This is a genomic window from Pseudomonas cuatrocienegasensis (assembly GCF_900110925.1).
Taxonomy (GTDB): Bacteria; Pseudomonadota; Gammaproteobacteria; order Pseudomonadales; family Pseudomonadaceae; genus Aquipseudomonas; species Aquipseudomonas cuatrocienegasensis.
The window spans coordinates 55,387-108,591 of the sequence record NZ_FOFP01000016.1; the positions used below are offsets into that span (position 1 = coordinate 55,387).

The 53,205-nt window shown below is 59.0% G+C and carries 63 protein-coding genes, 2 tRNA genes and 2 pseudogenes; 38 read left to right on the forward strand and 29 right to left on the reverse strand.

The window, feature by feature from the left end; translation table 11 throughout:
• Positions 1-119 precede the first annotated feature (119 nt).
• Entirely contained in the window at positions 120-1,298 is a 1,179-nt protein-coding gene (locus BMW49_RS19205; RefSeq protein WP_069518543.1) for an acetyl-CoA C-acetyltransferase, read from the forward strand.
• A 367-nt stretch (positions 1,299-1,665) separates the two neighbouring features.
• On the forward strand, positions 1,666-3,006 hold the full coding sequence (locus BMW49_RS19210) for a short-chain fatty acid transporter (RefSeq protein WP_069518541.1): 1,341 nt from the start codon (positions 1,666-1,668) through the stop codon (positions 3,004-3,006).
• Positions 3,007-3,048: 42 nt separating this feature from the next.
• On the opposite strand, the gene BMW49_RS19215 is transcribed toward BMW49_RS19210, so the two are convergent.
• Genes BMW49_RS19215 through arsC form a run of 3 tightly spaced genes read right to left on the reverse strand, consistent with a single transcriptional unit; the run spans position 3,049 to position 4,407 of the window.
• The gene (locus BMW49_RS19215) at positions 3,049-3,459 is read right to left on the reverse strand and encodes a DUF2069 domain-containing protein (protein WP_069518539.1); all 411 of its coding nucleotides are present in this window, start codon (positions 3,457-3,459) and stop codon (positions 3,049-3,051) included.
• Positions 3,452-4,057, reverse strand: a complete 606-nt coding sequence (gene wrbA / locus BMW49_RS19220) for an NAD(P)H:quinone oxidoreductase (RefSeq protein ID WP_069518537.1) — start codon at positions 4,055-4,057, stop codon at positions 3,452-3,454. The genes BMW49_RS19215 and wrbA overlap by 8 nt, the downstream gene beginning before the upstream one ends.
• Positions 4,054-4,407: an arsenate reductase (glutaredoxin) gene (gene arsC, locus BMW49_RS19225; RefSeq protein ID WP_069518535.1), complete on the reverse strand. Its 354-nt coding sequence runs from the start codon at positions 4,405-4,407 to the stop codon at positions 4,054-4,056. Before arsC ends, wrbA begins: the two co-directional genes overlap by 4 nt.
• A gap of 118 nt (positions 4,408-4,525) precedes the next feature.
• Here arsC and BMW49_RS19230 point away from each other — a divergent pair, with 118 nt between their 5' ends.
• On the forward strand, positions 4,526-5,746 hold the full coding sequence (locus tag BMW49_RS19230) for a virulence factor BrkB family protein (RefSeq protein WP_069518533.1): 1,221 nt from the start codon (positions 4,526-4,528) through the stop codon (positions 5,744-5,746).
• 4 nt (positions 5,747-5,750) lie between these two features.
• On the opposite strand, the gene BMW49_RS19235 is transcribed toward BMW49_RS19230, so the two are convergent.
• On the reverse strand, positions 5,751-7,160 hold the full coding sequence (locus tag BMW49_RS19235; RefSeq protein ID WP_069518531.1) for a PilZ domain-containing protein: 1,410 nt from the start codon (positions 7,158-7,160) through the stop codon (positions 5,751-5,753).
• Positions 7,161-7,190: 30 nt separating this feature from the next.
• On the opposite strand from BMW49_RS19235, the gene BMW49_RS19240 reads away from it, so the two are divergent.
• Together BMW49_RS19240 and BMW49_RS19245 are read left to right on the forward strand one after the other, a co-directional pair.
• Positions 7,191-7,670: a TlpA disulfide reductase family protein gene (locus BMW49_RS19240; RefSeq protein WP_069518529.1), complete on the forward strand. Its 480-nt coding sequence runs from the start codon at positions 7,191-7,193 to the stop codon at positions 7,668-7,670.
• A gap of 1 nt (position 7,671) precedes the next feature.
• Complete coding sequence (locus tag BMW49_RS19245) at positions 7,672-7,944, forward strand: acylphosphatase (RefSeq protein ID WP_069518527.1); 273 nt, start codon at positions 7,672-7,674, stop codon at positions 7,942-7,944.
• A 203-nt stretch (positions 7,945-8,147) separates the two neighbouring features.
• On the opposite strand, the gene BMW49_RS19250 is transcribed toward BMW49_RS19245, so the two are convergent.
• On the reverse strand, positions 8,148-9,098 hold the full coding sequence (locus BMW49_RS19250; RefSeq protein ID WP_069518525.1) for a hypothetical protein: 951 nt from the start codon (positions 9,096-9,098) through the stop codon (positions 8,148-8,150).
• Between the two features lie 23 nt (positions 9,099-9,121).
• A complete protein-coding gene (locus BMW49_RS19255; protein WP_069518523.1) occupies positions 9,122-10,837 on the reverse strand; it encodes a proline--tRNA ligase in 1,716 nt (571 codons plus the stop codon).
• Between the two features lie 220 nt (positions 10,838-11,057).
• Here BMW49_RS19255 and BMW49_RS19265 point away from each other — a divergent pair, with 220 nt between their 5' ends.
• Positions 11,058-11,471, forward strand: a complete 414-nt coding sequence (locus BMW49_RS19265; protein ID WP_090391054.1) for a PaaI family thioesterase — start codon at positions 11,058-11,060, stop codon at positions 11,469-11,471.
• Between the two features lie 64 nt (positions 11,472-11,535).
• On the opposite strand, the gene BMW49_RS19270 is transcribed toward BMW49_RS19265, so the two are convergent.
• Complete coding sequence (locus tag BMW49_RS19270; RefSeq protein ID WP_069518517.1) at positions 11,536-12,852, reverse strand: OprD family porin; 1,317 nt, start codon at positions 12,850-12,852, stop codon at positions 11,536-11,538.
• 621 nt (positions 12,853-13,473) lie between these two features.
• On the opposite strand from BMW49_RS19270, the gene BMW49_RS19275 reads away from it, so the two are divergent.
• Positions 13,474-13,905 (forward strand): HIT family protein, encoded by a 432-nt coding sequence (locus BMW49_RS19275; RefSeq protein ID WP_069518515.1) that lies wholly within the window; start codon positions 13,474-13,476, stop codon positions 13,903-13,905.
• Complete coding sequence (locus BMW49_RS19280; RefSeq protein WP_069518513.1) at positions 13,902-14,105, forward strand: SlyX family protein; 204 nt, start codon at positions 13,902-13,904, stop codon at positions 14,103-14,105. Before BMW49_RS19275 ends, BMW49_RS19280 begins: the two co-directional genes overlap by 4 nt.
• Positions 14,106-14,203: 98 nt before the next feature.
• Here BMW49_RS19280 and BMW49_RS25200 read toward each other — a convergent pair whose 3' ends face one another.
• The 4 genes and pseudogenes from BMW49_RS25200 to BMW49_RS19295 all read right to left on the reverse strand — a co-directional run bounded on the left by BMW49_RS25200 (position 14,204) and on the right by BMW49_RS19295 (position 16,613).
• Positions 14,204-14,434 (reverse strand): cold-shock protein, encoded by a 231-nt coding sequence (locus BMW49_RS25200; protein ID WP_244168378.1) that lies wholly within the window; start codon positions 14,432-14,434, stop codon positions 14,204-14,206.
• Between the two features lie 57 nt (positions 14,435-14,491).
• Positions 14,492-14,812: pseudogene (locus BMW49_RS25365) on the reverse strand (cold shock domain-containing protein membrane protein); the annotation flags it as partial.
• Positions 14,813-14,974: 162 nt separating this feature from the next.
• A complete protein-coding gene (locus BMW49_RS19290; protein WP_069518509.1) occupies positions 14,975-16,042 on the reverse strand; it encodes a diguanylate cyclase domain-containing protein in 1,068 nt (355 codons plus the stop codon).
• A 100-nt stretch (positions 16,043-16,142) separates the two neighbouring features.
• The gene (locus BMW49_RS19295) at positions 16,143-16,613 is read right to left on the reverse strand and encodes a Dps family protein (RefSeq protein ID WP_069518507.1); all 471 of its coding nucleotides are present in this window, start codon (positions 16,611-16,613) and stop codon (positions 16,143-16,145) included.
• A gap of 396 nt (positions 16,614-17,009) precedes the next feature.
• Here BMW49_RS19295 and aspS point away from each other — a divergent pair, with 396 nt between their 5' ends.
• The 16 genes from aspS to nadA all read left to right on the forward strand — a co-directional run bounded on the left by aspS (position 17,010) and on the right by nadA (position 30,235).
• Positions 17,010-18,785: an aspartate--tRNA ligase gene (gene aspS, locus BMW49_RS19300; protein ID WP_069518655.1), complete on the forward strand. Its 1,776-nt coding sequence runs from the start codon at positions 17,010-17,012 to the stop codon at positions 18,783-18,785.
• Between the two features lie 104 nt (positions 18,786-18,889).
• Positions 18,890-19,639 carry a YebC/PmpR family DNA-binding transcriptional regulator gene (locus BMW49_RS19305; RefSeq protein WP_069518505.1) on the forward strand — a complete coding sequence of 250 codons (750 nt, stop codon included), beginning with the start codon at positions 18,890-18,892 and terminating at the stop codon, positions 19,637-19,639.
• A gap of 157 nt (positions 19,640-19,796) precedes the next feature.
• Positions 19,797-20,321: a crossover junction endodeoxyribonuclease RuvC gene (gene ruvC, locus BMW49_RS19310; protein ID WP_069518504.1), complete on the forward strand. Its 525-nt coding sequence runs from the start codon at positions 19,797-19,799 to the stop codon at positions 20,319-20,321.
• A gap of 20 nt (positions 20,322-20,341) precedes the next feature.
• A complete protein-coding gene (gene ruvA, locus BMW49_RS19315) occupies positions 20,342-20,947 on the forward strand; it encodes a Holliday junction branch migration protein RuvA (RefSeq protein ID WP_069518503.1) in 606 nt (201 codons plus the stop codon).
• Complete coding sequence (gene ruvB, locus BMW49_RS19320; RefSeq protein ID WP_069518501.1) at positions 20,948-22,000, forward strand: Holliday junction branch migration DNA helicase RuvB; 1,053 nt, start codon at positions 20,948-20,950, stop codon at positions 21,998-22,000.
• Positions 22,001-22,052: 52 nt separating this feature from the next.
• On the forward strand, positions 22,053-22,508 hold the full coding sequence (gene ybgC, locus BMW49_RS19325) for a tol-pal system-associated acyl-CoA thioesterase (RefSeq protein WP_069518499.1): 456 nt from the start codon (positions 22,053-22,055) through the stop codon (positions 22,506-22,508).
• 2 nt (positions 22,509-22,510) lie between these two features.
• Complete coding sequence (gene tolQ, locus BMW49_RS19330; protein WP_069518497.1) at positions 22,511-23,206, forward strand: protein TolQ; 696 nt, start codon at positions 22,511-22,513, stop codon at positions 23,204-23,206.
• A gap of 35 nt (positions 23,207-23,241) precedes the next feature.
• Positions 23,242-23,694: a protein TolR gene (gene tolR, locus BMW49_RS19335; protein ID WP_069518495.1), complete on the forward strand. Its 453-nt coding sequence runs from the start codon at positions 23,242-23,244 to the stop codon at positions 23,692-23,694.
• Positions 23,694-24,683 carry a cell envelope integrity protein TolA gene (tolA, locus tag BMW49_RS19340; protein WP_069518491.1) on the forward strand — a complete coding sequence of 330 codons (990 nt, stop codon included), beginning with the start codon at positions 23,694-23,696 and terminating at the stop codon, positions 24,681-24,683. Before tolR ends, tolA begins: the two co-directional genes overlap by 1 nt.
• Entirely contained in the window at positions 24,680-25,978 is a 1,299-nt protein-coding gene (tolB, locus tag BMW49_RS19345; RefSeq protein ID WP_069518490.1) for a Tol-Pal system beta propeller repeat protein TolB, read from the forward strand. The genes tolA and tolB overlap by 4 nt, the downstream gene beginning before the upstream one ends.
• Before the next feature lie 48 nt (positions 25,979-26,026).
• Positions 26,027-26,524, forward strand: a complete 498-nt coding sequence (gene pal / locus BMW49_RS19350; protein WP_042553163.1) for a peptidoglycan-associated lipoprotein Pal — start codon at positions 26,027-26,029, stop codon at positions 26,522-26,524.
• A gap of 6 nt (positions 26,525-26,530) precedes the next feature.
• The gene (gene ybgF, locus BMW49_RS19355) at positions 26,531-27,343 is read left to right on the forward strand and encodes a tol-pal system protein YbgF (RefSeq protein WP_069518488.1); all 813 of its coding nucleotides are present in this window, start codon (positions 26,531-26,533) and stop codon (positions 27,341-27,343) included.
• A 190-nt stretch (positions 27,344-27,533) separates the two neighbouring features.
• Entirely contained in the window at positions 27,534-28,181 is a 648-nt protein-coding gene (gene queE / locus BMW49_RS19360; RefSeq protein ID WP_069518653.1) for a 7-carboxy-7-deazaguanine synthase QueE, read from the forward strand.
• Between the two features lie 2 nt (positions 28,182-28,183).
• Positions 28,184-28,858 (forward strand): 7-cyano-7-deazaguanine synthase QueC, encoded by a 675-nt coding sequence (gene queC / locus BMW49_RS19365; RefSeq protein WP_069518483.1) that lies wholly within the window; start codon positions 28,184-28,186, stop codon positions 28,856-28,858.
• Positions 28,859-28,919: 61 nt separating this feature from the next.
• Positions 28,920-28,995 (forward strand) — tRNA-Lys (locus BMW49_RS19370).
• 181 nt (positions 28,996-29,176) lie between these two features.
• Positions 29,177-30,235 (forward strand): quinolinate synthase NadA, encoded by a 1,059-nt coding sequence (nadA, locus tag BMW49_RS19375; RefSeq protein ID WP_069518482.1) that lies wholly within the window; start codon positions 29,177-29,179, stop codon positions 30,233-30,235.
• A gap of 176 nt (positions 30,236-30,411) precedes the next feature.
• On the opposite strand, the gene BMW49_RS19380 is transcribed toward nadA, so the two are convergent.
• Positions 30,412-31,845: a M48 family metalloprotease gene (locus BMW49_RS19380; protein WP_069518481.1), complete on the reverse strand. Its 1,434-nt coding sequence runs from the start codon at positions 31,843-31,845 to the stop codon at positions 30,412-30,414.
• Positions 31,846-31,952: 107 nt separating this feature from the next.
• Here BMW49_RS19380 and BMW49_RS19385 point away from each other — a divergent pair, with 107 nt between their 5' ends.
• Both BMW49_RS19385 and BMW49_RS19390 read left to right on the forward strand, forming a co-directional pair.
• Complete coding sequence (locus BMW49_RS19385) at positions 31,953-32,204, forward strand: sulfurtransferase TusA family protein (protein WP_069518479.1); 252 nt, start codon at positions 31,953-31,955, stop codon at positions 32,202-32,204.
• 40 nt (positions 32,205-32,244) lie between these two features.
• Entirely contained in the window at positions 32,245-33,306 is a 1,062-nt protein-coding gene (locus BMW49_RS19390; protein ID WP_069518478.1) for an AI-2E family transporter, read from the forward strand.
• Between the two features lie 48 nt (positions 33,307-33,354).
• Here the strand turns inward: BMW49_RS19390 and BMW49_RS19395 are convergent, their stop codons facing one another.
• Entirely contained in the window at positions 33,355-33,828 is a 474-nt protein-coding gene (locus BMW49_RS19395) for a peroxiredoxin (protein WP_069518474.1), read from the reverse strand.
• Between the two features lie 11 nt (positions 33,829-33,839).
• Positions 33,840-34,400, reverse strand: coding sequence for a glycine cleavage system transcriptional repressor (locus BMW49_RS19400; RefSeq protein WP_069518472.1), 561 nt, complete (start codon positions 34,398-34,400; stop codon positions 33,840-33,842).
• Between the two features lie 229 nt (positions 34,401-34,629).
• Between BMW49_RS19400 and dapA the strand changes: the two genes are divergently transcribed.
• The 4 genes from dapA to BMW49_RS19420 all read left to right on the forward strand — a co-directional run bounded on the left by dapA (position 34,630) and on the right by BMW49_RS19420 (position 37,788).
• Positions 34,630-35,508 carry a 4-hydroxy-tetrahydrodipicolinate synthase gene (dapA, locus tag BMW49_RS19405; protein ID WP_069518470.1) on the forward strand — a complete coding sequence of 293 codons (879 nt, stop codon included), beginning with the start codon at positions 34,630-34,632 and terminating at the stop codon, positions 35,506-35,508.
• A 17-nt stretch (positions 35,509-35,525) separates the two neighbouring features.
• Positions 35,526-36,644, forward strand: a complete 1,119-nt coding sequence (gene bamC / locus BMW49_RS19410) for an outer membrane protein assembly factor BamC (RefSeq protein WP_069518465.1) — start codon at positions 35,526-35,528, stop codon at positions 36,642-36,644.
• Positions 36,645-36,725: 81 nt separating this feature from the next.
• Positions 36,726-37,595 (forward strand): phosphoribosylaminoimidazolesuccinocarboxamide synthase, encoded by an 870-nt coding sequence (locus tag BMW49_RS19415; RefSeq protein WP_069518463.1) that lies wholly within the window; start codon positions 36,726-36,728, stop codon positions 37,593-37,595.
• 103 nt (positions 37,596-37,698) lie between these two features.
• Positions 37,699-37,788: transfer RNA gene (locus BMW49_RS19420), tRNA-Ser, on the forward strand.
• A gap of 376 nt (positions 37,789-38,164) precedes the next feature.
• Here BMW49_RS19420 and BMW49_RS19425 read toward each other — a convergent pair.
• The 12 genes from BMW49_RS19425 to BMW49_RS19490 all read right to left on the reverse strand — a co-directional run bounded on the left by BMW49_RS19425 (position 38,165) and on the right by BMW49_RS19490 (position 46,179).
• Positions 38,165-39,178, reverse strand: a complete 1,014-nt coding sequence (locus BMW49_RS19425; protein WP_069518461.1) for a phage integrase — start codon at positions 39,176-39,178, stop codon at positions 38,165-38,167.
• A 69-nt stretch (positions 39,179-39,247) separates the two neighbouring features.
• Positions 39,248-40,525, reverse strand: coding sequence for a hypothetical protein (locus BMW49_RS19430; protein ID WP_069518459.1), 1,278 nt, complete (start codon positions 40,523-40,525; stop codon positions 39,248-39,250).
• Positions 40,526-40,665: 140 nt separating this feature from the next.
• Positions 40,666-41,856, reverse strand: coding sequence for a zonular occludens toxin domain-containing protein (locus BMW49_RS19435; RefSeq protein WP_069518457.1), 1,191 nt, complete (start codon positions 41,854-41,856; stop codon positions 40,666-40,668).
• Positions 41,856-42,173, reverse strand: a complete 318-nt coding sequence (locus BMW49_RS19440) for a DUF2523 domain-containing protein (protein WP_069518455.1) — start codon at positions 42,171-42,173, stop codon at positions 41,856-41,858. The genes BMW49_RS19435 and BMW49_RS19440 overlap by 1 nt, the downstream gene beginning before the upstream one ends.
• Before the next feature lies 1 nt (position 42,174).
• Entirely contained in the window at positions 42,175-43,557 is a 1,383-nt protein-coding gene (locus BMW49_RS24640; protein WP_244168377.1) for a virulence factor TspB C-terminal domain-related protein, read from the reverse strand.
• A gap of 106 nt (positions 43,558-43,663) precedes the next feature.
• Positions 43,664-43,870 carry a major capsid protein gene (locus BMW49_RS19455; RefSeq protein ID WP_069518450.1) on the reverse strand — a complete coding sequence of 69 codons (207 nt, stop codon included), beginning with the start codon at positions 43,868-43,870 and terminating at the stop codon, positions 43,664-43,666.
• Between the two features lie 11 nt (positions 43,871-43,881).
• On the reverse strand, positions 43,882-44,085 hold the full coding sequence (locus BMW49_RS19460) for a hypothetical protein (protein ID WP_069518449.1): 204 nt from the start codon (positions 44,083-44,085) through the stop codon (positions 43,882-43,884).
• An 11-nt stretch (positions 44,086-44,096) separates the two neighbouring features.
• On the reverse strand, positions 44,097-44,276 hold the full coding sequence (locus tag BMW49_RS19465; RefSeq protein ID WP_069518447.1) for a hypothetical protein: 180 nt from the start codon (positions 44,274-44,276) through the stop codon (positions 44,097-44,099).
• Positions 44,277-44,291: 15 nt separating this feature from the next.
• The gene (locus tag BMW49_RS19470) at positions 44,292-44,654 is read right to left on the reverse strand and encodes a hypothetical protein (protein WP_069518445.1); all 363 of its coding nucleotides are present in this window, start codon (positions 44,652-44,654) and stop codon (positions 44,292-44,294) included.
• Positions 44,655-45,157: 503 nt separating this feature from the next.
• Positions 45,158-45,448, reverse strand: a complete 291-nt coding sequence (pflM, locus tag BMW49_RS19480; RefSeq protein ID WP_083251724.1) for a lysogeny maintenance protein PflM — start codon at positions 45,446-45,448, stop codon at positions 45,158-45,160.
• A gap of 312 nt (positions 45,449-45,760) precedes the next feature.
• Positions 45,761-45,967, reverse strand: a complete 207-nt coding sequence (locus BMW49_RS19485) for a hypothetical protein (RefSeq protein WP_069518440.1) — start codon at positions 45,965-45,967, stop codon at positions 45,761-45,763.
• Positions 45,964-46,179 carry a MerR family transcriptional regulator gene (locus tag BMW49_RS19490; protein ID WP_069518437.1) on the reverse strand — a complete coding sequence of 72 codons (216 nt, stop codon included), beginning with the start codon at positions 46,177-46,179 and terminating at the stop codon, positions 45,964-45,966. Before BMW49_RS19490 ends, BMW49_RS19485 begins: the two co-directional genes overlap by 4 nt.
• A 127-nt stretch (positions 46,180-46,306) precedes the next feature.
• Between BMW49_RS19490 and BMW49_RS19495 the strand changes: the two genes are divergently transcribed.
• The 4 genes from BMW49_RS19495 to BMW49_RS19505 all read left to right on the forward strand — a co-directional run bounded on the left by BMW49_RS19495 (position 46,307) and on the right by BMW49_RS19505 (position 48,373).
• Positions 46,307-46,582 (forward strand): helix-turn-helix domain-containing protein, encoded by a 276-nt coding sequence (locus tag BMW49_RS19495; protein ID WP_083251723.1) that lies wholly within the window; start codon positions 46,307-46,309, stop codon positions 46,580-46,582.
• 71 nt (positions 46,583-46,653) lie between these two features.
• A complete protein-coding gene (locus BMW49_RS19500) occupies positions 46,654-47,181 on the forward strand; it encodes a hypothetical protein (RefSeq protein WP_069518435.1) in 528 nt (175 codons plus the stop codon).
• A 1-nt stretch (position 47,182) separates the two neighbouring features.
• Entirely contained in the window at positions 47,183-47,590 is a 408-nt protein-coding gene (locus BMW49_RS24645; protein WP_139133816.1) for a hypothetical protein, read from the forward strand.
• Between the two features lie 45 nt (positions 47,591-47,635).
• Entirely contained in the window at positions 47,636-48,373 is a 738-nt protein-coding gene (locus tag BMW49_RS19505) for a hypothetical protein (protein WP_069518433.1), read from the forward strand.
• On the opposite strand, the gene BMW49_RS24650 is transcribed toward BMW49_RS19505, so the two are convergent.
• The gene (locus BMW49_RS24650; protein ID WP_139133815.1) at positions 48,357-48,935 is read right to left on the reverse strand and encodes a hypothetical protein; all 579 of its coding nucleotides are present in this window, start codon (positions 48,933-48,935) and stop codon (positions 48,357-48,359) included. The two genes, BMW49_RS19505 and BMW49_RS24650, sit on opposite strands and share 17 nt — an antisense overlap.
• A gap of 364 nt (positions 48,936-49,299) precedes the next feature.
• Between BMW49_RS24650 and BMW49_RS19510 the strand changes: the two are divergent.
• Positions 49,300-49,530 (forward strand): annotated as a pseudogene (locus tag BMW49_RS19510) (transposase); the annotation flags it as partial.
• A gap of 69 nt (positions 49,531-49,599) precedes the next feature.
• Here BMW49_RS19510 and BMW49_RS19515 read toward each other — a convergent pair.
• Positions 49,600-49,929 carry a type II toxin-antitoxin system RelE/ParE family toxin gene (locus BMW49_RS19515; protein ID WP_069518426.1) on the reverse strand — a complete coding sequence of 110 codons (330 nt, stop codon included), beginning with the start codon at positions 49,927-49,929 and terminating at the stop codon, positions 49,600-49,602.
• Positions 49,926-50,162, reverse strand: a complete 237-nt coding sequence (locus BMW49_RS19520; RefSeq protein ID WP_069518425.1) for a type II toxin-antitoxin system ParD family antitoxin — start codon at positions 50,160-50,162, stop codon at positions 49,926-49,928. The genes BMW49_RS19515 and BMW49_RS19520 overlap by 4 nt, the downstream gene beginning before the upstream one ends.
• A 520-nt stretch (positions 50,163-50,682) precedes the next feature.
• On the opposite strand from BMW49_RS19520, the gene BMW49_RS19525 reads away from it, so the two are divergent.
• From BMW49_RS19525 to BMW49_RS19535, 3 genes are read left to right on the forward strand one after another with little or no spacing between them, the layout of a single operon-like run.
• A complete protein-coding gene (locus tag BMW49_RS19525) occupies positions 50,683-51,366 on the forward strand; it encodes a phage tail protein (RefSeq protein ID WP_083251722.1) in 684 nt (227 codons plus the stop codon).
• A 51-nt stretch (positions 51,367-51,417) separates the two neighbouring features.
• Positions 51,418-52,089, forward strand: a complete 672-nt coding sequence (locus tag BMW49_RS19530) for a phage tail protein (RefSeq protein ID WP_069518424.1) — start codon at positions 51,418-51,420, stop codon at positions 52,087-52,089.
• A gap of 39 nt (positions 52,090-52,128) precedes the next feature.
• Positions 52,129-52,842, forward strand: a complete 714-nt coding sequence (locus BMW49_RS19535; RefSeq protein WP_167362821.1) for a phage tail protein — start codon at positions 52,129-52,131, stop codon at positions 52,840-52,842.
• The last annotated feature ends 363 nt before the right edge of the window (positions 52,843-53,205 follow it).

Sequence of the window (53,205 nt, forward strand, 5' to 3'; positions counted from 1 at the left end):
CTGTTAAGCGCCCTGAACGCAACACGAAACTAGGACATCGCCTGTCTATTTATAGTGAGCCCTGATCATTGCCTGAGCTTTACTTGAGCCGGGTTCGCTACACATTCAAGGAGCATCCCATGCAAGACGTCGTTATCGTCGCCGCAACCCGCACCGCCATCGGCAGTTTCCAAGGGGCGTTGGCTGCTATTCCTGCGCCAGAGCTGGGCGCTTTGGTGATCAAACAGCTGCTGCAGCAGACCGGGCTCGACCCGGCCGCTGTCGATGAGGTGATTCTCGGCCAGGTGCTGACCGCAGGCTCGGGGCAGAACCCGGCACGCCAGGCGGCAATCCAGGCAGGGCTGCCCCATGCGGTACCGGCCATGACCCTGAACAAGGTCTGCGGTTCCGGCCTCAAGGCGCTGCACCTGGGTGCCCAGGCGATTCGTTGCGGCGATGCCGAGGTGATCATCGCCGGTGGCATGGAGAACATGAGCCTGGCGCCCTATGTGATGCCGGGTGCACGCACCGGCTTGCGCATGGGCCATGCGCAATTGGTCGACAGCATGATCAGCGATGGCCTGTGGGATGCGTTCAACGACTACCACATGGGCATCACTGCAGAGAATCTGGTCGAGCGTTATGGCATCAGCCGTGAGGCACAGGATGCTTTCGCCGCGGCTTCCCAGCAGAAGGCGGTCGCGGCCATCGAGGCCGGGCGCTTCGATGCCGAGATCACCCCGGTGCTGATCCCCCAGCGCAAGGGTGATCCGCTCACCTTCGCTCGTGATGAACAACCGCGTGCGGGGACCACCGCTGAGTCCCTGGGCAAGCTCAAACCAGCCTTCAAAAAAGACGGCAGCGTCACCGCAGGCAACGCCTCCAGCCTTAACGATGGCGCTGCAGCTGTGCTGCTGATGAGCGCAGCCAAGGCCGAAGCGCTGGGCTTGCCGGTGCTGGCACGCATCGCCGCCTATGCCAATGCCGGTGTGGATCCGGCGGTGATGGGAATCGGCCCGGTGGGTGCGACCCGGCGCTGTCTGGACAAGGCGGGCTGGAGCCTGGAGCAGCTTGATCTGATCGAAGCCAACGAGGCTTTCGCAGCCCAGGCACTCTCGGTCGGCCAGGAGCTGGGCTGGGATGCGAGCAAGGTCAATGTCAACGGCGGTGCCATCGCCCTGGGCCATCCGATTGGTGCGTCGGGCTGCCGGGTGTTGGTGACCCTGCTGCACGAGATGATCAAGCGCGATGCCAAGAAAGGCCTGGCGACGCTGTGCATCGGCGGCGGTCAGGGGGTGGCGCTGGCTATCGAACGTTAGTCCGCTGCATCCCCTGTCGGCGGTTGCCAGCAGGGGCGATCAATCCGGCCAGTGGTCGGTTACCGAGAAAGGCTGTTTAGCAGCTTGAGCCTTGTGCGGCTCTTGCCTTTTTCGTTCGGGAGCGGATCTGCCTGCGCTCCCTGCCTGCTTTGGGCGCCTCTAAAAACGTAGGCGAAGCAGTCAGCGCAAGGCAAAAACAGGCGAAAAAGCGGAGTTTACGAGCTGTAAATGAGCATTTTGATCGGACTCGCGCACGAGCCTGTTTTTAACGCAGCGATGACAATGCAGGTAGTTTTTAGAGGTGCCCTATTGTGGCATCTGCCGGAAGTAGGAAGGCCTCACCAATAACGATAAAAGAGGAAACACCATGCTGAGCAAAATGACCTCACTGAGCGTGAGCCTGGTTCAACGTTATCTACCGTCACCCTTCGTCTTCGCCATGTTCCTGACTCTGGCCGTGCTGATCTTCAGCATGCTCGGCACGGGCCAGAGCCTGCCGCAGATGGCCCAGCATTGGGGCACTGGGTTCTGGACCCTGTTGACCTTCGCCATGCAGATGGCCCTAGTGCTGGTGACCGGCCATGTGCTGGCCAATGCGCCTATGGTCGCGCGCGGGCTTGACCGCCTGGCGCGCATTCCCAATACGCCTGGTCAGGCCATTGTCATGGTCACGCTGGTCGCCTTGGCCGGCTCCTGGATCAACTGGGGCTTTGGTCTGGTGGTGGGTGCGGTGTTCGCCCGTGCCCTGGCGCGTCAGGTGAAGAACCTGCATTACCCGCTGCTGGTGGCGTCGGCCTATTCGGGCTTTCTGATCTGGCACGGCGGTTTGTCCGGCTCGATCCCGCTGTCACTGGCCACTGGTGGTGCGGACCTGCAACGCATGTCCGGTGGCGTGCTGCAAGCCGGCGTCGGGGTGGAGAACACCCTGTTCACCGTGCTCAACCTGAGCATCATCGCACTGCTGGTGATCGGTCTGCCGATCCTCAACCGGGCCATGTTGCCGAGCACGCCAATCGTCGCGGACCCGGCGCTGCTGCGTGATCCGGAACCCGCACCGATGCCGCGGGAAACCCCGGCCCAGCGCCTCGATGACAGCCGTATTCTCGGCCTGATTATCGTGGCCCTGGCGGCGGTGTACTTCGGCTATTACTTCTACAACAACGGCTTTGCCCTGAGTCTGAACATTGTCATCGGCCTGTTCCTGTTCCTTGGCCTATTTCTGCACGGCACCCCAGAGCGCTACATGCGTGCGGTGCAGGAAAGTGTGGGTGGCATCAGTGGCATCGTCATCCAGTTTCCGTTCTATGCCGGCATCATGGGCATGATGATTGGCGCCAACGCCGACGGTATGTCCTTGGGCAAGCAGATCACCGACGCTTTCGTCGCCTGGTCGAACGCCGATACCTTCCCGATGCTGGCGTTCCTCAGCGCCGGGGTGGTGAACTTCTTCGTACCGTCGGGCGGTGGCCAGTGGGCGGTTCAGGGGCCGATCATGCTGCCGGCCGGGCAGGCCCTGGGCGTGGCGCCGGAAGTCACGGCGATGGCGATTGCCTGGGGGGACGCCTGGACCAACATGATCCAGCCATTCTGGGCACTGCCGCTGCTGGCGATCGCCGGGCTAGGCGCGCGGGACATCATGGGCTACTGCCTGATGATGCTGTTGTATTCCGGTGTGGTGATCACCGGTTGTTTCTACTTCCTAACTTGAGGTTGAGCGAGGCCGCGACTCGTGTCGCGGCCTCGTTCGTTGTCACACCTCGCCAGCCTGTTTGCGGTCGTACTGGAAGCGCCAGCGCGTGTACAGCAACGCCGAGCAGAACAGGCTGACACTGAGCAGCGTTGCCAGCCAGCCGAACAGGGCTTTGGACGGATCGAACGCAGCCAGCACGCCCTGAATAAAGTACAGGTTGACCACGAAACACGCCCAGGCGTGGGCCCGCGCGTGGCCGAGAATCAGCCCCGGTGCCAGCAACAGCATGGGGATCAACTGCAGAGCCACGATGACCCAGCGCAGCTCGTCCGGGATATCAGCGATCAACAGGTTCCAGGCCAGCAGCAAGGCCGTGAGGGCGAAGAAGCTGAGCAGGCTGGCGATGCGGCTGAATTTCAGGCGCGGTTGCAGCCATTCCAGCGATGGCAGCGGTTTGGCGACTTTAGCCACGGGGCATCTCCAGTTGCTGGGCCACGCGGGCCAGGCGCTCGCCAAGGGCGCGGCACAAGGTCGTTTCGTGGGCGTCGAGGGCACGTTTTCCATCTGCGCCAGCATGGTGGCTAGGGCCATAGGGTGTGCCGCCGCCGCTGGTTTCCAGCAGGGCCGATTCGCTATAGGGCAGACCGCTGATCAACATGCCGTGATGCAGCAGTGGCAGCATCATCGACAACAGAGTGCTTTCCTGGCCGCCGTGCAGGCTGGCGGTGGAGGTGAACACGCCTGCCGGTTTACCCACCAGGGCGCCGGTCAGCCAGAGGTTGCTGGTACCGTCGAGGAAGTATTTGAGCGGCGCGGCCATATTGCCGAAGCGCGTCGGGCTGCCCAGGGCTAGGCCTGCGCATTGCTTGAGGTCATCCAGGCTGGCGTAGGGTGCGCCTTCGTCAGGAATAGCAGGGGCAGTGGCTTCACAGTCGCTGGAGACCGGCGGCACCGTGCGCAGGCGCGCTTCCAGGCCGGCGCGCTCGACCCCGCGAGCGATCTGCTTGGCCATTGCCGCTGTGGCGCCATGGCGGCTGTAGTACAGCACCAGGATATAGGGCGTGCTCATGGCAGGATCTCCAGAATGGCTTCGGGGGGGCGACCGATCACGGCGCGCTCGCCGGCGACCAGAATCGGGCGCTCGATCAAGCGTGGATGGGCGACCATGGCGGCGATCAGGGCGTCGTCATCGAGGGTCGGGTCTGCCAGGCCCAGGCTGCGGTATTCCTCTTCGCCACTGCGCAGCAGCGCACGTGGGGCGATACCGAGCTTTGCCAGCAGGTCGCGCAGGGTGGCGGCGCTGGGCGGCGTTTCCAGATAGCGCACTACCTGTGGCGTCAGGCCGCGGGCTTCGAGCAGGTCCAGGGCGCTGCGCGATTTCGAGCAGCGGGGGTTGTGGTAGAGCGTCAGGTCGGTCATGTGCAGGTCGCATCTTGCCTCGGGTGGGCGGTATTCTACCTGCGCTGGCGGGCGAGTCTGTACCGCCGTGGCCATTGGTCGCGCTTCGGCTGTCCGGGCGCGTCGTACAGGAGCGGGCATGCAGCAGCGGGTAAAGGAGTGGGGCGCGTTCTGGCGCTTTCTGTTACAGCGGTTCTGGGCCGATGACGGTTTGAACAATGCCGCAGCACTGACTTACACCACCCTGTTCGCCGTGGTGCCGATGATGACCGTGACGTTCGCCATGCTCTCGGCGATTCCGGCGTTTCAAGGCACTGGCGAGCAGATCCAGAGCTTTATCTTCCGCAACTTCGTGCCTTCGGCGGGTGAGTTGGTGCAGGAGTACCTGGGTAACTTCACCAACCAGGCACGACAGCTGACCTGGATCGGCGTCGCGGTACTGGCGGTGACGGCGTTCTGGATGCTGGTGACCGTCGAGAAGACCTTTAACGGCATCTGGCGGGTGCGCCAGCCGCGGCGTGGGGTGTCGAGTTTTTTGCTGTACTGGGCGATTCTCAGCCTGGGGCCGATTCTTTTGGGCGCGGGTTTTGCGACCAGTACCTATATTGCCTCGCTGTCGCTGATTTCCGGCCCCGATGCCCTGGCTGGGGCGAAAACTCTGCTGGGTTTTATGCCGCTGGCCTTCAGCGTGGCGGCCTTTACTTTGCTTTATGCCGCCGTGCCCAACACCCGTGTGCGCTTCAAGCATGCGCTGCTGGGCGGGTTATTCACCGCTGTGCTGTTCGAGGTGGCCAAGGCCTTGTTTGGCCTCTATGTGCGGCTGTTTCCGGGCTACCAGCTGATCTACGGGGCCTTTGCGACCTTTCCGCTGTTCCTGTTGTGGATCTACCTGTCCTGGTTGATCGTCCTGCTCGGTGCCGAGCTGGTGTGCAACCTGGGCGTATCCCGGCAGTGGCGGCAGCGTGAGCTGCCGCGGGTGCTGGTGATGTTTGGCATCCTGCGGGTGTTCCAGACGCGCCACCAGAGTGGTCTCAAGGTGCGGCTGCGTGACATACAGCGCCAGGGCTGGCAGATCCCGGAATATGAGTGGGAGGCCGTGCTGGGGTTTCTCGAGCAACAGCAACTGGTCGCACCGACGGGTAATGGCAGCTGGGTGTTGTGCCGGGATCTGCAGCGTTATTCGGTGAGCCAGTTGCTGGCCAGCTGTCCGTGGTCACTGCCGCGGGTAGAGCAGTTGCCGGCGACGCTCGACGAGCCCTGGTACCCGGCGTTGCTTGAGGCCCTGGGGCAGGTGCAGGAGGCCGAAGCGCAGGGTTTTGCCGGTGATCTGGATAATTGGCTACGCCCGGCTCAGGGATGACCTGTCAGGTGAGGCGCAATGGATAACGGCTGACTTCAGGGGTGTGCAGGTTGCTGGCCGGCAGCGGAAAGGTCGCCTGATTGTTTACGCCGGCCAGTTGCAGCCAGAGGTTTTCTCCTTCGCCAAACTGGCCGCTGGGCAGCCATAGGCCATGGTGCCAGCCATTACCTGGCTCGGGTGTACTCTGCAGCACGCCCGCATGGGTCTGCGCACTGGGCGCGCGGCGTAACCAGACTGGCCGTGGCAGGCCCTTGAGGTAGCGCAGGCCCAGGTGCAGGCCGCGGGCATTGAGGTGTCGCCAGCGCACCAGGGCCAGGGTCGGTGCTGACTGCTCGTTAAGCAGCAGCACCAATTGCCCAACTGCCAGACTCGGCGCCTGATCTGCAGCGCATAACACGCCTGCGCCCCCGGGGCTGGCATCCAGCATGTGCGCGGGAGCTCTGCCGGGGCGCTGTTCGAGTAACTGGGCGTGGATGGCGGATAGCCCGCTGATCAGGTGGCAGGGGATGTCGTAGTCGATGCGTGGATGGCGCCGCTGCTGGCGGCCTTGCCAATGCTGCTGCACCTTGTCGAGAACCTGACGTTCCTCTGCGGTACGCAAGGGGGCAGGCTCGAGCAGAGCGATCAGCAGCGCGCCAAGTTCGAAGCGCCGCAGGTAGTCCGGATGCCCAGTAGGCTGTTGACCGTAGCCCAGGCAGGGCTGCGCATCGGTCAGATCGACCAGCGGCCCCTCGCTTTCATCGTCATCGTCCCAGGGCAGCAGGCGGCCTGTCTCGGCCAATGGTGCCAGGGCCGCAAAGAGTATCGGGGATTCGCCATCGGCCAGATGGAAGGGGTTGCTCAGGGCTAGCAGCAGCATCTGCTGATAGATCCCCCGTTGGGTGCTGGCCGGTACGGGTTGGAACGCCGCGGCAACCGGCTCATCCAGGCACTCCTGGCGCTCGGCAAGCCAGTACAGCAGGTGGCTGTCACGCCACAGGCTGGGTGGCGGTTCCTGGTACAGCTGATAATGGCGTAGCAGGCACTGGGCGAGAAAATGCTGAGCCATATACAGGCACCAGGCCAGGTGTGGGCGTGATGGTTGACGGCCCTGCAGAATCTGCAGCAGCAGGCGCTTGAAACCGATTGCCAGCTCGCTGCACAGGCGCAGGAAGAGTGGGGCGGGCGCGTCGCTGACAGGCTGTTGTCGCGCATGGTAACGGTATGCATCGCTGAAGCTTTGCAGCGCCCGCTGCCTTTCGAGTAAGGTCATGGCGCTGCGGTTGAGGCGAAACAGTAGGCCGAGCACCTCCTGCAGCGCCTGATCGAGCAGCAGCAGGCGCGCCTCACTCAGGCGATTATTGAGGTCGGCCAAGGGCACGGCCTCGCCGTCAAGAATATCCGGGACTTCCAGGCGCAAGGCATCGAGCGTCATATCAACCCTAGGTGGACGAGGAGCGAAGGCATGGGAACGCAACTCCAGACGGTCATTCGAGCCCTGATGGGCATCTGTGCCGGCTTGCTGCTGGCCGGGTGCGCCGAGGACCTGGGGCCCGATCAGCATGGACGAAAGGTAACGGCTGAACAGCTCGAAGACCAGTGGTTGATCATCAATTACTGGGCCGAATGGTGTGCCCCCTGTCGAGTGGAAATTCCCGAATTGAACAGCCTGGCCAGCGAGTTGGATGGGCGCCCTGTGACCGTGCTGGGCGTGAACTTCGACGGTCTGCAGGGCGAGACCCTGGAAAAGGCCGCCCAGGACATGGGCATCGCTTTCACCGTGCTCGCCCAGGACCCGGCCGAGCGTTATCAGTTACCGCGTAATGAGGCCTTGCCGGTGACCTATATCATCGATGACCAAGGACAGCTTCGTGAGCGTCTGCTCGGGGAGCAAACCGCTGAGGGGCTCAAGGCCCGGCTGCTTGCCCTGCGCGAGGAGCAGTGAGATGAACTGCTGCATGCATGGGTTCGTTGAAGGTGTGGTGCAGGGCGTGGGGTTCCGCCAAGCCACGGCGCGAGAGGCGGATAAGTTAGGGCTGGACGGCTGGGTGCGCAACCTTGGCGATGGCCGTGTCGAAGTGCTGTTTGAAGGTACGGATGAGGCTGTGCAGGCCCTGGCGAGCTGGCTTGAGCATGGCCCTGAGCAGGCCAAGGTCAACCAGCTGAGTCTTGAGGTACAGCCACTGCAGGGAATTGCAGGATTTTTGATTCGGCGCTGACGGCCCTAGGTCAGCGCCATTCATTCGGCTATGTCCCGATGCTGTGTTACACGGCGTCGATGCGCCTCGTAGGAGCCGCGCCTCGCGGCGGATAGTGGCCATCCAAGCCAAAAGCTCGCGCCGGGGCGACGCTCCTACGGATGTTGCGTCATGCCTTACCCGCGGCGCAGGGCATGGCCATTCACTTAGGGCGGCGTTGTGCCTCAGTCTTTGTCGGGGTCTGCGGCCAGGCGTCCAGCATCCTGCATCAGAGCCTTGAGGAAAGCTTCCTGAAGCTCCGGGTCATTGCGCGTCAGTTCGATCAGGCTCTGCTCCAGTTCACTGGCTTCTTCTTCCAGGCCCAGGTCAGAGAGGCGTTTGACCCGGTGTACCCACTGTTGCACTTCGTCGTCTTCGAGATCGTCGTAGATCAGGTGGTGCGCTTCCTGCAGTTTGCCACGCAAAGTGCGGCTGACCAGCAGGGTGGCATCGGCGCGGGTCGTGCTCTGTGGGTCTTCCACGCTCAGCAGTAAGGTGCCGATACGGCCGATGTCCTGCTCTGAGAAAGGGCCATCGAGCAGGTTGAGACGCAGGATGCCATTACGATCAGTGAGCAGTTCATGGCTTTGCTCGCCTGCTTTGACCAGCACCGGGCGCTCGCTCCAGGGGAGGCTGGAGTATTCCATGCGGGCATCCTGGCGTTGCTCATCGAGGGTGGCCAGGTTCTGTTCGGAGCGGCCATTGGACTCGACGTTCATAAACGGGTTGATGCCAGCGAAGCCGTAGCTGATCCAGTCTTTGGTCACGCTGTCCGGTAGGCTGCCGAGCAATACCACGTTGAGCACATTGGCACCCACACCACCGACGATCGCCACTGCGCCCAGCGGCACTTCATACAGCTCGCGCCAGGGCTGATAGGGCGTGTAGCGGTCATAACGGCGAGTGACTTCGTATGCCGTTACCTCGAAGGTCTTCTGCTCATGCACGCGTACTCGCCGCTGTGGCAATTCCAGCACCCGTGGCTCGCCGACGTCGATTTGCAGGCTATGGTCGAGCAGTTTGCGCTCAATGCGCTCTTCGTGTTCGCTGCGTTGTGGCAGGTGATTGGCACAACCGGCAAGAAAGAGAGCGGCGCACAAGGCGCCGCCGAGCTGTAGGGTGTTTCGCTTGAACATGATGGCTCGTGTGCAAAAAGTGATCAGCGGCTGATACGGGCTTGGATAAACGACAAGATCTCGGCTACCGGTACCACCTGCGCTTCGGTTTCCAGACGGCTCTTGTATTCCAGATTACCGTCTGCCAAGCCGCGGTCGCTGACCACGATGCGATGGGGGATGCCGATCAGTTCCATGTCTGCGAATTTGATGCCCGGACTGGTCTTTTTGTCACGGTCATCGAGCAGCACTTCGTAACCGGCTGCCTTGAGCTGCGCATACAGGGTGTCGGTGGCTTCGCGCACCGCCTCGGTTTCGTAGCGCAGCGGTACCAGGGCGATCTGGAAGGGCGCCAGGGTGTCATTCCAGCGAATGCCGCGCTCATCGAAGTTCTGCTCGATGGCGGCCGCAACCACGCGTGAGACGCCGATGCCATAGCAACCCATGGTCAGGGTGACCGGCTTGCCGTTCTCGCCCAGTACCTGGCAGTTGAGGGCTTCGCTGTATTTGGTGCCGAGCTGGAAGATATGCCCGACTTCGATGCCGCGCTTGATCTCCAGAGTCCCTTGGCCATCCGGGCTCGGGTCGCCTGCAACCACGTTGCGCAGGTCCGCCACTTTTGGCAGGGGCAGGTCACGCTCCCAGTTCACGCCAAAATAGTGCTTGTCGTCGATATTGGCGCCGATGGCGAAGTCGCTCATCAAAGCCACGGAACGGTCGACGATGCATGGCAGCGGCAGGTTCAGCGGGCCGAGCGAACCGGCACCGGCACCAATGGCTGCACGCAGTTCGGCTTCGCTGGCGAAGACCAGCGGGCTGGCGACCTCTTCCAGGTTGGCGGCCTTGATTTCATTGAGCTCATGGTCACCGCGCACGATCAGTGCTACCAGGGTGCCGGCTTCGGCGCCGTGGACGATCAGGGTCTTGATGGTCTTCTCGATCGGCACACCGAAGGCCTGGACCAGTGCGTCGATGGTCTTGGTATCCGGCGTATCGACCAGGCGCAAGGCTTCGGAGGCAGCACCGCGTTCGATTTCGCGCGGTACGGCTTCGGCCTTTTCGATATTGGCGGCGTAGTCGGAGGTGTCGCTGAAGGCGATGTCGTCTTCACCCGAGTCGGCCAGGACATGGAACTCGTGGGAGCCGGTGCCACCGATGGAGCCGGTATCGGCCTGCACCGGGCGGAAGTTCAGGCCCAGGCGGGTAAATACGTTGCAGTAGGCCTGGTGCATACGGTCGTAGGTTTCCTGCAGCGACGCCTGGTCCACATGGAAGGAGTACGCATCCTTCATGATGAACTCGCGGCCGCGCATCAGGCCAAAGCGTGGGCGAATTTCGTCGCGGAACTTGGTCTGGATCTGGTACAGGTTGATCGGCAGCTGCTTGTAGCTGTTGAGCTCATTGCGCGCCAGATCGGTGATCACTTCTTCGTGGGTTGGCCCCGCGCAAAATTCACGACCGTGACGGTCTTTCATGCGCAGCAGTTCCGGGCCGTACTGCTCCCAGCGGCCGGATTCCTGCCAGAGTTCGGCGGGCTGGATGCCAGGCATCAGCACTTCCAGGGCGCCGGCTGCGTTCATTTCCTCACGCACTACCTTTTCCACATTGCGCAGCACGCGCAGGCCCAGTGGCAGCCAGGTGTAGAGGCCCGAGGCAAGTTTGCGGATCATCCCCGCGCGCAGCATCAGCTGGTGGCTGATGACCACGGCGTCGGAGGGGGTTTCTTTGAGGGTCGAAAGCAGGAACTGACTGGTACGCATATTTGGCCGTTCTGTCCGTTGCATGGGCATTTGATAGGCCGGCATTGTACGGTGCCTATACAGTGGCGTACAGGATGGGGGTAGGCGCGAATTTATTCGCGATTGCAGCGGTTGCCCTGACGGGCATGATCGCGAATAAATTCGCTCCTACCCTGGCTGCGCATGGTAAAGCACAGAGCGCTTTCGAGATCATCGACTGTGAGAGGTGAGGATGTCGACATTGACCGCGCAGGACGTTCAGGCGCTGATTCGCGCGGGACTGCCCATGGCTGAGGACCTTGATTTATGCATTGATCGCCTGGACGAGCAGGGCGTGCTGGCCCGTGTGCCGTTCCATGCCAGACTGGTGCGCCCAGGCGGTACGCTGTCGGGGCCGACGCTGATGGCACTGGCCGATGCGGCCATGTATGCCGTGGTGCTGGGGCGTTTGGGGCGGGTCGAGATGGCGGTTACGTCCAACCTGAATATCAACTTTCTGGTCAAACCGCAGCCCGTCGATCTATTGGCCGATGCGCGCATTCTGCGCCTTAGTCGGCGCCAGGCCGTATGTGAGGTCGGTCTTTATTCAGCGGGTAATCCTGACGAGCTGGTCGCCCATGTAACGGGCACTTACGCGTTGCCGCTGACCTCCTGAGACGGGCAAGAAAAAGCCCGGCACAGAGGCCGGGCTTTTCATATTGCTACCGCAAGGGTCCGAGTTACAGGACGCTCAGCGGGTACTCGACGATCAGACGGAAGTCATTAACATCGCCGCTGTAGGAGTTGTCAGCACGGTAGAAGGCGTTACGGATACGGAACGACAGATCCTTGGCTGCGCCATCCTGGATGACGTACTTGGCTTCCAGGTTGATTTCGCGCTCTTGAGCATCACCATCAGTGACGAAGCCATCATCATCACGGGTAGTGATGTTATCGCCAACAATGTAGCGGGTCATGAAGCTAAGACCAGGAACACCAAAGGTGGCCATGTCGATATCGTAGCGAGCCTGCCAGGAGTTTTCGTTTTCACCATTGAAGTCGGAAAACTGAACGGAGTTGGCCAGGAAGATAGTGCCACCACCGTCAACGCCATAAACGTAACCAGCATCGCCGCTTGAGCGCTGATGTGCAACAGTGAAGGTGTGAGCGCCTACGCTGTAAGCGGCCGCCAAGCTCCAGATCTTGTTATCGACTTCGCCTGCGAGTTCGTCGCCTTCACCGGTAGTTTTATACCCGTTCAGATCGAAGTTCAGGGCTTGGTCATCTGTGATCGGCAGATTGTAGTTCAAGTTGACGTAAATCTTCTTGAAGTAGTCTTCGACGTCAGAGTGGTGAACCGCAGCGCTGAAGTTATCAGTGAAGCTGTAGCTTGCACCAAAGATATTGGCAGAGGTCAGGCCAGGATTTTTCAGGCCGGTATCACTGTCGCGACCATTGATGCTGTCACGGTAGCTGCCTACTTGGCTGCTCATTGCGGTGAAGCGACCAGCCGACAGCTCAAGGCCTTCAATTTCGTTGCTGGTTAGCAGGGTGCCGGTTGTAACCTCTGGCAGGATGCGGCTGTCGTCAGTTGCAAATACCGGGCTGGCAGTCATCTGATTGCCATATTTCAATACGGTGTCAGAGACACGGAATTTGATGGCACCGCCCACTTCTGTTTGGGTGTCATCACCGCGGCCGTCGCCAGTTTGGCCGAACAGACCGTTACCGTAGCGGCCACGGCCGCTGTCAATTTTGATGCTGCTCAGGCTGTGTGCGTCAAAACCCACGCCGACTGTGCCCTGCGTGAAGCCAGACTCGAGCAGCAAGCGGATGCCCAGGCCGGTCTCTTCGCGATAACCCGCTGGATTAGTAGAAGTGCTAGCGGAGTTTGGACCGTTGCGGAAATCGCGGTTCATGTAAAGGACGCGATTGAAGATGTCGAAGCTTGTATCTTCAATCAGGCCGTTGGACTCGGACTGGCTCGAGGCCATGGCCATTTGGGTACTGCCCGCGGCTACTGCCAGGGCGATTACGCTCCACTTCATCACTTGCATCGTGATTGCTCCTTGGGTTTGGAAGAGTTGCGCTATCCACTTGATTGTTATATGGACAGCTCTTTCTTTTTGTGTCGGCGCTAACTTATAGCACGCAGCCAATGTTGGCGATAGTTGGAATCTATTCGTCGGACATTCTGCATGGCTGTGTCGCAAAAGCCGATGAAGCATGTCGCAATTTTGTAGATCTACTTGCGTCCTGCAGCGCCAACCTCAGGGGGTAGCTGGTTTTAGCCGATCTGATCACACCACTGCACGGCTGTTTCCGAGCATTGCAGGCTATAAAGCAAGAGCCGTGCACAAGTGGCTGTTTTTATCGAAAAAAAATCTTGGCGGCCTGAATTGTCTCTTTTTTGTCGCCTGAAGGGAATTTTAGCGCGGGAGGAAGGTCGCGTCGGCTCTGGCGTGGGTGCTGTGCGTGCGCACTCATGGGGCCTGGTAAGGCTGTCTTGCACGCCTGTAACGCTTTTGCACGGTGTCGTATTACTAGAGGGAACAAAGTGGTGCGTCGTTGTGGGGCGTATCCGGCGTGCGCCTCTTGTTGGTGCGTTTGCTGCTTCGTCGTGAGGTGGGGCTGGCTGCGTTATGCTGTAGGCCATTGCCGTGTGTTGAGGGAAAGACATGTTCGAGTTGGATGCACGCCTGCAGCAGGACACTCTGGTGTTGGGCGATTTGCCATTGTGCCGCCTGCTGTTGATGAATGATGCGAGTTACCCCTGGTTTATCCTGGTGCCGCGCCGGGAGGCTGTTAGTGAGCTGTTTCAGCTTGATGCGGCCGATCAGGCTGCGCTTTGGGCAGAAACGACGCGCCTGGCAGAAGTGCTCAAGGATGGGTTCAGTGGCGACAAGATGAATATCGCGACCCTTGGCAATGTCGTCAGTCAGTTGCATATGCATGTCGTGGTGCGGCATCGGACTGATAGTGCCTGGCCAGCGCCGGTCTGGGGTCGTCTGCCCGCCGTGCCTTACGAGGCCGGGCAGGTCGACGCATTGCGAGCGCGTCTGCGTCTGCTGCTGGACGACAGCTTCGGTTTTGTCGAGGACATGGCATGAGCGAGTCGCGCCTTACCGAGCTGGAGAGCCGGCAAGCGTTTCAGGACGATACCTTGCAGGCCTTGAACGATATCGTGGTTCAGCAGCAGCGGCAGATCGAGCGCCTGCAATTGCAGGTAGAGGCGCTTGCCAGGCGTCTGCAGGCCATGAGCGTGCAGTTCGATATCGCCGATGACGAAGCGCCGCCGCCTCATTACTAAGGGTTGTCGCCGTTTCGTTCGCAATGCGCAGATCCTGGAGATACCGCGTCTAGACAGCAAAGAGCCCGCATTCGCGGGCTCTTTGCTATATCAGTGAATCAGCGGCGTAACGGCAGGGCGGCGATTACGTCTTCGGCTTGCAAGCCTTTATCGCGCTGCATGACCGAGAATTCGACTCGCTGCCCTTCAACCAGCACGCGGTGCCCTTCGCCCCGGATGGCACGAAAGTGTACGAAGATGTCATCGCCTGAGTCGCGGGAGATAAAGCCGAAGCCTTTGGAGGTATTGAACCACTTCACGGTGCCGGTTTCGCGGTCGCCGCTTGCCACGCTGGCTGAGCCGGTATTGCGGCGTACAGTGAGTCGCAGGTTGGTGCCCAGGTGCAGCAGTACCGCCGCAATGGCGATTATCAGGCTGAACAGCGTGGCCGGTTGGTCGGCGATAGTGGGCATAGGTGCCAGCAGGATCAGGGCCTGTAGCAGAACCACCAGTACCAGCAGGGCATACACCAGGTTTTGCAGGTGATGACGCAGGCCGTTGTGCCAGATAGGCAGTTGTGGTGCGAGAATCAGGTTGAGTAGGCCGAATAGCGCCAGACACAGTGCATCAGGGTGCTGCAGGTAGGAGGATGGATCCGCAGTAAGGGTTGGAATAGCAGACAGCACAAGGGCGATGAGGCCCGTCAACAGGTGGACGATTTTCAACATGGTAAATGAGCTCGTTATCAAGGGTCGCGAGGAATAGCTGGCCGCGCAGAGGTGCCGGAGGGTTATGGGCAATGAAGAAACGTGCGGTTACAGCCTATGCGCGGCTCCGGGCGGAGCTGCGACACGCGGCGTATTTAACAGCAAAGCGGGTGGCTACTCAAATCAGGCGCTAAGCACAGGTTCGGAGATTTCGGGTTGGGTGCGGTTGCGGCCATTGCGCTTGGCCTGGTAAAGGGCATCATCGGCACGTGTGATGAGGCTTTCGAGGCTGTCATGCGGCTCGGCAAGGGCAAAGCCCAGGGATGCGGTGATGCTGTCGAGCACCTCGTCGGTGCGTCGAACCTTGACGCGTAACGCCTGGATCTTTTGCCGCAGCTGCTCGGCGAAGGCGCGTGCTTGTGTTGCCTCGGGGCAATCGCGCAGGATCACGCAGAATTCTTCACCGCCATAGCGTGCGGCTGTGGCCCGGGGTGGCAGCAAATCACGCAGTAGTTGTCCGACATGCCGCAGTACGCGGTCACCCAGCGGGTGGCCATATTGGTCGTTGAAGTGTTTGAAATGGTCGATGTCCAGCATGATCAGGGCCAGGCCTTCGCGATCACTGTTCAGTGCTTGCTGCAAAAGGCGTGTGAAGGCGTGGCGGTTGAATACGTGGGTGAGACTGTCGAGTGTGGCTGCGAGGTGGGCGCGTTCCAGTTGGCCGCGCAGGTGCTGGATCTCGCTTTGCGCTGCCTGCAGGCGATAAAGGAATTTTTCCTGCTGATCCTGCATCTGCTGTGTGCTTTGTTGCAGATCGTTGAGCAAATGAGGCAGGTCGTCGATGATCGGCTCCTGCAGTGCGGCTAAGCCCTGATCCAGGCTGCTCTGGTAGTGACGGCTGCCGCTCAGGCTCTGGCTGAGGTCGCCTTCGAGATCATCGACCAGTTCGATGACTTGCTGTTGACCTGCGCGTGCTTCTTCCAGTTCGCCACGGATGATGTAGTCGCGAAACAGCTTGATTGCGGCTTCTGAAGGGAAACTGTCGAAATCGGCAACGATTCTATCCAGGCGCCTATTGAGGTCGGGTTCTTTGCCCTTGCTGTAGGTGTACCAGAGCGCATAGTGCACCGGGTTGGGCGGGATATTGTGTTGCACCATCAGGGGGACAGCGTTCTTTAGCAGGCTGGCCGCTTCGCGCGTGTCTTCCGTGTAGAGGTGTAGGAGGGTAGGCGCTTTGTTCGGCTGGCTCATGCGGGTCGCTGTCGCAGATTTTAATCAGGCAGCATAGATCAGCCTGGTGCATGCGCCTAGCAGCACGAAGCCTGTGCGAGGCTTCGTGCAAAACAAACTGTCAGGCTTCGAGCAGGCTGCGCAGCATCCAGGCAGTTTTTTCGTGGACCTGCATGCGTTGTGTCAGCAGGTCTGCTGTTGGCTCATCGCTGACCTTGTCGAGCAGCGGGAAAATACCACGCGCGGTGCGGGTTACCGCTTCCTGGCCCTGGACCAGCTGTTTGATCATGTCGGCAGCAGCGGGTACGCCTTCTTCTTCTTTGATAGAAGACAGGCGCGCATAGGCGGCGTAGGTACCCGGTGCCGGGAAGCCAAGGGCGCGGATGCGTTCGGCGATCTGGTCGACGGCCAGGGCGAGCTCGGTGTACTGACCCTCGAACATCAGGTGCAGGGTGTTGAACATTGGCCCTGTCACGTTCCAGTGGAAGTTGTGGGTCTTTAAATAAAGTGTGTAGGTGTCTGCGAGCAGGCGCGACAGGCCCTCGGCAATCGCAGCGCGGTCTTGTTCGGCAATTCCGATGTTGATTTCCATACCTTTCTCCTCGGTCAGGTTCTGGGCTTCAGTGGCCCCTTGATGGACCGATGCTAGCACAGTGCTGTGCCGTTTCGATCCTGTGGCGTACCTATTCAAAGTCTTTGCTTAGAAGGTCGCCCGGCTTGGAGGTTCAGGGCCAGTCGGTGCGGCAGGTGGTCGCTGGTGCAGCCCGGCATCATCGCGCTGGCGGCTGCACGTGGCGGCTTAACCCTATATAATCCCCCGCTTTGCCGCCGCGTCCCGGTCATGTGTCGAGGTGCCTGCCTGACTTAGCCTCATTACGAGCGGTCAAGCCCGACAGGTGCCTTACGCCGCCGTGTGTCGCCAGGCAGGCCTTCGCGAGTGTTGGCCGCCTGTCCCACTGTTTAAGACTCAAGAGAAGTGATCACCACCATGATGCGCAGCCACTATTGCGGCCAACTGAACGAGAGCCTGGACGGCCAGGAAGTCACCCTTTGCGGTTGGGTTCACCGCCGTCGCGACCATGGCGGGGTGATTTTCCTCGACATTCGTGACCGTGAAGGTCTGGCGCAGGTGGTATTCGACCCGGACCGTGCCGCGACTTTCGTCACTGCCGACAAAGTGCGCAGTGAATATGTGGTGAAGATCACCGGCAAGGTTCGTCTGCGTCCGGCCGGTGCCGGCAATGCCAATATGGCCTCCGGCGCTATCGAAGTGCTGGGTTATGAACTGGAAGTGCTCAACGAAGCGGAAACCCCGCCGTTCCCGCTCAACGAATACACCGACGTCGGCGAAGAAACCCGTCTGCGCTATCGATTTATCGACCTGCGTCGTCCGGAAATGGCAGCCAAGCTCAAGCTGCGTTCGAGCATCACCAGCAGCATTCGTCGCTACCTGGATGACAACGGCTTCCTTGATGTGGAAACGCCGATCCTCACCCGCGCTACCCCGGAAGGCGCACGTGACTACCTGGTGCCGAGCCGTACCCACGCCGGCAGCTTCTTCGCCCTGCCGCAATCGCCGCAGCTGTTCAAGCAACTGCTGATGGTCGCGGGCTTCGACCGCTACTACCAGATCGCCAAGTGCTTCCGTGATGAAGACCTGCGCGCTGACCGCCAGCCAGAATTCACCCAGATCGACATCGAAACCAGCTTCATGGATGAGGCCGACATTATGGCCATCACCGAGAAGATGGTCCGTCAGCTGTTCAAGGAGGTTCTGGACGTCGAGTTCGGCGAGCTGCCGCATATGACCCTGGCCGAAGCCATGCGTCGTTTCGGTTCCGACAAGCCGGACCTGCGTAACCCGCTGGAGCTGGTGGATGTGGCTGACCAGCTCAAGGACGTCGACTTCAAGGTGTTCGCCGGCCCGGCCAACGATCCCAAGTGCCGTGTTACCGCGCTGCGCGTACCGGGCGGGGCGAGCATGCCGCGCAAGCAGATCGACGACTACACCAAGTTCGTCGGCATCTACGGTGCCAAGGGCCTGGCCTATATCAAGGTCAACGAGCGCGCTGCCGGTGTTGAAGGCCTGCAATCGCCGATCGTCAAGAACATCCCGCTGGATAACATTAATGTGATCCTTGATCGCGTCGGTGCCGTGGATGGCGACATCGTGTTCTTCGGTGCCGACAAGGCCAAGATCGTCAGCGAAGCCCTGGGCGCACTGCGCATCAAACTGGGCCATGACCTGAGCCTGCTGACCTGCGAGTGGGCACCGCTGTGGGTTGTCGACTTCCCGATGTTCGAGGAGAACGACGACGGCAGCCTGACCGCCATGCACCACCCGTTCACCGCGCCCAAGTGCACGCCTGAAGAGCTGGCGGCGAATCCGTCTGCCGCGCTGTCGCGTGCCTACGACATGGTGCTCAACGGCACCGAGCTGGGTGGCGGTTCGATCCGTATCCACGACAAGGCCATGCAACAGACCGTATTCCGCGTGCTGGGTATCAGTGAAGACGAGCAGCAGGAAAAGTTCGGCTTCCTCCTCGACGCTCTCAAGTTCGGCGCGCCGCCCCACGGCGGCTTGGCCTTCGGCCTGGATCGCCTGGTGATGCTGATGACCGGCGCGCAGTCGATTCGCGAAGTGATTGCCTTCCCGAAAACCCAGAGCGCCGCCTGCGTGATGACTCAGGCACCGGGTGAGGTGGATAACAAGTCGCTGCGTGAACTGCATATTCGTCTGCGCGAGCAACCGAAAGCGGAATAAAGCGTCACAAGAAGCCTGGTTTTCCAGGCTTCTTCTTTAATAGCGGCCGGAGAGACTCGAACTCTCACGCCCCGATACTGAACGTGAAACAACCGGAGTGAGTTATGGCTGGTCATTCCAAATGGGCCAACATCAAGCACCGCAAGGGGCGTCAGGACGCCAAGCGCGGCAAGATCTTCACCAAGCTGATTCGTGAGCTGACCGTCGCCGCCAAGCACGGCGGCCCGATCCCGGCAGACAATCCACGCTTGCGCCTGGCGGTGGACAAGGCGCTGACGGCCAATATGTCGCGTGATGTTATCGACCGTGCCATCGCCCGGGGGGTGGGTAACGACGAAGCCGACAACATGATCGAGCTGACCTATGAAGGGTACGCGCCAAGCGGCGTGGCGATCTTCGTCGAGGCCATGACCGATAACCGCAACCGCACCGCCGCCGAAGTACGCCATGCCTTTACCAAGTGTGGCGGCAACCTGGGGACCGATGGCTCGGTGGCCTACATGTTCGACCGCAAGGGCCAGCTCGGTTTTGCCGCGGGTACCGATGAGGATGCGCTGATGGAGGCGGCGCTGGAAGCTGGCGCTGACGACGTGGAAATGGGCGAGGAGGGGGCCGCGCTGGTTTCCACCAGTTTTGTCGATTTTCATGCGGTCAACGAAGCGCTGGTTGCTGCCGGCTTCAAGGCGGAGGAAGCCGAGATTGCCATGATCCCGTCCATTAGCGCGCCAATCGACGATCTGGAGACCGCGCAGAAAGTCATCAAGCTGATCGATATGCTCGAAGACCTGGACGACGTGCAGAACGTCTACCACAACGCGGAAATTCCCGACGCGATCATGGAGCAGCTTGGCTGATTCCTGCCAGCAAGAGGAGGCCGGATCTCTGGGCAGTCTGTGGGCTGTCGGGGGCTCCGGCCTTTTCATTGATGGGGTGTGGTGACTCTGCCTGGCGCTGGCCCTATACTCCGCGACTGGATAAATAAACAGTTCGCAGTGCGTCAGTGGAGCAGGCATGACCTTGATTCTGGGTATCGACCCGGGCTCGCGCATCACCGGTTATGGCGTGGTGCGTGATACCGGGCGCACATGCGAGTACGTGGCATCGGGCTGCATTCGCACCGGCAGCGGTAGCATGCCGGAGCGCTTGCAGGCAGTGTTTCGCGGGGTGCGCGAGGTGATCCAGACTTACGGCCCGGTGACCATGGGCATCGAGCAGGTGTTTATGGCGCGCAACCCCGATTCCGCGCTCAAGCTAGGCCAGGCCCGGGGCGTGGCGATAGTGGCGGGTGTAGAGGCAGGGCTGGACATCTCCGAGTACACCGCGACCCAGGTCAAGCAGGCGATTGCCGGGACGGGCGGGGCGGGCAAGGAGCAGGTGCAGATGATGGTCATGCACTTGCTCAAGCTGGTGCAAAAGCCGCAGATCGACGCATCCGATGCCCTGGCCATTGCCTTGTGCCACGCGCATCATCGGCAAAGTCTTATTCCTCACGGGCTGGTCGCAGCCAAGCGGCGCGGCGGGCGTCTTCGTTTATAACCGGCTCCAAGGATTGCAGAGTGATTGGACGTTTACGCGGGACCCTGGCGGACAAGCAGCCGCCACATTTGATTCTGGATGTGAATGGGCTGGGCTATGAGCTGGAAGTGCCCATGACCACCCTGTACCGTTTGCCTGCCGTGGGCGAGCCGGTGACCCTGCACACCCACTTGGTGGTGCGCGAGGATGCTCACCTGTTGTACGGCTTTTATGAAAAGCGCGAGCGCGAGCTGTTCCGTGAGCTGATCCGCCTCAATGGCGTGGGACCGAAGCTGGCCCTGGCCTTGATGTCCGGGTTGGAGGTGGATGAGCTGGTGCGTTGCGTGCAGGCCCAGGACACCTCGGCGCTGGTCAGGGTGCCGGGTGTTGGCAAGAAAACCGCCGAGCGCCTGCTGGTCGAGCTCAAGGATCGCTTCAAGGCCTGGGAAACCTTGCCGGGGATGGCGACCCTGGTGGTTGAACCTCGCGGCCTGAGCACAGTCTCAAGCGCGGAGAATGATGCGGTGAGTGCACTCATCTCCCTGGGCTACAAGCCGCAGGAGGCCAGTCGCGCCGTTTCTGCGATCAAAGAAGATGGATTGAGCAGTGAAGATATGATTCGTCGTGCCCTCAAGGGAATGGTGTAAATGCTCGAAGCCGACCGCCTGATCACCGCCGCGCCGCGTGACCGCGACGAGCAGGTCGACCGCGCCATTCGTCCGTTGAAGCTGGCCGAGTACATTGGTCAGCCCAGTGTGCGCGAGCAGATGGAGCTGTTCATCCAGGCGGCCAAAGGCCGTGCCGAAGCGCTGGACCACACTCTGATTTTCGGCCCGCCCGGCCTTGGCAAGACCACCCTGGCCAATATCATCGCCCAGGAAATGGGCGTGTCGATCAAAAGCACCTCCGGCCCGGTGCTCGAACGGCCAGGTGATCTGGCGGCGCTGCTGACCAATCTTGAACCCGGCGATGTGCTGTTTATCGACGAGATTCACCGCCTTTCGCCCATTGTTGAAGAAGTGCTGTACCCGGCGATGGAGGACTTTCAGCTCGACATCATGATCGGCGAAGGTCCTGCCGCGCGTTCGATCAAACTCGACCTGCCGCCTTTTACCCTGGTTGGCGCCACCACCCGCGCTGGCATGCTGACCAATCCGCTGCGGGACCGTTTCGGTATCGTGCAGCGTCTGGAGTTCTACAACATCGATGACCTGGCCACCATTGTCGGGCGCTCGGCCGGCATTCTTGGCTTGCCCATCGAAGACCGCGGCGCCTTTGAAATCGCCCGGCGTGCCCGTGGCACGCCGCGTATCGCCAACCGGCTGCTGCGCCGTGTACGGGACTTCGCCGAAGTGCGTGGCAAGGGGCACATTACCCAGCAGATCGCCGATCTGGCGCTGAACCTGCTGGATGTCGATGAGCGCGGTTTCGATCACCAGGACCGGCGCTTGTTACTGACGATGATCGAGAAGTTCGACGGCGGCCCTGTGGGTGTTGACAGCCTGGCGGCGGCGATCAGTGAGGAGCGCCATACCATCGAGGATGTGCTGGAGCCTTATCTGATTCAGCAGGGCTACATCATGCGCACGCCACGCGGACGCGTGGTCACCCGGCATGCCTATTTGCACTTCGGCCTGAATGTGCCCAAACGCATGGGCGATTTGCCAACTGCTGACCTGTTCGCGGTGGATGATGAATAGAAAAAAATACTTACCATTGCCGATTGGCAAGTGCGGGAGCTGGCACTAGAGTATGCGCGCGCAAAACGGAGTTCAGCCGTTCGTCCATCGTTGTCGTGTGTACTACGAGGACACCGATGCCGGCGGCATCGTCTACTACGTCAATTACCTCAAATTCATGGAGCGGGCTCGCACCGAGCGTCTGCGCGATCTGGGCTTTGCCCAGTCGACGCTGGCCGGTGAGGGCCTGTTGTTCGTTGTGCACTCCAGTGAAGCGCGTTATCACGCGCCGGCGCGGTTGGATGACGAGTTGTTGGTAAGCGCCGAAGTGATCGAGTTGAACCGTGTCAGCCTGCGTTTCCGTCAACAAGTCAGGCGGGTAGCGGATGATGTGCTGCTGTGTGAAGGGCAGTTTTTGGTCGCCTGTGTAGGCGCCGACAATTTGAAACCCCGGGCCATTCCCCAAACCTTGCGTTCGGCCTTCGCCGACCTGGGCGGCGCGGGTACATCTGGTAAAGCAGGAGAGTAAGCGTGGAAGCCAACGCCGTTGACCACATGTCGATGTGGAGTTTGATCAGCAACGCCAGCCTGGTGGTGCAATTGGTGATGTTGACGCTGGTGGCCGCGTCGGTCATGTCCTGGGTCATGATTTTCCAGCGCATCAGCCTGCTGCGTGCGGCCAAGCGTGCCCTGGATGCGTTCGAGGAGCGCTTCTGGTCGGGTATCGACCTGTCCAAGCTGTATCGTCAGGCCGGTAGCAATCCTGATCCGGACTCGGGCCTGGAGCAGATCTTCCGCGCCGGCTTCAAGGAGTTCTCGCGTCTGCGCCAGCAGCCTGGCGTCGATCCGGATGCGGTCATGGACGGTGTGGCGCGTGCGATGCGCGTGGCCATCTCCCGTGAGGAAGAGAAGCTCGAGCAGAGCCTGCCGTTTCTCGCCACTGTGGGTTCGACCAGCCCCTATATCGGCCTGTTCGGTACCGTGTGGGGCATCATGAACTCTTTCCGTGGCCTGGCGCAGGTGCAGCAAGCCACCCTGGCAACGGTAGCGCCGGGTATCGCCGAGGCGTTGATCGCCACCGCCATTGGCCTGTTCGCCGCGATTCCTGCGGTAATCGCCTATAACCGCTTCGCCTCGCGTGGCGAGATGCTGATTGGTCGCTACTACACCTTCGCTGACGAGTTCCAGGCGATCCTGCACCGTAAAGTGCACACCAGCGACGAATAAGCCTCCGGCATTCTTTACTACAGGTTTCTCCAGTAATGGCCAGAATTCGTAACAGACGCAAACCCGTCGCCGAGATGAACGTGGTGCCCTACATCGACGTGATGTTGGTGCTGCTGGTCATCTTCATGGTGACGGCGCCCATGCTCAATCAGGGCGTCAAGGTCGACCTGCCGCAGGTCAGCAGCGAGGTCCTGCCGCAGGATAACGATGCGCAGGTCCTGACCATTTCCATCAAGGCCGACAAGACCTACTACTGGAACATGGGCAGCGAGGTCGATACCGATACCGTCCAGGACCAGGCCATGGATCTCGAAGGAATGACTCGCGCCGCGACGGCGATCATCAACCAGAGCCGTAGCCAGGGTAAGCAGGTGCAGGTATTCGTGCGTGGTGATAAGACGGTCGACTACGGCACCGTGATGTCGGCCATGGGTGGATTGCAGCAGGCGGGCGTGGGTAATGTCGGCCTGATCACCGAGGCGCCCTGATGCAGTACCAGCGCGAACCGTCTCCTTCGGAAAGCCTGTTCTGGCCCATCGTCTGGGCCGTGGCGCTGCACGTGCTGATGTTCGCGATGCTGTTCGTCAGCTTCGCCTTCGCCCCCGAATTGCCGCCTTCGCGGCCAATCGTTCAGGCGACGCTGTATCAGCTCAAGTCGCAGAGCCAGGCCACCACCCAGACCAACCAGAAGATCGCCGGGGAAACCAAGAAGACCACGGCGCCGATTTACGAGACCGAACAGCTCGAGCAGAAGAAGCTCGAGCAGGAGCAGGCGGCTGCCGCGAAAGCGGCGGAACAAAAGCAGGCTGAAGCCGCTCAAAAAGCCGAAGCGGCCGCCAAGGCTGCCGAGACCGCAGAGCAGAAGAAGGCTGAAGCTGAGCAGAAACGCCTGGCTGACGTGGCCAAGAAGAAAGCCGCGGACGATGCCGCCAAGCAGAAAGCCGCGGAAGAGGCCAAGAAAAAAGCGGCTGAGGATGCCAAGAAAAAGGCAGCCGAAGACGCGAAGAAAAAAGCAGCGGCCGAGGCGGCGAAGAAGAAAGCCGCTGACGATGCCAAGAAGAAGGCCGCAGCCGATGCGGCGCGCAAGGCTGTCGAGGACAAGAAGGCAGCGGCGCTGGCCGAGTTGCTCTCTGAGGACGTGGGCCGCCAGCAGGCCCTGGCCGACGAAGTGGGCGATCAGGTCGCTGGCAGCCTGGATGATCTGATCGTCATGCTGGTTAGCCAACAATGGCGGCGGCCACCTTCGGCACGCAACGGCATGAGCGTTGAGGTCATGATCGAGATGTTGCCCGATGGCACCATTACCAATGCCAGCGTAACCCGTTCCAGCGGCGATGCACCGTTCGACAATTCCGCCGTGCAAGCGGTGCGCAACGTCGGACGAGTGGCCGAAATGCAGCAACTCGATCGCGCTACCTTTGATCGACTTTACCGGCAGCGTCGTGCCGTCTTTAAACCGGAGGATTTAGGTCTGTGAATACCCTGATGCGTATCGCCCTGTTGGGCCTGGCCATGTTGGTCGGCACTGTACAGGCGGCTGATCCGTTGGTGATCAGCAGTGGCACCGACCGTGCCACGCCAATTGCCGTTGTGCCCTTCGGCTGGCAGGGCGGCAATGTGCTGCCCGAAGACATGTCCGACATCATTGGCAAGGACCTGCGCAATTCCGGCGTGTTCGAGCCGATCCCGCGCCAGAACATGATCAGTTTGCCGACCCAGGGCAGCGAAGTGATCTACCGCGACTGGAAAGCGCTGGGCGCGCAGTACGTGCTGGTGGGCAATATCGTGCCGGCCGGCGGTCGTTTGCAGGTGCAGTTCGGTCTGTTCAACGTGGCCACCGAGCAGCAGGTCATGACCGGCAGTGTCGGCGGCGGCGTCGATCAGCTGCGTGACATGGCGCACCATATCGCTGACCAGTCGTTCGAAAAGCTCACTGGCGTCAAGGGCGCTTTCTCCACCCGTCTGCTTTATGTGACGGCAGAGCGTTTCTCGGCCAACAACACGCGCTACACCCTGCAGCGTTCCGACTACGACGGTGCGCGTGCGGTGACCTTGTTGCAGTCGCGCGAGCCGATCCTGTCGCCATCGTTTGCACCGGATGGCCGTCGGATTGCCTACGTTTCGTTCGAGCAAGGTCGTCCACGCATCTTTGTTCAGCACATCGACACCGGTCGTCGTGAGCAGATCACCAACTTCGAAGGCCTGAACGGCGCGCCAGCCTGGTCGCCCGATGGCAATCGCCTGGCTTTCGTGCTGTCGCGCGATGGCAACCCGGAAATTTACGTGATGGACATGGGTACGCGTCAGATCCGGCGTGTGACCAATCAAGGCTCCATCGATACCGAACCGTTCTGGGGTAAGGATGGTCAAACCATCTACTTCACCTCGGACCGCTCTGGCAAACCGCAGATCTACAAGACGAACATCAATAGCGGTGCGGCTGAGCGAGTGACTTTTGTCGGCAACTACAACGCCAACCCTAAGCTGTCTGCCGATGAAAAGACCCTGGTAATGATTCATCGCCAGGATGGCTACACCGTGTTCAAGGTTGCGGCCCAGGACCTGCAGCGCGGCAATTTGCGGATTTTGTCCGATACAAGTTTGGATGAGTCCCCTACTGTTGCGCCCAACGGCACCATGCTAATCTACGCCACCCGCCAGCAGGGGCGGGGAGTCTTGATGTTAGCGTCCGTAAATGGTCGCGTAAGGCTCCCTCTTCCTACCGCTCAAGGCGAAGTTCGAGAGCCTTCCTGGTCCCCCTTCCTGAACTGATGCGGCGCTACACCACTTAATACACTGGGGTTCATTAGGAGTTACACGATGGAAATGCTGAAATTTGGCAAATTTGCTGCACTGAGCCTGGCTCTCGCCGTGGCTGTAGGTTGTTCCTCCAAAGGCGGTGACACCGCTGGCGAAGGCGCTGTTGATCCGAACGCTGGCTACGGTGCTAACACCGGCGCCGTTGATGGCAGCCTGAGCGAAGAAGCTGCTCTGCGCGCTATCACCACTTTCTACTTCGAATACGACAGCTCGGACCTGAAGCCGGAAGCCATGCGCGCTCTGGACGTTCACGCCAAAGACCTGAAAGGCAATGGCGCTCGCGTCGTTCTGGAAGGCCACGCTGACGAGCGCGGTACCCGTGAGTACAACATGGCTCTGGGCGAGCGTCGTGCGAAAGCCGTTCAGCGCTACCTGGTACTGCAGGGCGTTTCCCCGGCTCAGCTGGAACTGGTTTCCTACGGCGAAGAGCGTCCGGTTGCCACTGGCAACGACGAGCAGTCCTGGGCTCAGAACCGTCGCGTCGAACTGCGTAAGTAATTCGATATGCGAACGTGCCGTCGTGTCATAACCGTTCTGGCGCTCAGCCTGCCCCTGGTGGCAATGGCTGAGATTCCCGTGGTCGATAACAATGCCGGTAACGGCAGCAGTAGTTATCCACCTGCTGGTTATGGCACGTCTGGTGCCTATGCGGGGGGAGGGGCGCAAGCCCCTGCCTCTGCGCAGGGCATGCTGTTCAGCCAGCTGCAGCAGATGCAGCAGGAAATCGCGCAACTGCGCGGTCTGCTCGAAGAGCAGCAGAATGAAATTCAGCGCATGAAGCAGGAAGGCCTGGAGCGTTATCAGGACCTCGACAAGCGTCTGAGCAGTGGAGCGGCCGGTGCTGCAGCCACACAAAATTCCACCGCGGGCGCGATTGATGCCAGCGGTACACCATCGCCGAGTGGCGAGGTGGCGAGTGGTGGCAGCGAACCTGCCGACCCCGCAAAAGAAAAGCTGTTCTATGAGGCCGCCTTTGATCTGATCAAGGCAAAGGATTTCGACAAGGCCAGCCAGGCGTTCAGCGCGTTTCTGCGTAAATACCCCAACAGTGTCTACGCGGGTAATGCCCAGTACTGGTTGGGTGAAGTGAACCTGGCCAAAGGTGATCTGCAGGGCGCGGGTCAGGCCTTTGCACGGGTTAGCCAGACTTACCCGCAGCATGCCAAAGTGCCTGATTCGTTGTTCAAACTGGCAGATGTCGAGCAGCGTCTTGGAAATGCCGACAAGGCCAAGGGTATCCTGCAGCAGGTCATTGCCCAGTATCCCGGCACATCGGCCGCGCAATTGGCGCAGCGAGATTTGCAGCGTCTGCCTTAAGCACGTTGTAGTTGATAAAAACCCGCGCCTGTCGCGGGCTTTTTATATCCCGCCATACTTGTCGGCCACCCTTCGGGACGTGGCTGCGCAACGTTAAAAATTTCTCCCGGAAAATTTTTCGTATACAATCGCGCCCCTTTTCCCGCAACGGAGGCGGATGGCCTGTTTCGCCGTCACGCCCGTGGCCCATATGCTTGATACCCTGCGCATTACCGAGATTTTTTATTCGCTGCAGGGCGAGACTCGCACCGCCGGCTTGCCGACAGTGTTTGTTCGCCTTACCGGCTGTCCCTTGCGTTGTCAGTATTGCGATACGGCATACGCTTTCAGTGGCGGCGAGCTTATGCCGCTGGACACTATTGTCGAGCGCGTCGCCGGTTATCGGCCGCGTTACGTCTGCGTCACCGGTGGTGAGCCGCTGGCTCAGCCTGGTTGCATTGCTTTGCTGACGCGGCTGTGCGATGCCGGCTATGAGGTGTCGCTGGAGACCAGTGGCGCGCTGGATGTGTCAGCAGTCGATCCCCGGGTCAGCAAAGTGCTCGACCTGAAGACGCCGGGTTCGGCCGAGGTCGGGCGCAACCGCTACGACAATATCGCGCTGCTGACGCTCAACGACCAGGTCAAGTTCGTCATCTGTTCGCGTGAGGACTACGACTGGGCTGTCAGCAAGCTGATCGAGTACCGCCTCGCGGAGCGCGCAGGTGAAGTGTTGTTCTCGCCCAGCCACCAGCAAGTCAGCGCCCGTGCCCTGGCCGACTGGATCGTGGCCGACAACTTGCCGGTGCGGCTGCAGCTGCAATTGCACAAACTTCTCTGGAACGACGAGCCGGGACACTGATGATGAATGACAAGAAAGCGGTAATTCTTCTCTCCGGTGGCCTGGACTCGGCGACGGTGGTGGCCATGGCCAAGGCCGAGGGCTACGCCTGTTACAGCATGAGCTTCGACTATGGCCAGCGCCATCGTGCGGAATTGCAGGCGGCTGAGCAGGTGGCCCGGCAGTTGGGGGTGGTCGCGCACAAGGTGATCGGCCTGGACCTCGATGGCATGGGTGGCTCGGCGTTGACCGATAACGCCATTGCCGTTCCGGAAACGCCCGGCGAAGGCATACCGGTAACCTATGTGCCAGCCCGCAATACGGTGTTCCTGTCGCTGGCGTTGGGTTGGGCTGAGGTGCTGGGTGCGCGCGACATCTTTATTGGTGTCAACGCGGTGGATTATTCCGGTTATCCGGATTGTCGGCCGGAATTTATCGAGGCGTTCGAGCGCTTGGCCAATTTGGCGACCAAGGCGGGTGTGGAGGGTGAGGGCTTCCGGATTCAGGCGCCGCTGCAGCACATGAGCAAGGCCGATATCGTGCAGGCCGGAGTCCGTCTGGGCGTCGATTACGGCCTGACCGTTTCCTGCTACCAGGCGGATGCGCAAGGGCGCGGGTGCGGTCGTTGTGATAGCTGCCGCTTGCGTGCCGCAGGCTTTGCCGCCGCTGGCGTAGCGGACCCGACCCGTTATTGCTGAAATATTTTTTCCTGGAGTGTGTTGATTTTCTGAATTAAATCAGTATCATGCGCACCACCTCGGGTCGTTAGCTCAGTTGGTAGAGCAGTTGGCTTTTAACCAATTGGTCGTAGGTTCGAATCCTACACGACCCACCAGATACACTTCCTTAGGAAGTCTGAAAAGCCTGAAATCGCTGCTGCGGTCTCAGGCTTTTTTGTGTGCCTCGCATAATGGCTGGCGATTGGTCTGCTTTTGCTGGCGTGGCGCCAGGTGTAGCCCTGTCACGAGCCGTTGCTGGGTATAATCGCAGCCTTGAACGCCGTAGAGCCTGATGACATGACGCAGATTTCCGAACGCCTTCTGGTGCAAGCCCATCTGGATGCCAAGCGCCCTGTGCCGTTGACGCCGGAGCAGGAGGCGTTCTACCGGGCTGAAATTGCCACCGAACTGAAAAAGCAGAACGCTGTGCTTGTCGCCCACTACTACTGTGACCCGGTATTGCAGGCCCTGGCCGAGGAAACTGGCGGCTGCGTCTCCGACTCCCTGGAGATGGCCCGCTTCGGTAATGCCCATCCGGCGCAGACCGTGCTGGTCGCAGGGGTCAAGTTCATGGGCGAGACGGCGAAAATCCTCAACCCGGAAAAGCGCGTGCTGATGCCGACCCTGGAGGCGACCTGTTCGCTCGACCTGGGCTGCCCGGTAACCGAGTTTGCCGCCTTCTGCGACCAGCATCCGCAGCGTACCGTGGTGGTGTATGCCAATACCTCGGCTGCGGTTAAGGCCCGTGCCGATTGGGTGGTTACTTCCAGCTGTGCGGTGGAGATTGTCGAGCACCTGATGGATAACGGCGAAAGCATCATCTGGGCGCCTGATCAGCACCTGGGCCGTTATATCCAGAACAAGACCGGCGCCGACATGCTGCTGTGGGATGGCGCTTGCATCGTGCACGAGGAGTTCAAGGCCAAGCAGCTCGAGGACATGAAGGCGCTGTACCCGGACGCGGCTGTGCTGGTGCACCCTGAGTCGCCGACCGCGGTGATTGAGCTGGCCGATGCCGTTGGCTCTACCAGCCAACTGATCGCCGCCGCGCAGCGCATGCCCAATCGTACCTTTATCGTCGCTACCGACCGCGGCATCTTCTACAAGATGCAGCAGCTGTGCCCGGACAAGGTGTTCGTCGAGGCGCCCACCGCCGGTAACGGCGCGGCCTGCCGTAGTTGTGCGCATTGCCCGTGGATGGCGATGAATACGTTGGAGCGTACATTGGCTTGTTTGCGCGAGGGCAGTAACGAAATATTTGTCGATGCAGCGCTGATTCCCAAGGCCATCCGGCCACTCAAGCGCATGCTCGATTTCACCCAGGCGGCGCGGATGAAGCTCAGTGGTAACGCCTGAGGCATAAATGCCAATGTTGCCTGATGCCGCTCATGCTGACTTGATGAGCGGCATTTTTGTGTGGTGCCCCGATCGGTTGTGACAGCACCGCGGCGGATGACGCGAGAGCGAAGTTGTTCGCAACTGCATCGCGAATAAATTCGTTCCTACAGGGCGTGCAGCGGTTCGCGAAGGCGCTAGCGCAGCATCTGTTCGACCATTCGCTGTTCGTCAATCAGCTCGCGCTGGCGGGCGTCGATGCGTGAGGCGAGCTGGAAGTTATTGCTGGCGCGGCGTTTGGCGAAGTCCAACTGCTCGATGGCCTGCTTGTAGTCGCCGACCAGGGCGAAGTATTCGGCACGTGCCTGGTGCAAGCCAATGGTGTTGCCGGTCAGGCCACGAATTTCGGCGACCTGATACCACACGTCAGGGTCCTTGCCGCGGTTCTTGAGCAGTTCATCGAGGGCGCGTTCGGCGTCCTGGGTGCGGCCCTGTTTGATCAGCAGGTCGATGCGCGCCTGCTTGAGTGGGTAGTTGCTCGGGTAAAGCTTGAGCATTCTATCCAGGCGGCGCTGTGCGTCGTCCAGGCCGCGGGTGGCCATGTCGAGTTCGACCTGCGCCAGGTTATAGGTAATGTCGTCCGGTGCGCCCTGCAGCAGCGTTTTTAGTGTGTTGCGGGCTTCGTCGTACTGGGCGCCCTTGATCTGGGCGAGCGCCAGGCCGTAGCGCGCGGCATCGAGCTTGGGGTTTTCATCGAGCATGGCGCGAAAGCGTTTGGCGGCCAGCCCTGGAGTTTCTTCGTAGATCAGCTGGACCCGTGCGCGCAGCAACTGGTAGCGCAGTGTGTCTTCGATACCCTGGGCTGGATACTGCTCGGCGCGGTTGCGGGTGTCAGCGATGCGCGATTCGGATACCGGGTGGGTCAGCAGGAACTCCGGTGGCATGCGGTCGTAGCGGTACTGACGCATCAGGCGTTCGAACATGCTGGGCATGGCGCGGGGGTCGTAACCGGCTTTTTCCAGGTTGACCAGGCCAATGCGGTCGGCTTCCTGCTCGTTCTGCCGAGAGAAGCGGCGCTGCTCCTGAATCGCCGCAGCCTGGGTCGAGGCGATGGCGGCGATACCGACATCACCAGCGCCAGCCGCCGCCGCCACGATGCCGGCGAGCATGGCCGCCATGACCGGGATCTGCATGCGCTGTTGGGCTTCCAGGCCGCGGGCAAAATGGCGTTGCGACAGGTGAGCCAGTTCGTGAGCCATGACCGAGGCGTATTCGGCTTCGGTCTGGGCGTAGAGGAACAGCCCACCGTTGACCCCGATGATTCCGCCGGGCGCTGCGAAGGCGTTGATCTGTGGGCTGTTGAGCAGAACGAACTCCAGGCGTCGGTCCTGTACCTGGCTGGTCTCGCCCAGGCGGTAAACGCTGGTTTCGACGAAGTCCTTGAGTTGCGGGTCATCCAGTTGGCTGACCTGGCCGCGCACCAGGCTTAGCCAGGCACGACCGAGTTGGTATTCCTGTTGCGGGGAGACGAGGGCGGAGCTGGCGTCGCCGAGTGACGGGAGGTCGTTGGCCAGGCCCGGTTGGGCAAACAGGCAGGCGAGCGTCAGCAGGGTAGGGCGCAGAACATTCATGCACAGGGCTCATGGGCAGACAAAGGCCTACTGTAGCCGCCTAGACGCTTGCCTGGCCAGGGTTGCTCGGCTTTAGGTATCCTTTGTGCCGACTCGAGGAGAATGGCATGAACGATGCGTACACCCCTGACTTAGGCGCAGACGCCGAAGTCGATGCCACTGGCCTCAATTGCCCCATGCCCTTGCTCAAGGCCAAGCTGGCGCTCAATCAACTGGTCAGCGGCGCTGTGCTCAAGGTGACGGCCACCGATGCGGGATCGCAGCGCGATTTTCGCGCGTTCGCTCGTCTTGCCGGGCACACCCTGGTGCGCGAGGAAGAGGACGCCGGGGTATTTCGTTACTGGTTGCGTAAGGCGTGATGCCGCTCGGGTGGCGGCAGATTTCACTCAAGGATGCTCAATGATCAAGGTATTACGCAGCTGGCTGCACCGCTATTTTTCCGACGAGCAGGCCGTGGTGCTGGCAGTGCTGGTTATCGCGGGCTTTGCGGTTGTACTGATTTTCGGCGGCATGCTCGCTCCGGTGCTGACTGGCCTGGTGCTGGCGTTTCTGATGCAGGGGCTGGTCAATGCGCTTGAGCGCCTGCGCATGCCGCATATTGCGGCGGTGTGGCTGGTGTTCATGTTGTTTATCGGTGCGCTGGCGTTGTGTCTGCTGGTGTTGATGCCGCTGCTCTGGCAACAGCTGACCACCCTGTTCAACGAACTGCCACGCATGCTCGGCGAGTGGCAGGCGCTGTTCCTCTTGCTACCGGATCGCTACCCGGCGCTGATCACCGATCAGCAGGTGGTGCAACTGATCGATACCGTGCGCGGCGAGCTGGGCAAGTTTGGTCAGTGGGCGCTGACGTTCTCGCTGTCGAGCCTGCCGTTTGTGATCGGCATGATGGTCTATCTGGTGCTGGTGCCGATTCTGGTGTTCTTCTTTCTCAAGGACCGCGAGCTGATTGGCCAGTGGTTTCGCAGTTATCTGCCTCGTGAGCGAAGCCTGCTATCACAGGTGGCGCAGGAGATGAACCAGCAGATCGCCAACTACATCCGCGGCAAGGTCATCGAGATCATCATCTGCGGCGTGGTCACTTACATCGTGTTCGCGGCGCTGGGGCTCAACTACGCCGCCTTGCTGGCGATGCTGGTCGGCCTGTCGGTGGTGGTGCCTTACATCGGCGCGGTGGTGGTGACCATTCCGGTGGCGCTGATCGCCTTGTTTCAGTGGGGCTGGAGCGACCAGTTCATGTACCTGATGCTGGCCTATGCGGTGATCCAGACGCTGGACGGTAACGTACTGGTGCCCTTGCTGTTCTCCGAGGCGGTGAACCTGCACCCGGTCGCGATCATCTGCGCTGCCCTGTTGTTCGGCGGCCTCTGGGGCTTCTGGGGGATTTTCTTCTCGATACCACTGGCGACTCTGTTCAAGGCGTTGCTTGATGCCTGGCCGCGCAGTGAGCCGCTTAGCGGCTAATAGAGTGGTGTGGCACCGCGCTGAGCGTGCGGTGCCACACTGCCTGGTTCAGGCGCCGTTGAGGGCCTGTGCTGCCGCCAGTACCGCCTCGACATGCCCGGGCACTTTAACGCCACGCCATTCCTGGCGCAGCACGCCATCGCGGTCAAGCAGAAAGGTGCTGCGGTCTACGCCCAGGTATTCCTTGCCGTAGAGCTTCTTCAGCTTGATCACGTCGAACAGCTGGCACAGGGCTTCGTCTTTGTCCGAGATCAGCTCGAAGGGAAAAGCCTGCTTGCACTTGAAGTTCTCGTGCGACTTCAGGCCGTCTCTCGACACGCCGAAGACCAGGGTGTTGGCCGCCTGGAAGGCAGGGTAGTGATCGCGAAACCCCTGGCCTTCGGTGGTGCAGCCTGGTGTGCTGTCCTTGGGGTAGAAGTAGATCACCAGGTTCTGACCCTTGAGGGCTGACAGTTGTACGGTCAGGCCGCTGGTGGCCAGGGCCTGGAAATCATCAACCGGCTTGTCGAGTGTCACGGCCATTAAAGGCTCCTTCAGGCTGGGGTTTGCGGACGCCAGGGTTCGATCAGGGCGTCCAGGTTCAGGGCGTCGGCAAAATCGAGGAACTGGTCGCGCAGCCAGCTGATCTGGGTGCCGGCGGGCAGGGTCACGGTCAGGGTCGCGTTGAGCATGGTGCCGCCGGTCTGCGGAGCCAGGTAGGTGTCGCAGGTAAGGTTTTCCAGCTCGACCTGATGGTCGAGGAAGAACTGGCACAGCTCATTGAGAATGTCCGGGCGATACACCGAGCTGACGTAGGCCACGTAGGGCAGGGCCTGGGGACGATTCTCCGCCGCACCGCAGCGCGTCACATTGACCGAGAACTGGTGCTTCTTGGCCAGCACCGGCAGGCTCGATTCCAGGCGCGCCAGGGCATCCCAGCTACCGGAAATCTGCAGGACCAGAGCGCTTAATTCGCCGTGACGGCTCAGGCGCGTGCTGATCACGGCGCAACGGTTCTCGTGGCTGGCACGGCAAAGCACGTTGGTCAGCTCCATGGCATTGGGGCCGAGTGCGCTGATGACGAGGAATTGTTCGCGTACTGAGGGGGTGGACATGCAGCCTTCCTAAAGCGATGAGCGGTCGGCCCGCTGTTCACAGTGCCGATCAAAGCCGGAAGGGTAGCGAAAAGCGCTGCTCAGGGGAATGCTCGCGGGCATTCCAGGCACCGAATGTTGCCGCCACACATCGCATCGCACGCATTGCCGAGAGGCCGCGTCCGTCGCTTGTACAAGGCAGGTGGCGCCAGTACCATTACCGCTCTCTTTTTCCGGCAGGAGCGGTTGCATGATTGCGGGCAGTATGGTGGCACTGGTCACGCCCATGGATGCACAAGGTGGTCTCGATTGGGACAGCCTGAGCAAACTGGTGGATTTCCACCTGCAAGAGGGCACCAACGCCATTGTCGCAGTCGGCACCACCGGCGAGTCGGCAACTCTGGAAGTCCCCGAGCACATCGAAGTGATCCGCCGCGTGGTCGATCAGGTCGCCGGGCGTATCCCGGTGATTGCCGGTACCGGCGGCAACTCCACGCGCGAGTCGGTCGAGCTGACCCGCGCAGCCAAGGATGTCGGCGCCGACGCCTGTCTGCTGGTGACCCCTTACTACAACAAGCCGACTCAGGAAGGCCTGTACCTGCACTTCCGGCACATCGCCGAGTCAGTTGCCATCCCACAGATTCTCTACAACGTACCCGGCCGCACCGTATGCGACATGCTGCCGGAGACGGTCGAGCGCCTGGCCAAGATCGACAACATCATCGGCATCAAGGAAGCCACTGGCGACCTGCAACGTGCCCAGGATGTACTCGACCGGGTGAGCAAAGAGTTTCTCGTCTACTCCGGTGACGATGCCACCGCTGTCGAGCTGATGCTGCTGGGCGGCAAAGGCAATATTTCGGTGACCGCCAACGTCGCCCCGCGCGCCATGAGCGACCTGTGCGCTGCGGCCATGCGTGGTGAAGCGGCCATCGCCCGCGCTATCAACGATCGCCTGATGCCGCTGCACAAGGCGCTGTTCATCGAATCCAACCCGATTCCGGTGAAGTGGGCGCTGCATGAAATGGGCATGATGCCCGATGGTATTCGCCTGCCGCTGACCTGGCTCAGCCCGCGTTGTCATGAACCGCTGCGTCAGGCCCTGCGCCAGTCCGGCGTATTGGTTTAATTGAGGAATTACTGCGCATGAAGCGACTGGCCGGATTCTCTGCACTTGCTCTGATCATCACCAGCACCAGCGGTTGCGGCTGGCTCTGGGGTGACGATGGCTATTTCCGCGACCGCGGCGGCGACTACCTGGGGGCGCGCCAGACCGCTCCGATGCAACTGCCCGAGGGCGTGCAAAGCAAACGTCTTGACCCGCTGCTGCCGGTGCCGCAACAGGTTGCCAACAGCACCGCGGTCGAAGGTGAATTTGAAGTGCCGCGGCCCCAGGCCATGGCCATTCGCGCCGATGCCAGCGAGTTCAGCCTGCAGAAGAGTGGCGACTCCAGCTGGCTGGTTGCCCAGCGTGTGCCGGCAGAAGTCTGGCCAATGGCGCGTCAGTTCTTCGAGGACAGCGGCTTCCGCATCGTCGATGAACGCCCGCAAACGGGTGAGTTCAGCACGGCCTGGCAGCGCATCGATGAGCTTTCCACTGTCATGGCTCGCCGCCTCGGTGCCCGTGTTGCCAACGTCGATTCGGCTGAAACCCGTGTGCGTGTGCGCATCGAGCCGGGTGTGCAGCGCAACACCAGCGAGATTTTTGTGGTCAGCGCCGAACGGGCTGCTGGCAGCACTGCCGATGTGCCCTTCACCACCCGCAGCAGCAATGCCGCACTCGATGGCGCCTTGCTCGACGAGCTGGTTGCCAGTATGGCGCGTGGCGCAGAGCAGGGCGGTTCCGTCTCGTTGCTGGCAGCCCGTGATTACGACGCGCCAAGCCGCGTGAGCCTGTCCGAGGATGGCAACGGCAATCCGGTGCTGAACCTGGGCGCCGACTTTGACCGCGCCTGGTCCGGTGTGGGCCGCTCGCTGGAAATGGCTGACGTGCGGGTCGACGACATTAACCGCAGTCTGGGCGTGTACTACGTCAACCTGGCAGAAGGTGCTGAGCGCAAGGACGAAACTCCTGGCTTCTTCGGCCGCCTGTTTGGCAGCGAATCGAGCAAGGAAGAGATCGACGCCCGAGCCGAGCGCTACCAGGTACGCCTGACCGCCGTAGGTGACAGCGTGCAGGTCACCGTCGAAAAAGACCTCAACACAGTCGCACCCTCGGATGTTGCTCGCCGCGTGTTGGGCCTGATCCAGGATAATCTCGGCTAACGCCCAGACGTCTCGGTGCTGCATCACCAATAGGCGAAACCTTCCGGGTTTCGCCTGTTTCGTTTCCTAAGGGCCAATTCCATGACCACACCTTCGACCCTCAGCCTGAAAAAGATCTACTCGGGCAAAGTCCGTGACCTCTATGAAATCGACGACGCCCGCATGCTGATGGTCGCCACCGATCGCCTGTCCGCATTCGACGTCATCCTCGCCGAACCCATTCCGGACAAAGGCAAGATTCTCACCTCGATTTCCAACTTCTGGTTCGACAAGCTCGCCCACCTGGTCCCCAACCACTTCACCGGGGACAAGGTCGAGGACGTGGTCCCAGCGGCTGAGCTACCCCTGGTCGAAGGTCGTGCTGTAGTCGCCAAGCGCCTCAAACCGATCGCCGTCGAAGCCATTGTGCGTGGCTATATCGTCGGCTCCGGCTGGAAGGAGTACCAGAAGAGCGGCACCGTCTGCGGCATCCCCCTGCCGGCTGGCCTGAAAGAAGCCGCCAAGCTGCCCGAGCCGATCTTCACCCCGTCGACCAAGGCCGCTGTCGGCGACCATGACGAGAACATCAGCTTCGCCCAGTGCGAAGCCATTATCGGCGCCGAAATCGCCGCTCAGGTGCGCGATACCGCTATCGCCCTGTACAGCGCTGCCGTCGAATACGCCGCTACGCGCGGCATCATCATTGCCGACACCAAGTTTGAATTCGGTCTGGATGAGCACGGCACCCTGACCCTGATGGACGAGGTGCTCACCCCAGACTCCAGCCGCTTCTGGCCTGCCGAAAGCTACGCCGAAGGCAGCAACCCGCCGAGCTTCGATAAGCAGTTTGTGCGTGACTGGCTCGAGTCCACCGGCTGGAACAAGCAAGCCCCAGCACCGGCCGTCCCGGCCGAGGTGGCGCAAAAGACCGCCGACAAGTACCGCGAGGCGTTGACCAAACTCACCTCCTAAGCACCACAGGGGCCTGTTTTTATCGCAAGCATCTGAAAGCATGCGAAAAATCCAAAAACAGGCTTCGCTAAACGCGCATCTACTGTTATGATGCGCGCCGCTTGGGAAGATGCCGGAGTGGCCGAACGGGACGGATTCGAAATCCGTTGTATCAGCGATGGTACCTAGGGTTCAAATCCCTATCTTCCCGCCATATTGCAAGAATAAGCCCCTGAAATTCATAGAGTTTCGGGGGCTTTTTCGTTTCAGAGCGGGTAAGTGTCGAAGAAGTGTCGAAAGCTAGAGTTGGCGTAAGGGATGGCGCTTTGCTAGCTTCAACTGGTGCATGGGCTTATGTAGGCATGATTAGCGCAAGCGATTGCACAAGCTGCAAGAAGACTTAACAGTTATTTAAGGATGAAGACATGACTGACCGAAGACCTCTGAACCCCCACGTAACCGTTCCTAAGCCTGGCGGTGGAGAGCAGCCGCGATCCAGAAATAATGACGGGCAAGTTCGCGATAAACGTAGTGATGCAGGAAAGCCAAGGAAGAAGTAACGAGCTTGTGGGAAGGGGCAGACGGCTTAGTTAGCGTTCTGCCTCAGATAAAAAAGCGTTCTTCCATGATTGTGGCCCAAGCCTCACCGCGTCCTGCAGGTGATCCGGCGCCAGGTGTGTATATCTCATGGTCATTGCCAGGCTGGTATGCCCCAGGATCTTTTGCAGCGTGAGGATGTTCCCGCCGTTCATCACGAACCGACTGGCGAAGGTATGTCGCAGCACATGCGATGACTGGCCAGCGGGAACAGGTAAGCGCGAATGAGCCAGGGCCTTGTCAAAGCTGTTCAAGCAGTTGCTAAACAGGCCGTGCTCTTTGAAGTGTCGGTGAATCTGCGTTTCGAGATCCTGGGCAATAGGGATTGATCGCACACGCTTGCCCTTGGTGTTGACGAAGGTAACCAGCTGGTTGCGTACTCTTTCGGGTGTCAGCGCCTGAGCCTCACCCCAGCGAGAACCTGTAGCCAGGCAGATTGCCGCGACCATGGCGACATGAGGCGTCTTGCAGTAGCCATGAATGGTGGTGAACAGCTTTTCGATTTGCTGGTCGGTCAGGTAGGACAGTTCCTTTTCCTGTAAGCGGAGAGGGCGGACACGAGTAAGCGGGTTTTCATAGTCGATCTCGCCGAGCTGATGCAGCACGTTGAACACCGAGCGCAGATAGCCAAGGCGGTTATTCAGCGTTTTAGGGTTGGCACCACTCTTGAGCGCCAGGGCGCGATATTCGGCATATTCGTTGCCGGTCATCTTGATGGCTACAGGGTCTCGAAGGTCTTTGGCCATGGCATCGAGCAGCCTACGGCGTGCAGGTCCGTCGCTTAGCGTATGCGCATGAAGAATCGCCCAGCGATCAACCAGTTCTGACAGCTTGCGCCGGTCTTTCGGCTTGGGCGACCAGTCAGGTGTTTCAATGACTTTGGCCTTGCAGGTCGCTTCAAACCGGCTGGCTTCGGCCTTTGTCTTGAACGTCTTGCGGAAGCGCTTACCTTTGATGGGTTCGACGTCGACCTTCCATCGGCCATCCGCTAGCTGTTCAATCGCCATGATCACCGCCTTGGCCGGGAGCTAGAACGTCAGCGTGTTTGTGTTGTTTGTGTATTTGGCAAACAAACATCAGACGGCCCTACCCCATCGAACGTGTCTTTCTTCGAGTAAGTCGCGGATATGACGGTAAATGGCTAACTGGTCCATGTCCTTGGCGGCATAGTGGTCGCGGATGACTGGCCAGCAGTCCCATTGCTGGAGAGTCTTGAAAGCCTTTTTTGCGCCCACCCGCTCCCTTGCCAGCAGGCTGACGAAGTTTCCCAGGAATAGCTCCACGTTCTTGCCGGAGAAGCCGCGCGACGTCTTGTAATAGCGCTTGTACTCGGTCTGATCGAGCAGGGATTCCACCGGCAGATCGACGCGCACGTCATCGCGAATCAGGGTCCAGATAGGCTCGAAGTAGCCAGGGCGTGACAGCAGCTTGAATTGCCCCAGGCCATAGCACCAAAGGCCGTCCAGATGCGCTGAGAAGGCCTCAAAGGTGCGGGTTTCAATGGGGGCCGAAGACTGGAGGTCCAGGGAGCCACTGGCGAACTGTTGGATGATCGAGTGGTGGTAGCGCAGTTCGACGCGCCACACGTCCTGGGCCGGGTTGTAGTTGTCCGGGTCGCCTTCGTCGAAGCTGTCACGGCGGCGCCACACGCTTTCCCAGTAGTCGAGCTTATCGGTCGCGCGGGCCTGTTCGGTCTTGTTGTAGATACAGAGCTGGACGCCGTTTGCCGAACCGAACATCGAGGTTTCGCCACGGCCATAGGTGCTCGACTTGGTGGACCAGTTAATCTCGTTAATGCCGCTGATGTCGCGGTGCATGCGTGCCTTGCAGTGCATCCGGGCAACCAGATCAGCTGGGGGCGTCCAGCCTTGCAGGTCTAGCGCAAGGTGTACCGCGCACTGGTTGACGTCCACATTGGTCATGAGTGCCTGGGCGTAGAAATCCATGCGCGCTTGCAGACGCTCAGGCGACAGGGCGTCGATTGCGTGGGGCGAGACCTCAATTTTCAGGTGTGGGCCGATGCTTTCGAGCTTGGCGTTGAAGTTCTTCACCAACAGGATGAAACCCAGGTCAGCGTTTTGCAGCTTGTACTGGTAGCCCGAGTCACGGCCTACACGGCCGGAGTGCCAGCGCTGGCCGGCAAACTCAACCAGGGTGCCCGGTTTCTCAAACAGCGCCATGATTTCCGGGCGGATCAGCCCCCGGTAAAGCTGGCGGACCGTATCGACGCCACAGCGCAGCAGGCGAACGCCTGACAGGTCGGTGATCACTGCGGTTTTCTGGTCGAAGAAAAGGCGACCGGTTTTAGACTCGGCAAACAGACGGTCTACCCGGATTTGATCTTTTGCAGTCATTTCTAACGCTCCAAATTGTGACGAATCGACACTGTTTAACTCTGTTTATCTGACGTGTTACAGGGACGTCAGCGCATGCGCGGCGGCGCATCCGCGCGCTCGTGCCTCACGCGCACTCTCACCGCCGCGCATGGCGTGCATCACTTGATCGTCCTGGGCATGCGGCTGTTGTCGCCCACCACAACAACGCGTGAGGTGGCATCACTGGGTACAGCGGGTTGGACTGGGGCTGATGCGTAGGATGGGGGCAACGCACTGGGCGGGGCTTGTTGTTCCTGGCCTATGGCCGGAGGGGGCAGCCGATCAGGCTTGGCGGGGTCGAAGGCGCCTTCATCGACATAGGCCATGCAGGCCGAGAACGACACAACCGCGCGAGTGCCCTGCTGGGTGTTGCAGCGGCACCCGTAGACCTTGCCGTCGCGGTAGCCCACGGTTAACCGCTGATGGTTTTTGGAGACCATGTCCGGGTCAGACGTCGACATGCACGACAGCTTGGGATAGGTAACAGGCCGGGTTATGTCGTCATAGATGGGCGCGGAGCTGGGCACATCGGGCAGGCGTGGCACACGCAAGGCGATGTAGTCTTCAGGCGTTAAAGGCTGAGCCTCGCCCTGGACGCTGGGGACCGTTGCCACGGACTGAACGCCTTGGCTCGCCACTGGCTCGACTGACTTTGGTTGGTGCGGGGCGAAACGGCTCTTGTATATGCCGTAGCTGAAATAGCCGATCAGCGCGACCAGGATGATGAAAACAAACAACGCCCGAGGCGGTTTGAATTTCATGTGATGTTCCGAGCCTTCGGCCACGGACTGATAGACACCGAAGTACTTCTTATCAATCAAGATGCGCGTAGCTTGGCCATCGGTGAAGACGTTCTTCTTTTCGACGTCCATGTTCACGCGCTCAAACTCCCACCGCTTGATCACCTTGCCTTTGTGACCACGCACGTAGTGGATATGGGAGTTACACAGCTTGCGGAAGTGGTGATCGATCAGGCCGGGGTTCTGCGTGATGCAGTGCAGCTCATGGCCGCTGTGGCGCATGGTTTCCAGGGCGCTGGCGTAAGCCGGTACAGCTGAGGCTTGATTGCGGATGCGGAAGAACGTCTGCGCCTCATCGATCACGATAATGGCGTTGTTCGGCAGCTTGAACCATTCCTGGGGTTTGTCGAATTCAGTCCATACCGCTTGCAGGGCTTCGTGCTGGGGATTGAAGCCACGGATGTTGTGATAGAAGACTTCGCGCCCTTCCTTCGCGGCTTTGGCGTCCACTTCCTTGATGGTGTTGAGGGTCTTGCCGTTTCCCTGCAAGCCCGTGCGCAGGACAAACATCAGCCACCCGCCTTGTTGAGCAGGGCAAGACCGGTGATGGTCCCGGTGACTTTATCCATACCCGCAAGCAGCAGGCGCGCGATGACAGCGGCAATGACGATGTTGATGGCGACATCAATCTTAGCCATGCCCAGCACCGCGGCAACTGATGGCGGGATAGCACTGAAAAGACCTTTGATGTAGCCATCCACGGAGTCGATCAGCTGGCCAATGCCGACATAGGACATGTAGGCAAAGCCCAGCGATGCGAGCGCCCGAAAGACCAGCCCCGAAACGATGGAGGCCAGGAACATTGCGATAACAGGAAGTAACGGCATATCAAGACCCCTTGAGTGCGCGGCTGATGGATACGGCGAAGAAGATCGAAGCGAGCATAACCACCAGCGGCCCAATGGCTGTGGCGAAGCGACAAACAGGTTCCCAGCTAATCGAGTAGCTGCGCCCCATGACGGTGAAGGTTTCAGGTGATGGGCAATTGCTGGGCAGCCAGCGCCCCTTATTCACGGCTTCGGTGAACAGGGAGCCAACGGCGGTGGACTTTTCTTCAAGCTCATACTCAGGACCGCTCAGGGCGCTTTCGATTTCTGCCTTTACGGGGGCGTCATACTTCCACTGGCACAGCTGCTCTTTGTTCTTGCGCAAAATGGCGCACTGGACGGCATCGCCTTCGCATACCAAAGGGGCTTCGCACGACTCACCGCCGACACTGGACTGGCCGCATTTGTTGGGGTCGGTTGCGGGGTCGCAATCACCTTCACCTTCACCTTCTCCTTCGCCGGCCCCGTCACCATTGCCGGTGCCATCACCGTTGCCGTCACCATCGCCGTCACCGGATCCGTCGCCGCCACCGTCTGAGCCGCCATCACCACCGCCGTCGCCAGAACCACCACCGCCCCCACCGCCGCCGTTATCACCATCGCTATCACCGTCACCAGTGCCATCGCCTTCACCGTCGGTAGGGCTTTTGACGCACGTTGTGCCGGACCAGCTATAGCCCGTTGGGCAGCCGGGGTCATTGGGATCAGACGGGGGCACATCAGGGGTGTCGGGAGAGTTGAGCGCGTCGCCGGTTTGGCCAAGCGCGGCATCGGTTGCCGAACAGTTCTCACCCGTGCCAGTGCCCAGGTAATTACAAAAGCCGGAGGTGGTAGAGCCGGGAGTGAGGAAGCAGCTAGAAGCGCGATCACTTACCGAAAAAGAGCACTGGTTGTAGCAGACGCTAGAGGGCGGCTCAGAAATGACATAACGCCGGCCGCCCGAGGTAATGACTGAGCCATCAGAGCCTTTGAATATGCCAGGGTCGCCTACAGCGCATTCGGGTGGAGGAGGCTCACATCCTGCAGTTTGATCATTTAAAACCGTGTCAGGCGGGCAAGAAGTGCCGGAACGAGAAATAGCCGCTGTAGTATCCTGACGATAATTAGTGCGGACCTGATAAGAGTAATGACAAACAGCGCTAGTGGGCGAGTTTATTTCAGTACGGATATATTGAGCAAGATTTTCAGGTTTTTGCTGAGAAACATACGATTGACATGCAGCGGTAGGACTAGGGTAAACCCCCCATACAGCATTAGAAAATTTCCAATAATAATCCTCAGCAAAAACAAATTGCCCCCAGCCCATCAGGGCGAAAGCCAAAACCAACCGAATAAAAATGCGCGGGCTGTTCATCATTAAATCCGCCCAAAAAACAGCGCCCAAAACGCCGCCAAGATGATTACGGTTGTCAGCATGTTGGCGTCCATGGATAAGGCCCTTATGTGAAAAAGCCCGATAACCAGTTATCGGGCTTTTATTGGGGGGCGCCTTACAGCGCGCGGCGGATGTACTTGAAAGCAGCAATGGCGATGATGATGCCCAGGACGATGGCGGCAATGGCAGGGCCGTCTTCCTTGGCAGCATCAAGCGCGGCTTGCGCTTCGGTGGGGATAGCAGCTTGAGCCTGTTGAGCGACCATCAGGCCAGTTGCAGCGACGGCACCGAGCGAGCGGCGCAGGGTTTTGATGTGTTGCATGGGTGTGTCTCCTACAGTTTGAGTGCCTTTTTCAGCACAAGAGCGCCAAAGACAATCGCGAACAGGATCAGGGCGTTGTCCCTGAGCTGGGCGTGATCCTCAGCAGTTAGCCCGGATGGGCTTATCTCACTGAGCGCCATGGTCGAGAGCGTGCCGACACAAACCGGGGTTTGGCCTGCGCTTTCCCATACGCCATCGCACACAATGAAATTCATAACGCCCCCTGTTACTCGGCCAAGCTGGGATCGCGGGCGACCTCAGCCATGTCGAGGCAGTCAGGGCACAGCGTTGTGTGGGGCGCCTGGCGCAGATCGTTAAGCAGGTCGGGCTGTGGGGCGGGTTGCTGGTAGAGCTGGCCCATGGGTTGCCCGCAGCAGTCACACGACACACGATCAACGATCAGCATGGCGGCGCCCTCCGATCAGGACTTAGCCGCGTCCGGCGCAGGGGTGGCCTGGCGCTGGGCGGGGTTAGGGGCTTGGGTTTGCGGGCGGGCTGGCTTGGTGTCTACCGCCTCAATGTGCAGGGCGAGATTTTTGCCCTTGTTCTGGCCACCGCGAGCAACGTCAAAGGTGATGCGCACCAGTTGCAGGGGCTCGAACTTGGAGCCGGCGTTGAATACCTCGTCGGCGGCGTCTTCTGCGATGGCCATGCCGATGATGGACAGGCCGTGTTCGGTCTTGCCGTCCGGTTCATCGCCGTAAAAGACCTTGGCGTATTTGGTGTCTTCCACCTGGGTCATTTGAGTGCCGAGAAATGCAACTTCCATAGTTGAACGTGCCATTTGTATTGCCTCGCTTAGTTGCGCGTTAGTGCGCGGTTTGCTTTCAGCAGGCCGAGCGATTCCAAGCAGAGGAACTATTAAAGTTCTTCGTCTGCCTCGTATTTACTAGGTCTGCAAGGATTGCCTTGTGTTATTTATACGCGATAAGTACAGCGATAAAACATAAATAGTTAAATGTCATGGAGCGCTAAACCAATGAGACGAATAGCAACGCAATGCCACTTTTAAACTTTCTCCTAATAAGTTTTGCTAATTGAAGAACTGTCACACCAAGGGCCTCGCCCTTGTCATCCCGTTTCGCCGTCTGCGCCCGCGACTGGCGGCGGGGTTGGTGGGTGGTCTGGCAGATCGCGGGGGCCAGTCACGGACACCGCCGCCGATGGCTTCAAGTAGTCGAGTGCCGGGCACTGATACTCACCGACAAGGCAACCAAAGATGAAGCCGGCCATGAAGTTCATAGCAAGCAAGAACGCGAAGAAGGTCATTTGAGGGCTATACATGGCTCAGCCCTCCAACTCGAACAGATCCCAACGCGGGACGTAGGGCGTGGGTTTGCCGATGTCTTGCACAACGTACCAATACTTCGGCGGTCGCTGGCCTGGCTTGTGTCTCGCGCAGTACGAAGCAGGCGTAACGATCAGAGCCCCATTTACCGTGGTGACGGTTGCGCGGCGGCATTGGGTGCAGTGTGTGAACAGGGAGGAGTCTGGTTTGGCCAGATACCGTTTCGACTCGCAGACAGAGCAGTCGCAGTCCTGTCGGTGCGGTTGGTGGAGGTAGCGGTTTAGGTTCATGGCTGCTGACCTGCGCTTGAGGCTTTCCCTGGGGGACGCGGCGTTCAAGTGCGACGCTGAGCGGCATCACCGGGCCGGCGTTGGTGGCGTGCGGGAATGGTTGGCCGGCGTGCTCCATGGCTGAGCTGACGAGGCGGTCCAGGCGAGAGGCGACGTCATGGCAGATAAGGCCGGACTCACGCAGGGCGGCGATAAAGCCCCAGCAGCGGCCAACGGACAGGCCATAAGTCGAGGTGCTATCAAGCGCGCGAGAGACGCGCAGGACAGTCAGCAAGCGCAGCAGCTCGCGGGCGGGTTTGGAAAGAGAGTTAGTCATGCGGCAGCCCTCGCAGCAGGAGAGCGCTTGTAGCCAACCTTTAAGTAGGCAGGGTTAACACCACGGCGCACGGTTTCAGCCATCCAGCGTTCGCAATCGGCTTTGCTGGAACCCCAGTAGCAGATCACCCAGGACGCGCGTTCAGTCATGCGACCGGCGCGGGTGGTGTAGGTCGCGAAGCGCACAAAGTAGCGGTTGCTCATGCCGTCCACTCCTGTTGCAGCAGCCAGGCGCGGAGCATGGCGCTGTTGACCATGCGGCGTTTGCCGAGCTTTACGGTGGGGAGAACGCCTTTCATCGCCCAGGCACGTGCGGTGCCGTAGGTAAGGCCGTTGCGATCAGCCCAGGATTCGACGGTTTCAACGTCCTGTTGCGGGCCTATCAGCTTTGAAGGTTCCAGCTCTTCCAGTTCCATGCTCGTTCCGTCACTATTCGTGTCAATGCCAGTTATTCAGCATTGCGTTATCCGAATTGGATGTTGTTAAGGTGGATAATGCCATTGTTGATCCATATTGGATATATCAACTATAGATCAAGTGGCTATGATAAAAGAGCGTGTTATAACTATTTTAAAAAGCTCAGGTATTCGACTGCCTGAGCTAGAGGAGCGCACTGGAATCAGTCGCTACACGTGGAACAACCTCAAGAACACTGCAAGAAAACGTGAGATCAAGGCGGAGGAAATTGAAGCTATCGTTAAGCTCTTTCCTCAATACGCGTTGTGGGTGGTTAGTGGGGAGATAGCACCAGAAGCAGGGCAAATAAGCCCAGAGTACAGTGAGGCTGATTCAAGCTTGCCCAATCAAAACGCGGGATAGCGATTACCAAGGAAGTAGCTAGGCGCTGGTATGCCCGGAATGGATAAGTAAATAAGAACTAGGATAGTTTTATGGAATTGGATGAAAAGATAGAGAGTTTACTAAGCATAGCGCTGAGTCCTTTTTATAGTCAGTGGGAGTTCTGGATAGGCTTGGCGGTTGGAATTGTTGGTGTGTTTTTTTCGGTATTAGCTTTTGTGGAGGCGAAAAAAGCTAAAGAAGCGGCTGTAGGTGCAGCTGTAACAATTAAGATGCAGTCATTGACAATTGAACTTACTGAGATAGCTCAAAAACTAGATAAGTTAGATTACCATATAGATTTTCATGAGGCTCGAGACTTATTAAACGAATCCTCAAGAAGGTTGATTAGAATTCTTGCGCCTTTTCAAGATAGAGAGCAGTTAGCAAAGTTAAAGCAAGAGCTTGGTATCGTAGTCCTTAATGCCATGACGGCGCTAGAAAATATAAGGCCGGAAGGTGGAGCAGTGTTGTCGCCAAATGTGGTCTATTTTGCAATGCAGTTGCATTTCTCTAATATAAGTAACCTGACGGCAGAGGTTACAGGGGTTTTCGAAAGAAGTTCTATTGAGGCGGTATAATATGAGTGCGGTAACAAACCAGCTTTTCAGTAATCTGGCGCAAATAGCTAGTAGATCAAATATTGGCTTAATAGTATGGGTTCAGTCTAGCCCAACAATTTTTCAGTGGGATCAGGGTAATGGATTAGTAGCTTCTATACAGAAGGCGGCTGGGTCGAATGCAAAAGTTCTGAGTGCAGGTATTGTAAGCGCTGCAATAATGAGCGCTGGATTTACAGATTCGTTGAAGTCGCAAAGTGACGAGCAATATCTTTTTCAGGTGGTAAAAAAAGACGAGAACAATACGGTTATGTCCTTGTCTTCAAGAGAGAGGCCTGAGTTGAAGGATGCGCTAAAAAGTATTTATGAAGCAGCACAGGGGAGTATGGATAGTAGTGCAAATGCAATTCTGAATAAGCTTTTAAGTTAGCCTTAGTAAGGGCGCGGGAAGTTTTAGGTGATGCAAGGAGGCACTATGAAAAGTGATTGGGACGATGCACCAGACTATATACGAAATGAGAAGAAGCGTTACCCGTGGCGGGTGATCGTAATCATGGTAGTGGGTTCCGCGTTTACCTGGGGCGTGGTTGCGCTGTTTGCCAAGCCAATTGTGATCAACGTAGACCAGCTTAAGCAGGCGATTCACGTAGACGGCAAACCGCTGTTCAGCCAGCAACAGGCACCACAGACATACAGCGAGCCGCAACAACCTATCAGGCTGCCGTCCGTTCCTTTAGACCAACCACCACAACGCTTACAGCAGCCAAGCCGAGCCGATATTGAATGGGCAGAAAAGAACGAGGCCCTGGCCATCGCACGTGCCCAAAATCATTTCAGCGATGAAAACTACACGCCCAAGCAGCCGGCCAATACCTATAGCGCACCGGCAACACGCCAGGTCGAAACTGCGCCTGCGCCCCAGCGGAGCACAAGAAGGGAACGCACTTCAAAGTGGATAAAGGGCTGGGATGGTGGGTCCAACTATCTAGCCGAATGGATATCGATTAATAACCAGATCGACGGAAGCAGTGTTTGTGCGAATCACCGGCGCGGATCAATTGAATATCGTGAATGCCGAAAAGCTGCAAAGCAGTACTATCATGAAGAGTGCAGGTCATGGCGTGCAAAGTACCAGCATGACAGGAAAGACAATAGTGAGCGAATGAGGCAGCGCTATTGCTCGGCTGCGAATAGTTTTAGTCCGATGGGTTAGTGCTTGAGGATGGCTTTAGCTGTTTGTTGATTCTTGATCTGGCTGCATAGCAAGTGAACAGAAAGGCTGCTGGCGGAAGCAGGTGCATTGAGATAATCAAAAGTATGGATGTAACCAAAGTCTTAGCGGTGGGGCCAGACCAATAAGAAATCTCAAGCAGTTTGTTGCCTGAGACTTGGTTTAAAATTCCAAGTATCGCGCTCATGGATAAGATATAAAAAGCAAGTTGTGTGATTCCGTACAGGTATAGAGGTGCGACATGATTTGCAAATGTCTGCTTGTTTCGTATTGAAAAAACTATAAAGATAAAAACAGAGGCGCTGGTGGCAAGTCTGAAAAAGGCTACTTCAAGCGGGAACATTGTTAGGTATATGTGATGCAAAAAAGAGATGCTTCCAGCTTTAGTGAGTGTTCCTTTCTGAGCGGCAAGAAAATAATTTATGTCGCTCCAAAATAGGTAAGTCGTAATGGTTGCAAGCAATACCAATAGGACAGTGACAGCGAGAGAGGTAGGCTGCGAATTCACACCGACTGCTGCAGAGGACTGGAACGGGTTGGTCATATTATTGGCTCAATTGGATATAGCTTAAATCGCGTAACCTAGTCATCGTTTTCCTTAACATTCGATTCAGGTTTGACCCATGCCCGGTCAGATTCCTAGGCTGCCTGCCTTGGGGTATTGTGTCGAAAAAGTGTCGAAAATACTGCGACGAATTGAGCCAAATCGACACGCTTGGACGAGCTGAAGCCCCGTATTGAGCGGGATTGCGACGAACCGACACGCTTAAAAACGGGTTCAAATCCCTATCTTCCCGCCATATTGAAATACTTTAAGCCCCTGAAATCGCAAAGATTTCAGGGGCTTTTTGTTTTCTGGTTTTGGTGTTTGGGCAAAACATTTCGTCTCAGTCCGCTCTAAACCGTTTCTACGCAAGTACTGTGGTCGCTACCGCATGCAGCCAGTGATTCCGCAACGCACCATGACGCGCAAACCAAAGCCAGGACTACACCGGCTGTTTGATCGCCCGAAATATCGGCAGAGGAACATCATCAAGAAGATGTTTGGCTGGCTGAAAGAGAACCGAAGAATCGGTACCCGCTACGACAAGCTTGCCAGGAGCTTCAATGCGATGGTCACGCTGGCCTGTGTGTATTGATGCCTGCGACAGTACTTTTCGTGCAAAACCTAGCAGTGGGCAATGGCGCTGTTGAGTCTACTGTGCCGACTAGCCCTCTGCTGAGGTGCTCAGCCACTTGGGAAGGTCTTGCATTTGGTGCAGCACGCGCCAAACATCAATATGACCCTCTTGCTCAACATAGAAAACAAGACAAGGGTAGCGCTGGAGTGGCCAGGAGTGTAGACCGGGCAGGTCTAGTTCGTGAGCGTAGCGTGCAGAGCCGGAGGCAGGGTGCCGGCTGACCTGCTTATAGGCCCGCTCCAGGGCGTCAATGAAGCCTAATGCGGCTTTCTCGGCCTGTTCTTCGAGGTAGTAGGCAATGGCGTTGTCTACATCACGGTTTGCTAGGTCACGCGGGATGACCGGCTTTTGCTTCATCCTTGAGCGTTCCGCATGCGGGCACGGAGCGATTCGAAGTAGTCAGCATCGGCAGGGGCAGCGGGAGCGGATGCAGCACCGGCAAGCAGCAGGCCGCGAAGGTGCTGGCGATCCTGATCCTTGCGAATCAACTCACGCACGTATTCGCTACTGGTGCCGTAACCGCGGTGGTTCACTTGTTCATCGACGAAGCTTTTGAGGGCCTCTGGCAGGGAGATGTTCATGGTGCTCATTGGGCGTGCCTCTTGCCAAATTTTGCCAAGGATAATACCGCGGGTTTGGCTGATGGTGTCGAAAACACTGCGACGAATTTAGCCAAAGCGACACGCTTGGACGAGCGCAAGCCCCGTATTGAGCGGGATTGCGACGAACCGACACGCTTAAGAACGGGTTCAACATCCCTGTCTTTCCGCCATACATGAATTGCACGAAACCCCTGATTTAAAAGCACAAATCAGGGGTTTCCTGTTTCTGGGGGCAGTGTTTAAGGCCAAAACTTAGCGCCCCAGCCCGTCGCGGGCTTGACCGATTTGAATGGTGCCTCTTCAACGTTGGGTTCGGAATAAGGCATAGGGGCAGCACCGTACCGGAGAGGTCAGGTGTTGCACTCAGTTTTTGCGGCCGCCGGCAATCCACTAGTAGAAAATATATTTTGATTGGGTCGTAAAATCTCAGAAATTGCCTACCCTAAATATAGTCCAGTCAGCATTGCAGAGTAGATGTCCCGTTCAGTTGAGCCAGGGAGGGTGAGAAATGAAGAGTCGTCAATCTGTCTACTTTTTTGCCGGAGTAACGGTCATCGCCGCACTGACATTGCAGTCGCCGCCGGCCGCGGCCTGCAATTACGATGGCTATATTGGCAGCATTTGCTGGACCGCTATTCCGTATTGCCCCGACGGCTATGTGCTCGCTAATGGTCAAAGTCTACCAATCCGCTTATATCCGGCGCTTGCGGCGCTTTATGGTAGGACCTACGGCGGGGATGGTTCTACCTCTTTCAGCCTGCCAAATCTAAATGGCCGAGAGCCGGTCGGTACTGGCGAAGGTCCCGGTCTGACGCCGATGAGTGCAAAAACTCCGGTCAATGGCCTGGAAAAAGTGGTGTTGGATGGCGCCAACTTACCTGTGCATGTTCACCCTGTTGTTATATCGGATATCTCCAGCGTTAGGGTGGCCGCTCAATCGGGCGCTGGAACCGAAAAAACGCCGGCCGGTAATTTCCTGGCTGCACCCTCTGTTTCTAGCCTTCAGTTATATGCGGATACAGCAGATGCGTTAATGGCCCAAGGCGTGGTGTCGGCGAGTATTGCTGGTCCGGCCGTCGAAAGTAGCGTCGCCCCACCCACGTTGCCACAACCGATAGCAGTTCTTGGTCCGCAATTGGCGATGCGTGCTTGCGTAAATTGGTCTGGACTGTATCCGATCAACCCGAATTAACCGGAGGCAATGGCCTACTTCACTCGTTGCTTTTTGCCCGGAGAGATACCCATGGCCCGTTTAAACAAAAAACTGCTGGCGGTGGCGATGCCAATAGCGCTCGCTACCTTGTTGTCTCCCTCGGCTCAGGCGGTATGCAGTAGTGAGCCGATGCTTGGCGGTATATGCTGGATGGCGACGGATTTCTGTCCAACTGGGTATATTCAGGCGAACGGCACTGCTCTTGCGGTCCAGGCTAATGAGGCACTTTATTCCTTACTCTCCACTACCTATGGAGGGGATAGCAAAGACTTTAAGGTCCCCGACCTGCGAGGCCGTAGTGTCGTGGGGCTGGGGAGCTATTATAATGGCTTAGTCCTAAGTGGGCAGCGCCGCGGGGCGGCGACTACCCGCATGACTTATGACAATCTGCCACAGCATTATCACCGGATTGATCCGGCCACTTTCGTCCTTACGGGTACATTAAGCGCCAACAAAACTGCCCCAACCAGCAACAGCCCTGTAGGCCGCTATCCGGCAATTTCTTCAGTATCTGCGATGCAGTCCTATGGCGTAGGCATTAAGCCTGTGGCTATGGCGGGCGGCATCATAGCTGGTGATCTGTCCGGTATGACAGGGGAGACCAGCAGTGCAGGCAATGGCGCTTCTATTGACATTAATGCGCCGCGCCTTGGCCTGACCGCCTGCATTGCAATCAAGGGTTATTATCCGCCGCGGCCCTAATGATGGATGTTCGCGTCATCTTCAGAAAGGAATCCAAGTATGAAAGCACTCTTGATACCTGGTCGGCGCAAAGGCTCACTGGCTGTACTGGTCGCGTTGGTGGGGTTAGGCCACCCGCCACTCGTAGCCGCCTCGGAGTGTGCGGAAAATGGGTATATCGCATCTGTCTGCTGGACTGCGGCGAGTTATTGTCCGGAGCGATACCTGCCAGCCAACGGCCAGTTGCTAAAGGTCACGGACAATGAGCCGCTTTTTTCTCTGATCGTCAATCGCTTCGGTGGTGATGGCATAAACAATTTTGCTTTGCCCGATCTGCGGGGGCGAACCATTGCAGGCACCAATCAGGACCCCAGTTTGCCCTTGGTTTTACTCGGGGCGCGTTATGGGCGTGAATACGCCAGCCTAGATGTCAGCAACATGGCCGCCCATACCCATAAATGGCTCTTTGCCAGTGCAAAGCTGACGGGTACATTGTATGGCGCTGATACGCTGGGTGATTCAACCTCACCGCAAAATCGTTTCCCGGCAAGCCGGCCGCCCAGTGGGCCGGGAGCTTCCTCCGTGGCGACCTACGGGAAGTCAGCCAACGCCAGCCTGAAAAGCAATGTGATTACCTTGGCCGGTAATACTGCAACTAACCGCACGGATCCTGCGGGTAGTGCCGAGCCCCACCCAATCCCCCTGCGTCCAGCCCAGCAGCCTTTGCTGGCGTGCATTGCAATAGAGGGTGTTTATCCAGTAAGACCTAACTGAGGAATGCGTTGTGCAGTCTTATTTCCAGTGCCAGTGGGTGCAGTTCAGATGCCCGCGCGGTTGAGGCTGGATGATAAGCGCACTCAAGGCTTCAGACTCACGCTGATTACAGATGTGTTTGTAGGGAGGCCTGCACCCGAGTACTGCCTATGCGTTGTCTTGTTAAGGATGGCGCGGGGTTGGTCACCACGCCTGTAAGCCGGCACAAGCTGAAGGTTTGCGCCCCATCGATTTAGTGGGTGTCGTTACTTCAGCGCAAGCGTTTAGCCGTGTTGGTGCTGCGCAATAACGGTACGGCACGCCTTGTTGTAGCTCGCAGTTTTTAACGCCACCGCGCTGTTTGAATGTGTAAAAAGCCTGTAC

Excerpts from the sequence above, each read along its gene's own strand:
- BMW49_RS19205 (WP_069518543.1), top strand. The coding sequence starts at position 120 with ATGCAAGACGTCGTTATCGTCGCCGCAACCCGCACCGCCATCGGCAGT.
- BMW49_RS19210 (WP_069518541.1), top strand. The coding sequence starts at position 1,666 with ATGCTGAGCAAAATGACCTCACTGAGCGTGAGCCTGGTTCAACGTTAT.
- wrbA (WP_069518537.1), bottom strand. The coding sequence starts at position 4,057 with ATGAGCACGCCCTATATCCTGGTGCTGTACTACAGCCGCCATGGCGCC.
- arsC (WP_069518535.1), bottom strand. The coding sequence starts at position 4,407 with ATGACCGACCTGACGCTCTACCACAACCCCCGCTGCTCGAAATCGCGC.
- BMW49_RS19230 (WP_069518533.1), top strand. The coding sequence starts at position 4,526 with ATGCAGCAGCGGGTAAAGGAGTGGGGCGCGTTCTGGCGCTTTCTGTTA.
- BMW49_RS19235 (WP_069518531.1), bottom strand. The coding sequence starts at position 7,160 with ATGACGCTCGATGCCTTGCGCCTGGAAGTCCCGGATATTCTTGACGGC.
- BMW49_RS19240 (WP_069518529.1), top strand. The coding sequence starts at position 7,191 with ATGGGAACGCAACTCCAGACGGTCATTCGAGCCCTGATGGGCATCTGT.
- BMW49_RS19245 (WP_069518527.1), top strand. The coding sequence starts at position 7,672 with ATGAACTGCTGCATGCATGGGTTCGTTGAAGGTGTGGTGCAGGGCGTG.
- BMW49_RS19250 (WP_069518525.1), bottom strand. The coding sequence starts at position 9,098 with ATGTTCAAGCGAAACACCCTACAGCTCGGCGGCGCCTTGTGCGCCGCT.
- BMW49_RS19255 (WP_069518523.1), bottom strand. The coding sequence starts at position 10,837 with ATGCGTACCAGTCAGTTCCTGCTTTCGACCCTCAAAGAAACCCCCTCC.
- BMW49_RS19270 (WP_069518517.1), bottom strand. The coding sequence starts at position 12,852 with ATGCAAGTGATGAAGTGGAGCGTAATCGCCCTGGCAGTAGCCGCGGGC.
- BMW49_RS19275 (WP_069518515.1), top strand. The coding sequence starts at position 13,474 with ATGTTCGAGTTGGATGCACGCCTGCAGCAGGACACTCTGGTGTTGGGC.
- BMW49_RS19280 (WP_069518513.1), top strand. The coding sequence starts at position 13,902 with ATGAGCGAGTCGCGCCTTACCGAGCTGGAGAGCCGGCAAGCGTTTCAG.
- BMW49_RS19290 (WP_069518509.1), bottom strand. The coding sequence starts at position 16,042 with ATGAGCCAGCCGAACAAAGCGCCTACCCTCCTACACCTCTACACGGAA.
- BMW49_RS19295 (WP_069518507.1), bottom strand. The coding sequence starts at position 16,613 with ATGGAAATCAACATCGGAATTGCCGAACAAGACCGCGCTGCGATTGCC.
- aspS (WP_069518655.1), top strand. The coding sequence starts at position 17,010 with ATGATGCGCAGCCACTATTGCGGCCAACTGAACGAGAGCCTGGACGGC.
- BMW49_RS19305 (WP_069518505.1), top strand. The coding sequence starts at position 18,890 with ATGGCTGGTCATTCCAAATGGGCCAACATCAAGCACCGCAAGGGGCGT.
- ruvC (WP_069518504.1), top strand. The coding sequence starts at position 19,797 with ATGACCTTGATTCTGGGTATCGACCCGGGCTCGCGCATCACCGGTTAT.
- ruvB (WP_069518501.1), top strand. The coding sequence starts at position 20,948 with ATGCTCGAAGCCGACCGCCTGATCACCGCCGCGCCGCGTGACCGCGAC.
- ybgC (WP_069518499.1), top strand. The coding sequence starts at position 22,053 with ATGCGCGCGCAAAACGGAGTTCAGCCGTTCGTCCATCGTTGTCGTGTG.
- tolR (WP_069518495.1), top strand. The coding sequence starts at position 23,242 with ATGGCCAGAATTCGTAACAGACGCAAACCCGTCGCCGAGATGAACGTG.
- tolA (WP_069518491.1), top strand. The coding sequence starts at position 23,694 with ATGCAGTACCAGCGCGAACCGTCTCCTTCGGAAAGCCTGTTCTGGCCC.
- pal (WP_042553163.1), top strand. The coding sequence starts at position 26,027 with ATGGAAATGCTGAAATTTGGCAAATTTGCTGCACTGAGCCTGGCTCTC.
- ybgF (WP_069518488.1), top strand. The coding sequence starts at position 26,531 with ATGCGAACGTGCCGTCGTGTCATAACCGTTCTGGCGCTCAGCCTGCCC.
- queE (WP_069518653.1), top strand. The coding sequence starts at position 27,534 with ATGCTTGATACCCTGCGCATTACCGAGATTTTTTATTCGCTGCAGGGC.
- queC (WP_069518483.1), top strand. The coding sequence starts at position 28,184 with ATGAATGACAAGAAAGCGGTAATTCTTCTCTCCGGTGGCCTGGACTCG.
- nadA (WP_069518482.1), top strand. The coding sequence starts at position 29,177 with ATGACGCAGATTTCCGAACGCCTTCTGGTGCAAGCCCATCTGGATGCC.
- BMW49_RS19380 (WP_069518481.1), bottom strand. The coding sequence starts at position 31,845 with ATGAATGTTCTGCGCCCTACCCTGCTGACGCTCGCCTGCCTGTTTGCC.
- BMW49_RS19385 (WP_069518479.1), top strand. The coding sequence starts at position 31,953 with ATGAACGATGCGTACACCCCTGACTTAGGCGCAGACGCCGAAGTCGAT.
- BMW49_RS19390 (WP_069518478.1), top strand. The coding sequence starts at position 32,245 with ATGATCAAGGTATTACGCAGCTGGCTGCACCGCTATTTTTCCGACGAG.
- BMW49_RS19395 (WP_069518474.1), bottom strand. The coding sequence starts at position 33,828 with ATGGCCGTGACACTCGACAAGCCGGTTGATGATTTCCAGGCCCTGGCC.
- BMW49_RS19400 (WP_069518472.1), bottom strand. The coding sequence starts at position 34,400 with ATGTCCACCCCCTCAGTACGCGAACAATTCCTCGTCATCAGCGCACTC.
- dapA (WP_069518470.1), top strand. The coding sequence starts at position 34,630 with ATGATTGCGGGCAGTATGGTGGCACTGGTCACGCCCATGGATGCACAA.
- bamC (WP_069518465.1), top strand. The coding sequence starts at position 35,526 with ATGAAGCGACTGGCCGGATTCTCTGCACTTGCTCTGATCATCACCAGC.
- BMW49_RS19415 (WP_069518463.1), top strand. The coding sequence starts at position 36,726 with ATGACCACACCTTCGACCCTCAGCCTGAAAAAGATCTACTCGGGCAAA.
- BMW49_RS19425 (WP_069518461.1), bottom strand. The coding sequence starts at position 39,178 with ATGGCGATTGAACAGCTAGCGGATGGCCGATGGAAGGTCGACGTCGAA.
- BMW49_RS19430 (WP_069518459.1), bottom strand. The coding sequence starts at position 40,525 with ATGACTGCAAAAGATCAAATCCGGGTAGACCGTCTGTTTGCCGAGTCT.
- BMW49_RS19435 (WP_069518457.1), bottom strand. The coding sequence starts at position 41,856 with ATGTTTGTCCTGCGCACGGGCTTGCAGGGAAACGGCAAGACCCTCAAC.
- BMW49_RS19440 (WP_069518455.1), bottom strand. The coding sequence starts at position 42,173 with ATGCCGTTACTTCCTGTTATCGCAATGTTCCTGGCCTCCATCGTTTCG.
- BMW49_RS19455 (WP_069518450.1), bottom strand. The coding sequence starts at position 43,870 with ATGCAACACATCAAAACCCTGCGCCGCTCGCTCGGTGCCGTCGCTGCA.
- BMW49_RS19460 (WP_069518449.1), bottom strand. The coding sequence starts at position 44,085 with ATGAATTTCATTGTGTGCGATGGCGTATGGGAAAGCGCAGGCCAAACC.
- BMW49_RS19465 (WP_069518447.1), bottom strand. The coding sequence starts at position 44,276 with ATGCTGATCGTTGATCGTGTGTCGTGTGACTGCTGCGGGCAACCCATG.
- BMW49_RS19470 (WP_069518445.1), bottom strand. The coding sequence starts at position 44,654 with ATGGCACGTTCAACTATGGAAGTTGCATTTCTCGGCACTCAAATGACC.
- pflM (WP_083251724.1), bottom strand. The coding sequence starts at position 45,448 with ATGAACCTAAACCGCTACCTCCACCAACCGCACCGACAGGACTGCGAC.
- BMW49_RS19485 (WP_069518440.1), bottom strand. The coding sequence starts at position 45,967 with ATGAGCAACCGCTACTTTGTGCGCTTCGCGACCTACACCACCCGCGCC.
- BMW49_RS19490 (WP_069518437.1), bottom strand. The coding sequence starts at position 46,179 with ATGGAACTGGAAGAGCTGGAACCTTCAAAGCTGATAGGCCCGCAACAG.
- BMW49_RS19495 (WP_083251723.1), top strand. The coding sequence starts at position 46,307 with ATGATAAAAGAGCGTGTTATAACTATTTTAAAAAGCTCAGGTATTCGA.
- BMW49_RS19500 (WP_069518435.1), top strand. The coding sequence starts at position 46,654 with ATGGAATTGGATGAAAAGATAGAGAGTTTACTAAGCATAGCGCTGAGT.
- BMW49_RS24645 (WP_139133816.1), top strand. The coding sequence starts at position 47,183 with ATGAGTGCGGTAACAAACCAGCTTTTCAGTAATCTGGCGCAAATAGCT.
- BMW49_RS19505 (WP_069518433.1), top strand. The coding sequence starts at position 47,636 with ATGAAAAGTGATTGGGACGATGCACCAGACTATATACGAAATGAGAAG.
- BMW49_RS24650 (WP_139133815.1), bottom strand. The coding sequence starts at position 48,935 with ATGACCAACCCGTTCCAGTCCTCTGCAGCAGTCGGTGTGAATTCGCAG.
- BMW49_RS19515 (WP_069518426.1), bottom strand. The coding sequence starts at position 49,929 with ATGAAGCAAAAGCCGGTCATCCCGCGTGACCTAGCAAACCGTGATGTA.
- BMW49_RS19520 (WP_069518425.1), bottom strand. The coding sequence starts at position 50,162 with ATGAGCACCATGAACATCTCCCTGCCAGAGGCCCTCAAAAGCTTCGTC.
- BMW49_RS19525 (WP_083251722.1), top strand. The coding sequence starts at position 50,683 with ATGAAGAGTCGTCAATCTGTCTACTTTTTTGCCGGAGTAACGGTCATC.
- BMW49_RS19530 (WP_069518424.1), top strand. The coding sequence starts at position 51,418 with ATGGCCCGTTTAAACAAAAAACTGCTGGCGGTGGCGATGCCAATAGCG.
- BMW49_RS19535 (WP_167362821.1), top strand. The coding sequence starts at position 52,129 with ATGAAAGCACTCTTGATACCTGGTCGGCGCAAAGGCTCACTGGCTGTA.